General features: G+C 71.8%; 53 protein-coding genes (2 of these 53 cut by a window edge). 34 read left to right on the top strand and 19 right to left on the bottom strand.

The window, feature by feature from the left end; translation table 11 throughout:
- Positions 1-840, bottom strand: the 5' portion of a protein-coding gene (coaA, locus tag DEJ32_RS04345; RefSeq protein ID WP_110824218.1) for a type I pantothenate kinase. 105 nt of this gene lie to the left of the window's left edge; only the first 840 of its 945 coding nucleotides appear in the window; its start codon is at positions 838-840; its stop codon lies off the left edge, out of view.
- Positions 841-926: 86 nt separating this feature from the next.
- On the bottom strand, positions 927-1412 hold the full coding sequence (locus DEJ32_RS04350) for a glutathione peroxidase (protein WP_110889266.1): 486 nt from the start codon (positions 1410-1412) through the stop codon (positions 927-929).
- Between the two features lie 70 nt (positions 1413-1482).
- On the opposite strand from DEJ32_RS04350, the gene glmS reads away from it, so the two are divergent.
- From glmS to tsaE, 5 genes are read left to right on the top strand one after another with little or no spacing between them, the layout of a single operon-like run.
- On the top strand, positions 1483-3330 hold the full coding sequence (gene glmS / locus DEJ32_RS04355) for a glutamine--fructose-6-phosphate transaminase (isomerizing) (protein ID WP_110900420.1): 1848 nt from the start codon (positions 1483-1485) through the stop codon (positions 3328-3330).
- A 6-nt stretch (positions 3331-3336) separates the two neighbouring features.
- Positions 3337-3735, top strand: coding sequence for a holo-ACP synthase (locus tag DEJ32_RS04360; RefSeq protein ID WP_110824215.1), 399 nt, complete (start codon positions 3337-3339; stop codon positions 3733-3735).
- Positions 3732-4835, top strand: coding sequence for an alanine racemase (gene alr, locus DEJ32_RS04365; RefSeq protein WP_110900421.1), 1104 nt, complete (start codon positions 3732-3734; stop codon positions 4833-4835). Before DEJ32_RS04360 ends, alr (DEJ32_RS04365) begins: the two co-directional genes overlap by 4 nt.
- Positions 4832-5995: an alanine racemase gene (alr, locus tag DEJ32_RS04370; RefSeq protein WP_181420575.1), complete on the top strand. Its 1164-nt coding sequence runs from the start codon at positions 4832-4834 to the stop codon at positions 5993-5995. The genes alr (DEJ32_RS04365) and alr (DEJ32_RS04370) overlap by 4 nt, the downstream gene beginning before the upstream one ends.
- A 38-nt stretch (positions 5996-6033) precedes the next feature.
- Positions 6034-6489: a tRNA (adenosine(37)-N6)-threonylcarbamoyltransferase complex ATPase subunit type 1 TsaE gene (gene tsaE, locus DEJ32_RS04375; RefSeq protein ID WP_110889553.1), complete on the top strand. Its 456-nt coding sequence runs from the start codon at positions 6034-6036 to the stop codon at positions 6487-6489.
- Between the two features lie 368 nt (positions 6490-6857).
- Here tsaE and DEJ32_RS16135 read toward each other — a convergent pair whose 3' ends face one another.
- The 5 genes from DEJ32_RS16135 to DEJ32_RS04395 all read right to left on the bottom strand — a co-directional run bounded on the left by DEJ32_RS16135 (position 6858) and on the right by DEJ32_RS04395 (position 10094).
- On the bottom strand, positions 6858-7025 hold the full coding sequence (locus DEJ32_RS16135) for a hypothetical protein (RefSeq protein WP_181420576.1): 168 nt from the start codon (positions 7023-7025) through the stop codon (positions 6858-6860).
- Entirely contained in the window at positions 7022-7621 is a 600-nt protein-coding gene (locus tag DEJ32_RS04380; RefSeq protein WP_110900423.1) for a dihydrofolate reductase family protein, read from the bottom strand. Before DEJ32_RS04380 ends, DEJ32_RS16135 begins: the two co-directional genes overlap by 4 nt.
- Positions 7622-7686: 65 nt before the next feature.
- The gene (locus DEJ32_RS04385) at positions 7687-8295 is read right to left on the bottom strand and encodes a hypothetical protein (protein ID WP_110900424.1); all 609 of its coding nucleotides are present in this window, start codon (positions 8293-8295) and stop codon (positions 7687-7689) included.
- A 190-nt stretch (positions 8296-8485) separates the two neighbouring features.
- Positions 8486-9556, bottom strand: a complete 1071-nt coding sequence (locus tag DEJ32_RS04390) for a CU044_5270 family protein (protein ID WP_110900425.1) — start codon at positions 9554-9556, stop codon at positions 8486-8488.
- Positions 9549-10094 (bottom strand): RNA polymerase sigma factor, encoded by a 546-nt coding sequence (locus DEJ32_RS04395; protein WP_181420577.1) that lies wholly within the window; start codon positions 10092-10094, stop codon positions 9549-9551. The genes DEJ32_RS04390 and DEJ32_RS04395 overlap by 8 nt, the downstream gene beginning before the upstream one ends.
- A gap of 152 nt (positions 10095-10246) precedes the next feature.
- Between DEJ32_RS04395 and tsaB the strand changes: the two genes are divergently transcribed.
- The 4 genes from tsaB to DEJ32_RS04415 all read left to right on the top strand — a co-directional run bounded on the left by tsaB (position 10247) and on the right by DEJ32_RS04415 (position 13503).
- The gene (tsaB, locus tag DEJ32_RS04400; protein WP_110900427.1) at positions 10247-10867 is read left to right on the top strand and encodes a tRNA (adenosine(37)-N6)-threonylcarbamoyltransferase complex dimerization subunit type 1 TsaB; all 621 of its coding nucleotides are present in this window, start codon (positions 10247-10249) and stop codon (positions 10865-10867) included.
- Complete coding sequence (gene rimI / locus DEJ32_RS04405) at positions 10864-11403, top strand: ribosomal protein S18-alanine N-acetyltransferase (protein ID WP_258368132.1); 540 nt, start codon at positions 10864-10866, stop codon at positions 11401-11403. Before tsaB ends, rimI begins: the two co-directional genes overlap by 4 nt.
- Positions 11390-12445 carry a tRNA (adenosine(37)-N6)-threonylcarbamoyltransferase complex transferase subunit TsaD gene (gene tsaD / locus DEJ32_RS04410; RefSeq protein ID WP_110900428.1) on the top strand — a complete coding sequence of 352 codons (1056 nt, stop codon included), beginning with the start codon at positions 11390-11392 and terminating at the stop codon, positions 12443-12445. Before rimI ends, tsaD begins: the two co-directional genes overlap by 14 nt.
- A 98-nt stretch (positions 12446-12543) precedes the next feature.
- Positions 12544-13503, top strand: a complete 960-nt coding sequence (locus tag DEJ32_RS04415) for a DUF4190 domain-containing protein (protein WP_110900429.1) — start codon at positions 12544-12546, stop codon at positions 13501-13503.
- 114 nt (positions 13504-13617) lie between these two features.
- Here DEJ32_RS04415 and DEJ32_RS04420 read toward each other — a convergent pair whose 3' ends face one another.
- Positions 13618-14820 (bottom strand): class I SAM-dependent methyltransferase, encoded by a 1203-nt coding sequence (locus DEJ32_RS04420; protein WP_110900430.1) that lies wholly within the window; start codon positions 14818-14820, stop codon positions 13618-13620.
- A 158-nt stretch (positions 14821-14978) separates the two neighbouring features.
- Between DEJ32_RS04420 and groES the strand changes: the two genes are divergently transcribed.
- Together groES and rarD are read left to right on the top strand one after the other, a co-directional pair.
- Complete coding sequence (gene groES / locus DEJ32_RS04425; RefSeq protein WP_110824204.1) at positions 14979-15275, top strand: co-chaperone GroES; 297 nt, start codon at positions 14979-14981, stop codon at positions 15273-15275.
- A gap of 122 nt (positions 15276-15397) precedes the next feature.
- The gene (gene rarD / locus DEJ32_RS04430) at positions 15398-16351 is read left to right on the top strand and encodes an EamA family transporter RarD (RefSeq protein WP_110900431.1); all 954 of its coding nucleotides are present in this window, start codon (positions 15398-15400) and stop codon (positions 16349-16351) included.
- Between the two features lie 249 nt (positions 16352-16600).
- Here the strand turns inward: rarD and DEJ32_RS04435 are convergent, their stop codons facing one another.
- Positions 16601-17938, bottom strand: a complete 1338-nt coding sequence (locus DEJ32_RS04435) for an ABC transporter substrate-binding protein (RefSeq protein WP_110824202.1) — start codon at positions 17936-17938, stop codon at positions 16601-16603.
- A gap of 249 nt (positions 17939-18187) precedes the next feature.
- Between DEJ32_RS04435 and DEJ32_RS04440 the strand changes: the two genes are divergently transcribed.
- Positions 18188-19006: an SDR family oxidoreductase gene (locus DEJ32_RS04440; protein ID WP_110900432.1), complete on the top strand. Its 819-nt coding sequence runs from the start codon at positions 18188-18190 to the stop codon at positions 19004-19006.
- 85 nt (positions 19007-19091) lie between these two features.
- Here DEJ32_RS04440 and guaB read toward each other — a convergent pair whose 3' ends face one another.
- Positions 19092-20594: an IMP dehydrogenase gene (gene guaB / locus DEJ32_RS04445; RefSeq protein WP_110824200.1), complete on the bottom strand. Its 1503-nt coding sequence runs from the start codon at positions 20592-20594 to the stop codon at positions 19092-19094.
- A gap of 363 nt (positions 20595-20957) precedes the next feature.
- On the opposite strand from guaB, the gene DEJ32_RS04450 reads away from it, so the two are divergent.
- The 7 genes from DEJ32_RS04450 to DEJ32_RS04475 all read left to right on the top strand — a co-directional run bounded on the left by DEJ32_RS04450 (position 20958) and on the right by DEJ32_RS04475 (position 28727).
- Positions 20958-22286 carry a branched-chain amino acid ABC transporter permease gene (locus tag DEJ32_RS04450; RefSeq protein WP_110900433.1) on the top strand — a complete coding sequence of 443 codons (1329 nt, stop codon included), beginning with the start codon at positions 20958-20960 and terminating at the stop codon, positions 22284-22286.
- Positions 22287-22298: 12 nt separating this feature from the next.
- A complete protein-coding gene (locus DEJ32_RS04455; protein ID WP_110824198.1) occupies positions 22299-23285 on the top strand; it encodes a branched-chain amino acid ABC transporter permease in 987 nt (328 codons plus the stop codon).
- Positions 23278-24240, top strand: a complete 963-nt coding sequence (locus DEJ32_RS04460) for an ABC transporter ATP-binding protein (RefSeq protein ID WP_110824197.1) — start codon at positions 23278-23280, stop codon at positions 24238-24240. The genes DEJ32_RS04455 and DEJ32_RS04460 overlap by 8 nt, the downstream gene beginning before the upstream one ends.
- On the top strand, positions 24237-25100 hold the full coding sequence (locus tag DEJ32_RS04465) for an ABC transporter ATP-binding protein (RefSeq protein ID WP_110824196.1): 864 nt from the start codon (positions 24237-24239) through the stop codon (positions 25098-25100). The genes DEJ32_RS04460 and DEJ32_RS04465 overlap by 4 nt, the downstream gene beginning before the upstream one ends.
- A 357-nt stretch (positions 25101-25457) precedes the next feature.
- Positions 25458-25634, top strand: a complete 177-nt coding sequence (locus tag DEJ32_RS16140) for a hypothetical protein (RefSeq protein ID WP_181419459.1) — start codon at positions 25458-25460, stop codon at positions 25632-25634.
- A gap of 54 nt (positions 25635-25688) precedes the next feature.
- Positions 25689-26807, top strand: coding sequence for a GuaB3 family IMP dehydrogenase-related protein (locus DEJ32_RS04470; RefSeq protein WP_110889250.1), 1119 nt, complete (start codon positions 25689-25691; stop codon positions 26805-26807).
- Between the two features lie 63 nt (positions 26808-26870).
- A complete protein-coding gene (locus DEJ32_RS04475; RefSeq protein ID WP_110900474.1) occupies positions 26871-28727 on the top strand; it encodes a glycerol-3-phosphate dehydrogenase/oxidase in 1857 nt (618 codons plus the stop codon).
- A gap of 196 nt (positions 28728-28923) precedes the next feature.
- On the opposite strand, the gene DEJ32_RS04480 is transcribed toward DEJ32_RS04475, so the two are convergent.
- The gene (locus DEJ32_RS04480; RefSeq protein ID WP_110900434.1) at positions 28924-29415 is read right to left on the bottom strand and encodes a hypothetical protein; all 492 of its coding nucleotides are present in this window, start codon (positions 29413-29415) and stop codon (positions 28924-28926) included.
- A gap of 119 nt (positions 29416-29534) precedes the next feature.
- On the opposite strand from DEJ32_RS04480, the gene DEJ32_RS04485 reads away from it, so the two are divergent.
- The 5 genes from DEJ32_RS04485 to guaA are packed head-to-tail and all read left to right on the top strand — an operon-like array spanning position 29535 to position 34369.
- Positions 29535-30065: a cation:proton antiporter regulatory subunit gene (locus tag DEJ32_RS04485; protein ID WP_110824193.1), complete on the top strand. Its 531-nt coding sequence runs from the start codon at positions 29535-29537 to the stop codon at positions 30063-30065.
- 3 nt (positions 30066-30068) lie between these two features.
- Entirely contained in the window at positions 30069-31496 is a 1428-nt protein-coding gene (locus tag DEJ32_RS04490; RefSeq protein ID WP_110824192.1) for a cation:proton antiporter, read from the top strand.
- Positions 31497-31543: 47 nt separating this feature from the next.
- The gene (locus DEJ32_RS04495; protein ID WP_181420578.1) at positions 31544-32335 is read left to right on the top strand and encodes an SURF1 family cytochrome oxidase biogenesis protein; all 792 of its coding nucleotides are present in this window, start codon (positions 31544-31546) and stop codon (positions 32333-32335) included.
- Positions 32336-32345: 10 nt separating this feature from the next.
- The gene (locus DEJ32_RS04500; RefSeq protein ID WP_110900436.1) at positions 32346-32792 is read left to right on the top strand and encodes a DUF3817 domain-containing protein; all 447 of its coding nucleotides are present in this window, start codon (positions 32346-32348) and stop codon (positions 32790-32792) included.
- Positions 32789-34369 (top strand): glutamine-hydrolyzing GMP synthase, encoded by a 1581-nt coding sequence (gene guaA, locus DEJ32_RS04505; RefSeq protein WP_110900437.1) that lies wholly within the window; start codon positions 32789-32791, stop codon positions 34367-34369. Before DEJ32_RS04500 ends, guaA begins: the two co-directional genes overlap by 4 nt.
- A 421-nt stretch (positions 34370-34790) precedes the next feature.
- Here the strand turns inward: guaA and DEJ32_RS04510 are convergent, their stop codons facing one another.
- The gene (locus tag DEJ32_RS04510) at positions 34791-35705 is read right to left on the bottom strand and encodes a Bax inhibitor-1/YccA family protein (RefSeq protein WP_110900438.1); all 915 of its coding nucleotides are present in this window, start codon (positions 35703-35705) and stop codon (positions 34791-34793) included.
- A gap of 275 nt (positions 35706-35980) precedes the next feature.
- Between DEJ32_RS04510 and DEJ32_RS04515 the strand changes: the two genes are divergently transcribed.
- Both DEJ32_RS04515 and DEJ32_RS04520 read left to right on the top strand, forming a co-directional pair.
- The gene (locus tag DEJ32_RS04515; protein WP_110900439.1) at positions 35981-37102 is read left to right on the top strand and encodes a glycerophosphodiester phosphodiesterase family protein; all 1122 of its coding nucleotides are present in this window, start codon (positions 35981-35983) and stop codon (positions 37100-37102) included.
- Positions 37038-39497 (top strand): ATP-dependent helicase, encoded by a 2460-nt coding sequence (locus tag DEJ32_RS04520; RefSeq protein ID WP_110824186.1) that lies wholly within the window; start codon positions 37038-37040, stop codon positions 39495-39497. The genes DEJ32_RS04515 and DEJ32_RS04520 overlap by 65 nt, the downstream gene beginning before the upstream one ends.
- Positions 39498-39505: 8 nt before the next feature.
- On the opposite strand, the gene DEJ32_RS04525 is transcribed toward DEJ32_RS04520, so the two are convergent.
- The gene (locus tag DEJ32_RS04525) at positions 39506-40009 is read right to left on the bottom strand and encodes a GNAT family N-acetyltransferase (RefSeq protein ID WP_110900440.1); all 504 of its coding nucleotides are present in this window, start codon (positions 40007-40009) and stop codon (positions 39506-39508) included.
- Between the two features lie 115 nt (positions 40010-40124).
- Here DEJ32_RS04525 and DEJ32_RS04530 point away from each other — a divergent pair, with 115 nt between their 5' ends.
- The 3 genes from DEJ32_RS04530 to DEJ32_RS04540 are packed head-to-tail and all read left to right on the top strand — an operon-like array spanning position 40125 to position 45390.
- The gene (locus DEJ32_RS04530; RefSeq protein ID WP_110900441.1) at positions 40125-41669 is read left to right on the top strand and encodes a pyridoxal-dependent decarboxylase; all 1545 of its coding nucleotides are present in this window, start codon (positions 40125-40127) and stop codon (positions 41667-41669) included.
- A complete protein-coding gene (locus DEJ32_RS04535) occupies positions 41666-43039 on the top strand; it encodes a lysine N(6)-hydroxylase/L-ornithine N(5)-oxygenase family protein (protein ID WP_110900442.1) in 1374 nt (457 codons plus the stop codon). Before DEJ32_RS04530 ends, DEJ32_RS04535 begins: the two co-directional genes overlap by 4 nt.
- Positions 43036-45390, top strand: coding sequence for a GNAT family N-acetyltransferase (locus tag DEJ32_RS04540; RefSeq protein ID WP_110900443.1), 2355 nt, complete (start codon positions 43036-43038; stop codon positions 45388-45390). The genes DEJ32_RS04535 and DEJ32_RS04540 overlap by 4 nt, the downstream gene beginning before the upstream one ends.
- Positions 45391-45459: 69 nt before the next feature.
- On the opposite strand, the gene DEJ32_RS04545 is transcribed toward DEJ32_RS04540, so the two are convergent.
- The 4 genes from DEJ32_RS04545 to DEJ32_RS04560 form a co-directional block, all read right to left on the bottom strand.
- The gene (locus tag DEJ32_RS04545) at positions 45460-46095 is read right to left on the bottom strand and encodes a pyridoxal 5'-phosphate synthase (protein ID WP_110889239.1); all 636 of its coding nucleotides are present in this window, start codon (positions 46093-46095) and stop codon (positions 45460-45462) included.
- A gap of 64 nt (positions 46096-46159) precedes the next feature.
- On the bottom strand, positions 46160-46990 hold the full coding sequence (locus tag DEJ32_RS04550; protein WP_181420579.1) for an oxygenase MpaB family protein: 831 nt from the start codon (positions 46988-46990) through the stop codon (positions 46160-46162).
- Between the two features lie 37 nt (positions 46991-47027).
- The gene (locus DEJ32_RS16145) at positions 47028-47333 is read right to left on the bottom strand and encodes a hypothetical protein (protein WP_181420288.1); all 306 of its coding nucleotides are present in this window, start codon (positions 47331-47333) and stop codon (positions 47028-47030) included.
- A 298-nt stretch (positions 47334-47631) separates the two neighbouring features.
- Complete coding sequence (locus DEJ32_RS04560) at positions 47632-49263, bottom strand: RecQ family ATP-dependent DNA helicase (protein WP_110889237.1); 1632 nt, start codon at positions 49261-49263, stop codon at positions 47632-47634.
- Positions 49264-49494: 231 nt separating this feature from the next.
- Here DEJ32_RS04560 and sucC point away from each other — a divergent pair, with 231 nt between their 5' ends.
- From sucC to DEJ32_RS04575, 3 genes are all read left to right on the top strand, one after another.
- Positions 49495-50664 (top strand): ADP-forming succinate--CoA ligase subunit beta, encoded by a 1170-nt coding sequence (gene sucC / locus DEJ32_RS04565; protein WP_110900445.1) that lies wholly within the window; start codon positions 49495-49497, stop codon positions 50662-50664.
- Between the two features lie 14 nt (positions 50665-50678).
- On the top strand, positions 50679-51566 hold the full coding sequence (gene sucD, locus DEJ32_RS04570) for a succinate--CoA ligase subunit alpha (protein ID WP_110824176.1): 888 nt from the start codon (positions 50679-50681) through the stop codon (positions 51564-51566).
- 88 nt (positions 51567-51654) lie between these two features.
- On the top strand, positions 51655-53748 hold the full coding sequence (locus DEJ32_RS04575; protein ID WP_110900446.1) for a DUF6350 family protein: 2094 nt from the start codon (positions 51655-51657) through the stop codon (positions 53746-53748).
- A gap of 1 nt (position 53749) precedes the next feature.
- Here DEJ32_RS04575 and DEJ32_RS04580 read toward each other — a convergent pair whose 3' ends face one another.
- Positions 53750-54289, bottom strand: a complete 540-nt coding sequence (locus DEJ32_RS04580; protein ID WP_146234073.1) for a hypothetical protein — start codon at positions 54287-54289, stop codon at positions 53750-53752.
- A gap of 139 nt (positions 54290-54428) precedes the next feature.
- Here DEJ32_RS04580 and purN point away from each other — a divergent pair, with 139 nt between their 5' ends.
- Both purN and purH read left to right on the top strand, forming a co-directional pair.
- Complete coding sequence (gene purN / locus DEJ32_RS04585; RefSeq protein WP_110889233.1) at positions 54429-55022, top strand: phosphoribosylglycinamide formyltransferase; 594 nt, start codon at positions 54429-54431, stop codon at positions 55020-55022.
- Positions 55019-56650 carry a bifunctional phosphoribosylaminoimidazolecarboxamide formyltransferase/IMP cyclohydrolase gene (gene purH / locus DEJ32_RS04590; RefSeq protein ID WP_110900448.1) on the top strand — a complete coding sequence of 544 codons (1632 nt, stop codon included), beginning with the start codon at positions 55019-55021 and terminating at the stop codon, positions 56648-56650. The genes purN and purH overlap by 4 nt, the downstream gene beginning before the upstream one ends.
- Before the next feature lie 98 nt (positions 56651-56748).
- On the opposite strand, the gene DEJ32_RS16450 is transcribed toward purH, so the two are convergent.
- Positions 56749-56789 carry the 3' portion of a hypothetical protein gene (locus DEJ32_RS16450; RefSeq protein ID WP_258365820.1) on the bottom strand. The gene runs 88 nt beyond the window's last position, so the window shows 41 of its 129 coding nt (coding positions 89-129); the start codon falls outside the window, past its right edge; it ends in the stop codon at positions 56749-56751.

A 56789-nucleotide genomic window follows, 5' to 3' on the forward strand; every position in this document is an offset into this window, starting at 1 on the left:
CTCGTTGATCGCCCGCCACACCTCGGTCGCGGTGCGGACGGCGTCCTCGCGGGACAGCTCGGCGAAGCGGTGGAAGAACGAGTCCGGGCTCGAGAACGCCTGCTCCTGCAACGCCAGGAACCGGTCGACGTACCAGGACTCGATGTCCTTCGTCTTCGCGTCGACGTAGATCGTGAAGTCGAACAGGTCGGACAGGGCCAGGCGTCCGTGCACCGGTGGCGCGAGCACGTTCAGCCCCTCGACGATGAGGATGTCCGGCTGCCGCACGACGATCTCCGCGTCGGGCACGATGTCGTAGACCAGGTGCGAGTAGTACGGCGCCCGGACCTCGGCGGCACCGCTCTTCACGTTGCTGACGAACCGGAGGAGCGAACGACGGTCGTACGACTCCGGGAAGCCCTTGCGGTCCATGATCCCGCGGCGCTCGAGTTCCGCGTTCGGGTACAGGAAGCCGTCGGTCGTCACGAGCTCGACGCGGGGGGTGTCCGGCCACCGCTTCGTCAGCTCGCGGAGGAGGCGCGCGACGGTGCTCTTGCCGACCGCGACCGACCCGGCGACGCCGATCACGAACGGGGTCCGGCTCGCACGCTCGCCGAGGAACCGGCTCGTCTCGGCGTGCAGGTCGCGTGCGCCGGCGGCGTACAGCGTCAGGAGCCGGGAGAGCGGCAGGTAGACGTCCTGCACCTCGGTGATGTCGAGGCGATCGCCCAGGCCGCGCAGCTGCACGATCTCGGTCTCGGTGAGGGAGAGGTGCTCCTTCGGCGCGAGCTGCGACCACTCGTCCCGGGGGATCTCCACGAAGGGAGTGGGGTGCGCGACGGTCGTCTCCGGGATCGGCATGGGGTCGAGCGTACCCAGCCGGGAGGCCCGACAACCGCCCGCGACGACGGTCCGGTGGAGCGCGCCTCCCGTCCGGCACCCGCCCGTCAGGCGGGGAGTGCCGCTTCGATGGCGGCGACGACCTCGGGAGCGTCCGGCTTGGTCGTCGGCCGGAAGCGCGTGACCGTGCCGTCCGGCGCCACGAGGAACTTCTCGAAGTTCCAGGCGACGCGACCGGCCTTGCCCGCAGCGTCCGGCGTCTGCTTCAGCTCCTTGTAGAGCGGGTGCGCGCCGCCGCCGTTCACCTTGACCTTCTCGGACATCGGGAAGGTCACGCCCCAGGTGGCGGAGCAGTACTCCTCGATGGCTTCCGACGAACCGAGTTCCTGGAGGAACTGGTTGCTCGGGAAGCCGAGGACGGTGAAGCCCCGCGGCCCGTAGGTCCGCTGGAGTTCCTCGAGCTGTTCGTACTGCGGGGCGAGGCCGCAGCGTGACGCGACGTTCACCACGAGCACGGCTTTGTCGGCGTACGAGCCGAAGGTGGTCTGCTCGCCCTGCAGGGTGGTGATGGCGATGTCGTCGAAGCGTCCCATGGTCGGAAGCTACCCCCGCCTCCGGGGCGGCTCGCAGGGTGCTCCCGGCACTGCCCGTAGGATCGGTCCCATGTGTGGAATCGTCGGCTACGTCGGCAGCAACAGCAGCACGGACGTCCTCCTCGGGGGCCTCCGCCGTCTCGAGTACCGCGGCTACGACTCGGCGGGCATCGCCGTGATCGACCCCGCCGGTGACATGACCTCGGCGAAGAAGGCCGGCAAGCTCCAGATGCTCGTCGACGAGCTCGAGGCGAACCCCGTCCCCGACGGCGGCACCGGCATCGGCCACACCCGCTGGGCGACCCACGGCGGCCCGACCGACGGCAACGCGCACCCGCACCTGGCCGACGGCGGCAAGCTCGCCCTCATCCACAACGGCATCATCGAGAACTTCGCCCCGCTCAAGGACGAGCTGCTGACCGAGGGCGTCACCTTCGAGAGCGAGACCGACTCCGAGGTCGCCGCGCACCTCGTCGCGCGCGAGTTCCGCGAGACGCACGACCTGACCGAGGCGATGCGACGCACGGTGGCCCGCCTCGAGGGCGCGTTCACCCTGCTCGTCGTGCACGCCGACCAGCCGGGCGTCGTCGTCGGCGCCCGTCGCAACTCGCCCCTCGTGGTGGGCCTCGGCGACGGCGAGAACTTCATGGGTTCGGACGTCGCCGCGTTCGTCGCGTACACGCAGCGGGCACTGTCGATCGGTCAGGACGAGATCGCCACGATCCGTCCGGACGGCGTCGACGTCATCCACTTCGACGGCACCCCTGCCGAGCCGAGCGAGTTCGAGGTGAACTGGGACGCCTCCGCCGCCGACAAGGGCGGATGGTCCTCGTTCATGGCGAAGGAGATCAGCGAGGAGCCCGAGGCCGTGCGCAACACGATCCTCGGCCGCGTGCACGAGGGCGCGATCACGCTGACCGACCTCGACCCGATCGCCGAGCGGCTGCAGCAGGTGGACCGCGTCATCGTCATCGCCTGCGGGACCGCGGCCTACGCCGGCATGCTCGGCAAGTACGCGATCGAGCAGTGGGCACGCGTCCCCGTCGAGGTCGAGCTCGCGCACGAGTTCCGCTACCGCGACCCGGTGCTCGACGACCGCACCCTGGTCGTCTCCATCAGCCAGTCCGGCGAGACGATGGACACGCTCATGGCCGTCAAGTACGCCCGCGAACAGGGCGCGCAGGTCCTCTCGATCTGCAACACCCAGGGCGCCACGATCCCGCGCGAGTCCGACGCGGTGATCTACACGCACGCCGGACCGGAGGTCGCGGTCGCGTCGACGAAGGCGTTCCTGGCGCAGGGCGTCGCGCTGTACCTGCTCGGCCTGCACCTCGCCACGCTCCGCGGCACGCTGACCGCCGAGCAGATCGCCACCCAGGTCGCCGAACTGGAGGGACTGCCGGAGAAGCTCCAGCAGACCATCGAGGACGCCTCCGGGGTCGCCGAGCTGGCCAAGTGGATGGCGGACACCCGGAGCGTGCTGTTCCTCGGCCGCCACGTCGGGTACCCGATCGCCCTCGAGGGCGCCCTCAAGCTCAAGGAGCTCGCGTACATCCACGCCGAGGGCTTCGCCGCCGGTGAGCTCAAGCACGGTCCGATCGCGCTCATCGAGCCCGGCCAGATCGTCTTCGTCATCGTGCCGTCCCCGCGCGACGCCCGCTCGCTGCACCCGAAGGTCGTGTCGAACATCCAGGAGATCCGCGCGCGCGGTGCCCGGGTGATCGCCATCGCCGAGGAGGGCGACGCCGCCGTGCTGCCCTTCGCCGACGAGGTCCTCCGGATCCCGCTCGCGACGCCCCTGTTCGAGCCGCTGCTCGCCGTGGCACCGCTGCACATGTTCGGCATGGAGCTCGCCGCGGCCAAGGGCCTGGACGTCGACCAGCCGCGCAACCTCGCGAAGTCGGTCACCGTCGAGTAGTCGGACGTGATCATCGGCATCGGGGTCGACGTGGTCGACCTGGAACGGTTCGAGCGGGTGCTCGCACGGACGCCCGCGATGCGGACGCGGCTGTTCACCGACGCCGAGCAGCTGCGCGACGGCGAACCGCGTCCGATCGCGTCGCTCGCCGCCCGGTTCGCCGCGAAGGAGGCGCTCGTGAAGGCCTTCGGGTCGAGCGCCGGGCTGAGCTGGCGTGAGCTCGAGGTCGTCGCGGACGACCAGCGCAACCCGTCGCTCACGCTGCACGCCGGCGCCCAGCGGGTCGCGGACGACCGGGGCGTCTCGCACGTGCACCTCTCGCTGTCCCACGACGGCGGGATCGCGACGGCGTTCGTCGTCATCGAGGGCCGGGACCGGCCCGCAACGGAAGGAGCGGCCGCGTGAGCGCGTTCACGGGGGTGACCGTCGACCGGGAGGCTGTCATCGCCAACTACGCGACGGTCGCGGAACAGGTCGCTCCGGCGGGCGTCATCGGCGTGGTGAAGGCGGACGGGTACGGCCACGGTGCCGTCGAGGTCGCCCGGGCACTGGTCGACGCCGGCGCGGACTGGCTCGGCGTCGCCGACCTCGACGAGGCGGTGGCGCTCCGGCAGGCCGGGATCGACGAGGGCGTCCGCATCCTCGCGTGGCTGCACGCCCCCGACGAGGACTTCCGCCGCGCGGCCCGGTACGGGATCACCCCGGCGGTGTCGAGCGTCGAGCAGCTCTCGACCGCGGCCGACGCCGACGTCCCGGCCGTGCACCTCGTCCTGGACACCGGCCTGAGCCGCAACGGCGCGGTCGAGTCGGAGTGGCCCGAGCTCTTCGCGACCGCGGCGGCACTGGCCCGCGGTGGGGACCGCACCCGGATCGAGGGCGTCATGTCCCACCTGTCGAACGCGTCGCGCGTGGACGACCTCGACCAGGACGCCGCTCTGCAGCGGGCACTGGACGGTCTGGCGGCGGTCGGGATCCGGCCGGAGGTCGTGCACCTCGCCGCGAGCGCCGGCAGCCTGGCGCTCCCGGAGACCCGGCGCGACCTGGTCCGGGTCGGACTCGCGCTGTACGGGCTCAGCCCGTTCCCGGACCGCACCTCGGCCGACCTCGGACTCCGTCCCGCCATGCGGGTGACCGCCGCGGTCCTCCGGATCGTCCCCGTGCCCGCGGGTGACGGTGTCTCGTACGGGTACACGTGGCGTGCCGAGCACGACACCCGGCTCGCCGTGATCGGTCTCGGGTACGCGGACGGGTTCGACCGCGGTGCCGGGGGCGCCGTGTCCGTCCGCATCGGTGACCGTCGGTTCCCGGTCGTGGGCCGGATCGCGATGAACGCGATGCACATCGACATCGGGGACGCCGACGTCTCCGTCGGGGACGAGGCCGTGGTCTGGGGCGACCCCGCGAACGGCGAACCGGCGGTGGAGGAGTGGGCCGACGCGATCGGCACGATCAACTACGAGGTGGTCGCCAGGGTCGGCCGCAGCGTGGAACGGAGGACGACGTGAGCGCACCACTCCGCCGCGCGGTCATCGACCTGGACGCGTACCGTGCCAACCTCGACCTCGTCCGCTCGTGGATGGACCCCGTCGAGCTGATGGCGGTCATGAAGGCCGACGCGTACGGCCACGGGCTCGAGGCCATCGCCCTGACCGCGGTCGACGCCGGCATCCGGTGGATCGGGGTCCTGACGGTCCCGGCTGCCCTGCGCCTCCGGTCGATCGGCGTCGGCGAGGACGTCCGGCTGTTCACGTGGCAGCACGACCCCGGCCTGGACTTCCGGGACGCGGTCGACTCCGGTGTCGACCTCGGCGTCTCGGACGTCGCCGAGTTGCAGCGCATCGTGGCCGCGGTCGACCACCGACCGGCCCGGGTGCACCTCGGCGTCGACAGCGGCCTGCACCGGGACGGCGCGTCCTCCGACGCCTGGCCGGCGCTGGTGGAGGCCGCCCGGGACGCGCAGCGCGACGGGCGCATCGAGGTCGTCGCGGCGTACACGCACCTGGCCGAGTCGTCCGACGAGGACGACGCAGCGGCCGTGGCGCACTTCGACGCGATGGTGGAGCAGGCCGAGGACCTCGGGCTCGACATCCGCTGGGAGCACGTCGCCGCCTCGCTCGCCGGGCTCGAGCGCAAGGAGTTCCGGAAGGACATGGTCCGGATGGGGGCGAACCTGTTCGGCATCCCGGGCGCCGACGGGGTCACCGCCGCCGACCTCGGTCTGACACCGGTCATGACGGTCACGAGCTCCGTCGCGAAGACGAAGCGCGTCCCCGCCGGCACGGGCGTCTCCTACGACTACACGTACCGCACCGACGCCGAGACCACGCTGGCGCTCGTCCCGGTCGGCTACGCGGACGGCGTGGCGCGGGCGGCGCAGGGGCACGTCGAGGTGGCGGTCAACGGCACGCGGTACCCGATCGCCGGCCGGGTCGCCATGGACCAGTTCCTGGTCGACGTCGGTGACGACGACGTCCGCGTCGGCGACCCGGTGACCCTGTTCGGCACCGGCGAGGACGGCGAGATGACCGTCCTGGAGTGGGCGAGCGCGATCGACACGATCGGCGAGGAGGTCGTCTGCCGGATCGGGAGCCGGGTCCAGCGTGTCCACGAGGGACACTCGGCCGAGGGCCGTGTCGGCGCCTACCTGCGCGGGGAGCGGGCGTGACCGTCCTGCTCGACACCACGGTGGACACGACGGAGCAGATGGGCGCGCTCGGCGCACGGCTCGCGGCGGTCCTGCGCGCCGGTGACCTCGTCGTGCTGACCGGGCCGCTCGGCGCCGGCAAGACCACGATGACCCGCGGCCTCGGCGCAGCACTCGGGGCGCGGGGGCAGGTGTCGAGTCCGACGTTCGTGCTCGCGCGCACCCACCCGACGACGGCCGGACCGGACCTGGTGCACGTCGACGCGTACCGGCTGTCCGACCCGGTGGAACTCGACGACCTGGACCTCGACTGGGACGGCTCGATCGTCGTCGTCGAGTGGGGCCGTGGCATGGTCGACGGGGTCAGCGACAGCGTCCTCGACGTCGAGATCGTCCGCGCGACCGGCGGTGCCGTCGGGGCCGGGGACGACGTCGACCCCGACGACGTCCCGGATGAGCCGCGCCGCGTCGTCGTCACCGGCAGCGGCCCGCGTTGGCAGGGCATCACCCTCTGACCCGTGTCCCGTCCCCGGGACGGGCGTCCGCGGCGGGTCTCCGGCGTCCGCCGGACGGGAGGCCCGTGAACCGCACCGACGTCCGTGACGCCGGGCCGGCCTCCCGTCCGGGGCACGCGGAGATCGGCCAACTCGCTCGAAACGCTTGGGTATCGAGCGCAGACGGCGTAGCGTCGCCCGCGCTACACCGCGGACCCTGGCCGCGGATGCCCGATCCCTGTTCCCGGGCTGACCTCGTCGTGACCACGCGTCGTACCCGACGGCGTCGTAGCGCGAGGGCGCTCGTCGCGGAGACCCGAACCTGCCGCGAGCGCCCTCGACCCTCGTCCGACGGGTCCGACGTCCGGGTCGTGGGGGCGCAGGGCGCGTCAGCGGCGCTGGCGGCCGAGCAGCACGACGCCGAGCAGCACCAGGGCCGACACGACGAGGACCACGGTGACGAACAGCCCGGTCACGTCGGTCGCGCCACCGTCGTCGCACGGCAGGGCATCGGACACACAGGACGCCGTGGCGTGCAGCACGGCCGTCGTCGTCACGCCGTCGCTCCCCGGACCGCGTACCGGTGCAGGGTGACGCCGTTGTGGAACGCCTGCTGTTCGAGGAGGTCGAGCAGCAGGGGCTCCGGGACCGGCTCGTCGAAGAGCGGTCGACCGCTGCCGAGGACCGCGGGGTGCGTGTACAGCAGGAGCTCGTCGACGAGCCCCGCGGCGAGCAGCTGCGTGGCGAGGGTCGCGCCGCCGACCGCGATGTCCCCCTCGGACTCCTGCCGCAGGGCCGCGAGCTGTGCGATCGCGTCGTCACCGCCGATGACCCGGGTGTGGTGCTCGGCCGTCGTCCTGGTCCGCGACACCAGGACCTTCGGGATGTCCGTCCAGATGTGCCCGAACTCGCGGAACCACTCCGGCAGCGAGTCGTCGTCGCGGGCGTCCGGCCAGAACGGGTCCATCATGTCGCGGACGACGCGGCCCTCGACGAACATCGTCATCGCGTGGGCACGGTCGTTGAACTCGCGGTGCAGGGCGCCGTCGATGTGGAGCCAGTCGGGCCCCTCGAGGCCGCTGTGGTCGCCGCGGTCCCGTTCGATGAGCAGGTCGAGCGAGACGTTCATCCAGTACACGAAGCGCGCGGACATCGGGACTCCTCCGTCGATGCCGGAACGGTACCGCCGAGCACTGCGCTCGGCAAGAGACCGATCGGTCAGGGCCGACCGGGTCGGCTCCGCAGCCCGCAGCTGCGCCGCTCGAGGTCGGCGAGGGCCGCGATCGTCGCCGGGTCCCGCCCCCGCCACCGGTCGACGACACCGGGGCCGAGCGCGGTCACGGCATCGCGCCCGACGAGTGCCCGGAGTGCCAGGACCTCAGCACCGTCGGGTCCCTGGTCCACTCGGCGCGCGGCCGTCGCGGTACGGACGAACCGCCCACGGGTGCGCGTCCAGACGAGGAGCAGGACCACGACGAACACGACGGTGAGGCCGCCGCCGACGAGGTGTGCCAGGTGGACGGCGGTGTCGTGCTGCTGCGCTCCCGCGGCCGCCACGGCGCCGGCGTGCTCGCTCGCCCTCCGCAGGGGCGCACTCACGGCGTCACCGGCGAGGGGGATGTCCGCGAGGGCCCGTGCGGTCGCCGACAGCTGCCGCTGGAACGCCGAGCCCTCGTCCTGCACCCGGGTGCCGATGGACGCGAGCCGTTCGATCGAGCCGGCGACCTCCCTGCCGACCACCACGGCGAGGACCAGACCGACGAGGACGAGGAGGTCGGCGACGACCTGGCGGACACGTCGGAGCGGTCGGCTGTCGTACACGACCATCACGGGCCTCCTGTCCGGGTCGACCGGTGCCGGACGTGGCTGGTCGGTCGACGTCCCAGTCTGCTGGTGCCGCCTGTGCTCCCGGTCCGCCGGCCCGGTCCGGGCACCGTTCGCACCCAGCGACAGTCCGTGGGTCTGGAGCTCCGTGGTCTGTCGCCGACCGCGAACCGGGCCTCCGGCACCGCGCCGCTCAGGGCACGACGTCCACCGGTGCGGTCCGCACGGCGACCGAGTCGATCACCGCCCCGGCCGGGATGCTGCCCGTGCGCTGTGTCTGTACGGTCCGCTCGCCGAGGTAGGTGCCGGACGCCCGGTCGATGATCACGTCCTGGCGTTCCTTCCCCGTCCGCGCCGGCAGTCCGATCGCGGTTCCGACCCGTCCGTCGAGGGACGCCTGCTCCTCGGTCACGACGATGCCCGGCAGGGTCGCCAGGGCCTCGTACATGGCGGCACGGAGGTCGGCGGGCACCAGCCCGGTGCGGAGGAGCCAACGGACGGTGTCGAAGGCGTGCTCCGAGTCGGTCGTGTCCACCGGGCGAGGTGCGGCGTCGATCCGCCGCAGGAGCGCGGCAGGGTCCCGGGGCAGGCCCTCGATGTCCGTCACGGCGATGGTCCCCGGACGCACACCGCCGAGTTCCCCGACCGTGAAGTCGCCGCCGGCAGCGCGCTCCCACTGCGGGTCGTCGCGGTGGGCCTCGGTCGCGTAGTCGTCCGCCGCGGCCTCCCGAGCGGCCGCTCCGCCGTAGAAGGTCGTCGCCGGCTCGGACCAGCTCTCGCGGACCCAGGTGTCGGTCACGTCGGCGGGCACCCACGTCGTGCTCGTCCGCCGTGCCACGTAGCCCTCGTCGTAGTGCTCGCCGTCCGACGACGCGTACCCCAGTGCCCGCTCGGTCTCCACGACCCGCGTGTACGAGCCGACCGGTGCCCGGTCCGCCGCGGCCGCACGGGCCGCCTCGTGCAGGGTGGCCGCGGCGGCGCGGTCCGGTGACGACCAGTGCGTGGTCCCGATGCCGGTGGCGACCAGCACGCCGGCAGCGACGACCGCGGCACCGGCGACCAGGACGGGGCGGAGCCGATGACGCCGACGGACGGGAGGATCGGTGCTGGCCGCCGCAGCACCTTCCGTCGACGGGGCGGTCGCCGCCGCCTGCGCTGCTGCGTCGAACCGGTGGCGCGCACGGTCGAGGGCAGCTTCGAGGACCTCGGGCGGTACGTCCTCCCGACGCAGCAGACGGAGGGCGGCGAAGTCGTCGTCAGACATGGAGGGGTCCGTTCAGGGGGTCGGTGGCACCCGGGACGGCGCGGAGGGCCGTGCGGGCGCGGTTCAGTCGGGAGCGGACGGTACCGACGGGGACGCCCGTCGCCTCCGCGATCTGCTCGTAGGTGAGCTCGGCCCAGGCGTGCAGCAGCACGGTGTCCCGGACGGCGGGGCGCATCCGGTCGAGTTCCCGGACCACCGCCTGCACGGCACGCTGTACGTCAACGCGGTCACCGGTCTCGTCTTCGAAGTGCTCCGGGGCGGCGGAACGGGACATGGCGCGCTGTGTCCGGCGTTGCGATCGCCAGTGTCGGCTGAGCAGGTTCGTCGCGATGCCGAACAGCCACGGCAACGGCTCCTGCCGCTCAGGGTCGAACGAGCTCCACCGCACCAGGGCCGTCACGAACGTCTCGCTGAGGATGTCCTCCGCGGTCTGCAGGTCGGTCCGGCGGGCGAGGTAGCGCAGGATGCGGCGTCCGTGCAGGTCGAACTGGCGACCGAGCTCGTCGGCGGCGTCTGGCGGGGGATGGTTGCTGGGCACGGTAGGTGTTGCCCGATCCTGGTCGGGGAGTTCCATCTTCGTCCTTGCCGGCGGGCACGGTCCTCGCTGAGCGACAGTGTTCGCGGCCGCTGCCCCGCGGACCGTCGCTCAGCACGAACGGCCCGTCACGGCACCGCGCCTACGATGGACGGGTGCTGCTCGCGATCGACACCTCCGCCGGGACCTCCGTCGCCGTCGTCGACCCGACGACCGGGCAGGTCCTCGCCGAGCGCGCGACCGACGACACCCGCCGGCACGCCGAGGTGATCGGCCCGTTCCTCGACGAGGTCCTGCGTGCCGCCGGGGTCACCCCGTCGGCCGTCACGGGCGTCGTCGCCGGCATGGGTCCCGGCCCCTTCACCGGCCTCCGCGTCGGCATCGCCGCCGCCCGCACCTTCGCCGCCGCACGCGCCGTCCCGTTCCTCCCGCTCGTCAGCCACGACGCGGTCGCGACGGGGGAGCCCGGGCCGCTCGTCGTCCTCACCGACGCCCGCCGCCGCGAGGTCGCCTGGAGCGCCTACGACACCGACGGCACGCGCGTCGCAGGTCCGGGACTCGCGAAGCCGGCGGACCTGGACGACGTGCTGCGGGCCTCCCGTCCGGAGGCCGTCGACTGGCGGCGCGTGACGGCCGCGACCATCCCGGCCGGGAGGCTCGGGGTGCTGGCCGCGGACCGGCTCGCCTCCGGCGCACCCCTGGCCGCCGACACCCCGGTCTACCTGCGCGAACCCGACGTGACGATGCCGGGAGCGCCGAAGCGGGTGGCCCGGTGACCGCCGTGCTGCCCGACGGACTGCGGCTCCGTCGCGCGCACCCGCAGGACCTCGACGACGTCATGTGGCTCGAGCAGGTCTCGTTCCCGACGGATGCCTGGTCGGCTTCGCAGATGTCCGGTGAGCTGCACTCCCCGCACGGGTACTACGTCGTCATCGAGACCACCGACGAGGGCACGGCACCGACGGTCGTCGGGTACGCCGGGCTGTCCTCGCTGCCGGGCAACCCGGTCGCGGACGTGCAGACCATCGCGGTCGCGGCCGAGCACCGCGGCAAGGGCCTCGGCCGGGTGCTGTTCACGGAACTCCTCGACGAGGCACGTCGCCGCGGGGTGCACGAGGTGTTCCTCGAGGTCCGCGCGGACAACCCCGTGGCGCAGGCGATGTACACGGCGGCCGGGTTCGAGCAGATCGCCGTCCGGCCGCGGTACTACCAGCCCGACGGCGTCGACGCGTGGGTGATGCGGGCCGAACTCGTGCCGGACGCCACTCGACCCGGACCGATCGGACAGGAGGCGCTCGATGACCGCGGCTGAACCACTGGTGCTCGGCATCGAGACCTCGTGCGACGAGACCGGCGTCGGCATCGTGCGCGGGACCACCCTGCTCGCGAACGTCATCGCGTCGAGCATGGACGAGCACGCCCGCTACGGCGGCGTCGTGCCCGAGGTCGCCGCACGGGCGCACCTCGAGGCGATGACGCCGACCCTGCACCAGGCGCTCGAGCAGGCCGGGGTCACCCTCGACGAGCTCGACGCCGTCGCGGTCACCGCCGGGCCGGGGCTCGCGGGCGCGCTCATGGTCGGTGTCGGCGCGGCGAAGGCGCTCGCCGTGGCGACCGGCAAGCCGCTGTACGGCGTGAACCACCTCGTCGGGCACGTCGGCGCGGACGTCCTGCGCACGGACGGCTCCGAGATCGAACTCCCGACCGTGGCGTTGCTCGTCTCGGGCGGCCACACCTCGCTCCTGCTCGTCCGGGACCTGGTCGGCGACGTGGAACTGCTCGGCGAGACGATCGACGACGCCGCGGGTGAGGCGTTCGACAAGGTCGCCCGGCTCCTCGGCCTGCCGTACCCCGGCGGACCCCAGATCGACCGCGCGGCAGCCGAGGGCGACCCGACGGCCATCCGGTTCCCCCGGGGTCTGACGCTGCCGAAGGACATGGCGGCACACCGCTACGACTTCTCGTTCTCCGGCCTGAAGACCGCCGTCGCCCGGTGGGTCGAGCGCTGCCGAGACGAGGGTCGCGAGGTCCCCATCGCCGACGTCGCCGCGAGCTTCCGCGAGGCCGTCGTCGACGTCCTGCTGACCAAGGCGCTCGCCGCCTGCCGGGACACCGGTGTCGAGCGGCTGCTGCTCGGCGGCGGGGTCGTCGCGAACGCGCGGCTGCGGCAGGTGGCGGAGGAACGCTGCGCTGCAGCCGGGGTCGCACTGCGGATCCCGCCGTTCGACCTCTGCACCGACAACGGCGCGATGATCGCCGCTGTCGGTGCGCGGCTCGTCGCCGAGGGGCACGCCCCGAGCGACCTCGGCATCGCGGCGGACTCGACCCTGCCGGTCACCACGGTCCAGGTCTGACGGGCGCCGGCCCGGGCCGCTCCCGCTCCTGAACGACGCAGGGAGCCGTGTGGGAGGATCGGTGCCGGTGGTCGACCGGCCACCGGGAGGGGTGACACGTGTCCGATCAGAACGACCGATCGAAGCCGGACGAGACGCCGGACCAGGCGTCGGGTCAGGAGTCGAGCCAGCCTGCGGCGTCCGCGTCGACCGATCCGGAGCGCGGGCACGACCCGGCGGCGCGGGACCCGTTCGCGTCCTCCGGCCAGGGGTCGGCAGCGCAGGGTGTCACGGATCCGGCGGGCGACCCGAGCGGACGTGCGGCCTCCTCCGGGCAGTCGACCAGCGCGCAGCAGAGCCCGTACGCGACGCCCGGCCAGTCCGGGTCGCACGCGGCGTACGGCTCGCAGGCGGGCCAGTACGGCTCGCAGAACCAGTACGGCTCGCAGAACCAGTACGGCTCGCAGAACCAGTACGGCTCGCAGCAGGCAGGCTCGAACCAGTACGGCTCGCAGCAGGCCGGGCAGGGCCAGTACGGCTCGCAGAACCCGTACGGCGCGTCGAACCCCTACGGCGGGCAGAACCCCTCGGGGTCCCAGAGCCAGTACGGCGGACAGAAGGCCTCGAGCCAGTCGCCCTACGGCCAGCAGCCCCACGGCCAGCAGCAGTACGGCCAGCAGTCGTACGGCGCCCAGCAAGGAACCGCGGCCGGCTACAACCCGTACGCGGCCTCGAGCCCGTACGCCTACGGGCAGCAGCAGAAGACGAGCGTGCTCGCGATCCTGTCGATCGTCTTCGCCTTCGGCGGACTCCTGTTCGGGCCGCTCACCATCCTGACCAGCCCCGCCGGCGCGATCATGGGGCACGTCGCCCTCGGACGCATCAAGCAGACCGGTGAGCAGGGGCGCGGCCTCGCCCTCGCCGGCATCATCGGCGGCTGGATCATCACCGCGCTGGCCGTGATCGGAGTCGTGGGGTTCATCCTGTTCGCGGTCTTCGCCGCCCAGAACCCGAACTACGGGGGCTACGACGACTACAACGGCTACGACACCAGCAGCACGGCTGCCGTCATCGCCTGACCTGCTCGACGTGCGGCTCCGCAGGACGACCGCACCGGACGACGACGGGGCACCGCCACCACGGCGGTGCCCCGTCGTCGTGTGTCGCGCAGCGCAGCGCAGCACCCGGACTGGTCAGCCGGCCCCGTCGGTGAGGCGCTCACACAGGACTGCGGTGTGGCGGCCCTCCAGTCTGGTGAGCACGAGCGTGACGCGACCCCGCCCGCGCAGTCGCAGGCGCTTGCGGAACTCGGCCGGGTCCACGTCCACTCCGCGCTTCTTGATCTCGACGGTCCCGATGTCGTCCGCCGCCAGTCGTGCCGCCAGCCGCTTGACGTCGAGTGGCATCGTGTCGAGCACGCGGAACCCCTGCGCGAACGGTGTCCCGACCGCCCGGTCGCTCGTCACGTAGGCGATGCCCTCGGAGAGCATCCGGCCGTCGATCGACCGCGCCAGGTCCCCGATGAGCCGGGCACGGATGACGGCGCCGTCGGGTTCGTAGAGGTACGCACCGAGGGGCCCGACCTCGACGTCCTCGGCGTCGGCGGCTCCCGTGAGTTCGGCGATGCCGTGCGGACCGATGACGGTCGCTGCACGTCGGACTCCGGGACGGGCGAGCGGACCGAACCACAGGGCGAGCTCGACGACCTCGCGGTCGACGGACGTCCACTGCGCCTCGGCGGTGTCGGGGATCAGGTCGCGGTCGACGCCCGGGCCGAGCTTCACGCCGGTCGGGGTCGTCGTCGCGGCGGCGAAGACGGTGTCGAGCGAGGGCGACCAGTCGTCCGGGTCGGCGAGTCGTCGGGTGTCCGAGTGCCCGCTCGTCCGCCGGGCCGGGTCCATCCAGACCCCGTCCACGGAGCTGACGTCGAACGTGGCGGCGTCCCCGAGCTCGACGCGGGCGTTCGGCCACGGTGCGAGGTTGTGCGTCGCGACCGCCGCGGTCACCTCGTCCCGGTCGACGGCGGTGACGTCGAGGTCGAGCGCCGCCATCGCGAGCGCGTCCCCGCCGATCCCGCAGCCGAGGTCCGCGACCCGCTGCAGGCCGGCGGCGGCGAAGCGTCCGGCGTGCTGCGCGGCCACCTGCAGCCGCGTGGCCTGTTCGAGCCCGGCCTCGGTGAAGAGCATGCGCGCCGCGAAGTCACCGAACTTGCCGCGGGCCTTCTGCCGGAGCTTCGCCTGGGTGAGGACCGCCGCGACGAGTGCGGGGTCGTGCCCCTCGGCCCGGAGGCGGGACACCACCCGGACGATCTCGCCGCCGTCCGAGACCGAGGGCGTACGGTCGAGCAGGTCCATCCCCGCCGGGGTCAGCAGCTGGGTCAGTTCGGCGGCGTCCATGCCCCGATCCTCCCAGGTGCGGGCAGAGCGGGGCACGCTGGCACTCGGATTGACCGAGTGCCAGTGACGTCCTACAGTTGGGGTTGGCACTCTCCCCAGGGAAGTGCCAACCCGGTTTTCGTCAGTACCGAACACGTACCGAGAAAGAAGAGGTCACCGTGGCCGTCAGCATCAAGCCGCTCGAAGATCGCATCGTCATCCGCCAGGTGGAGGCGGAGCAGACCACCGCTTCCGGTCTGGTCATCCCGGACACCGCGAAGGAGAAGCCCCAGGAGGGCGAGGTCGTCGCCGTGGGTCCGGGTCGCATCGACGACAACGGCAACCGCGTGCCGCTCGACGTCGCCGTCGGCGACAAGGTCATCTACTCGAAGTACGGCGGCACCGAGGTCAAGTACTCGGGTGAGGACCTCCTCGTCCTCTCCGCCCGCGACGTCCTCGCGGTCATCGAGAACTGACATCTGCTCCACGAACGCCCCGTCGGCCTGGCCGGCGGGGCGTTCGTCGTCCCGGGGACGCGGTGACCGCCGGGAGGCCCGGTGCGCCCGCGTCCGTCGGTCCGCCTTCCTAGGATGGTTCCGTGAGTGAACCGAGTCCCACGCGTCCGGCGCGCAGCGAGGCATCCGTCGGCGTGGTGCAGGCCCTCGTCGCGTACGGGCTCTGGGGACTCATGCCCCTGCTCTTCGCGGCCATGGCCCCGGCGGGCGCGTTCGAGATCGTGTCGTGGCGGATCGTCTTCGGCCTGGTGTTCTGCGCCGTGGCCATCCTCGCGACCCGCTCGTGGCTGCGCATCCGGTCCCTGCTCGTGCAGCCGCGGGTGATGGGCATCATGGGCATCGCCGCCGGGCTCATCCTGGTGAACTGGACCGTGTACGTGCTCGCGACCACCACGGGGCACACCGTCGAGGCGGCGCTCGGCTACTTCATCAACCCGCTCGTCACGATCGCGCTCGGCGTGGTGGTCCTCCGCGAACGCCTCCGACCCCTGCAGTGGACCGCCGTCGGCGTCAGCGTCCTGGCCGTCGTCGTCATCGCGGTCGGGTACGGACGGATGCCGTGGATCGCACTGGCGCTGGCGTTCTCGTTCGGGACGTACGGTCTCGTGAAGAAGCGCGTGGGCGGCACGGTCGACGCACTCAGCGGGCTGACGATCGAGACCGTGTGGTTGCTCCCGCTTGCGGTGGGGGCGCTCGTCGTGCTCGGCGTCACCGGGCTCGGCGGCGGGGTCACGTTCACGAGCGAGGGCTGGGTGCACACCCTCGTCACGGTGCTCACCGGGCCGGCGACCGCGGTGCCGCTCCTGCTCTTCGCGTCCTCGGCCCGTCGGGTGAGCCTGTCGACCCTCGGGCTGACGCAGTACCTCGCACCCGTGATGCAGCTGCTCGTGGGGGTGCTCGTGCAGCACGAGCCGATGTCGGTCTCGCGGTGGATCGGCTTCGGGATCGTCTGGTCGGCGCTCGTGCTGCTCACCGTCGACTCGTTCACCGCTGCGCGGCGGGGTGCGCGACCCGACGCCGTACCCGAGCCGGCCTGAACTGACGGGGGCGGTGCGGGCCTCCCGGCCGGCGAGCGAGTCGCGCCTGCGGGACGCGCCTGTCTGTCCCTGACGCCGCTTCGATGTCGAGACGCCGCGTTGTTCCGCGTCGTCTCGACCGTTCGGCGGCGTGACGTGCTGACGCCGGTGTCTCCGCGCTCCCGCCCGCAGCCGAGCCGCCCGCATGCCCCGCCCACGCGAACGGCCCCCGGGAGCAGCTGCTCCCGGGGGCCGTCGGTCGTGCGGGTGTTACTTCGAGACCGAGCCCTGGATGGCGCTCTGGTACACGGGCTTGTTGTCGCCGTCGAACTTGTAGATGCCGATGTAGGCGCTCGACGGGTCGTTCTTGGAGTCGAACGGACCGATGCCGGACGGACCGGTGTAGTGGATGTCCTCACCGTCGTCGAGGAGGTCCTTGCAGTCCTTGAACGTCGAGCACTCGGTGCCGCCGTCGGCCCCGGAGACCGCAGCCATGTTGGCCTGGATCGTGCCGGAGTCGGTGCCCTTGCCCTTCACCGCGGCGAGGGCGGCGAGGGTGGTGGCGTCGTAGGACTCGGCCGCGTACGAGAAGTCGGCGAGGTCCTTGTTCGAGGACTTCTTGTAGAAGTCGACGAGGCGCTTCTTCAGGTCGTCCTTCGGGCTGGCACCGGGGATGGTGCCCTGCGCGCCCTCGAGGGTGCCCTTGTCGAAGTCCTTCGAGTAGTCCGCCGTGTTGCCGTCGGACATGTAGATCTTCGCCTTGTTCCCCTGCGAGACGAGCTCGGGAATGATCGACTTCGTCTCGTCGAAGGCCAGCACGACGATCGCGTCGGGCTCGGTCGCGAGTGCTGCGGTCACCTCGGACGAGAACGTGGTCTGTCCGGGCGGGAACTCCTGCCCCTTGCCCTTGGCGCCGTAGACGACCTGGCCACCGGCGGACTCGACGGCCTCCTGGACGGAGTTGCGGAGGCCGGTGCCGTACGTGTCGTTGAAGACGAGGAACGCGACCTTGGCGTTGCCGTCACCCGTGACGAGCTGGCCCAGCGCGGAACCCTGGACGGAGTCCGGCGGAGCGGTGCGGTAGTAGTGCGACGAGTAGCCGGACAGGTCGGTCGCCGTGTTCGCCGGCGAGATCTGCACCATGCAGTTGCTCGTGAGCTGGTCGATCACGTTGAGCGTGACGGAGGACGACTCGGCACCGATGACGACCGGGACCTTCGCGTCCACGAGCTTCGTCGCGGCGGAGCTCGACACGGTCATGTCGTTGCTGTCGCCGGAGTCGGTGGCGGGGTCGATGGTGACGTCCTCGTCGAGCACACCACCCGCGGCGTTGATGTCCTCGACGGCGAGGCCGACGCCGGACTCGGCCGGCGGGTTGAGGTAGGCCAGCGACCCGGTCAGCGGCAGGATCGTACCGATCTTCAGCGGGTCGGTGCTGGGCGACGAGGGGGCCTCGCAGCTCGCGGCCGGGTCCTTCTTCGCGCCGCCGGCCTTGGCCGACTCGGACGCGCCGTCACCGGCGTTGCTCGAGGTGGAGCAGCCGACGAGGAGCACCGCTGCCGCTCCCGCCAGTGCCAGCGCCGTGGTGGCGCGGGTGGTTCTGATCATCCGTGGAACCCTTTCTCTGCGCGGAGGCCCTACCGCATCGGGTCGAGCGCGGCGTCTCCGCGTGGGATTGAGGAGAAAACTAGGGTCGATGTGTTTCGCCCGTGTGACGGAAGTACACACCTGGGTGTTTCGTTACATACCCGTGACACTTCTGAGCGGCCTCACCGGAACCCCTGATCAGGAGTCCGTCTGGACGGTCTCCGTGGTCCCGGACGGTCGTCCTGGAGGCCCGGCGTACGTTCCGCAGACATGAACGACACATCTTCCACCACCGTCTTCCGGCCCACGCGGGCCATCGTCACCGGCTCGGAGTCGGGCATCGGCAAGGCCACCGCGGTCGCGCTGGCGGCCGCCGGCATGGACGTCGGGATCACCTACCTGTCCGAGCCCGACCGGGCCGAGGAGACCGCGGCCGAGGTCCGCGCCGCCGGGCGACAGGCGTACGTGGCGCAGCTCGACGTGACCGACCTCGAGCGGGCGGGCGCGGTCATCGACGGCCTCGTGTCCCAACTCGGCGGGGTCGACGTCATCGTCGCCGACGCGGGCACGGGCGACAACGCTCCGTTCCTCGACCTGACGCTCGACCAGTGGCGGCACACCGTCGCGACCGACCTCGACGGGGCCTTCGTCACGATCCAGGCAGCCGCTCGTCGCATGGTCGCGCAGGGCACCGGCGGCCGGATCATCGGCATCACGAGCGTGCACGAGCACCAGCCGCGGTACGGCTCCAGCGCGTACGACGCCGCGAAGCACGGGCTCGGCGGTCTGCTCAAGACGATCGCGATCGAGCTGGCGTCGCACGGCATCACCGCGAACGCAGTCGCACCGGGGGAGATCGCGACCCGGATGACCGGCGCCGAGGACGAGGACCCGCACACGATCTCCCGTCCCGGGGTGCCGCTCGGCCGTCCGGGCAACGCGTGGGAGATCGCGGCCGCCGTGGCGTTCCTGGCCTCGCCCGCGTCGTCGTACATCACCGGCGTGTCGCTGCCCGTCGACGGCGGCATGCTCCAGATGGGCCCGCACGGCGGCAGCCACATCACGTCGGACGACTGGCGGAGCGCGTAGTCCCGGACGAAGCGACGAGGGCGGCCCCGCACAACGGTGTCTCGTTGCGCGGGGCCGCCCTCGTCGTGTTCTGTCGAACCGGGGGTCAGCCGCGGTAGTTCGGCGCCTCGACCACCATCTGGACGTCGTGCGGGTGCGACTCCTTCAGCCCGGCCGCGGTGATGCGGACGAACTTGCCGCGGGCCTTCAGCTCCGGGATCGTCCGGCCGCCGACGTAGAACATCGACTGCCGCAGCCCGCCGACGAGCTGGTAGACGACGTTGCCGACCGAACCGCGGTAGGGCACCTGGCCCTCGATGCCCTCGGGGATGAGCTTCTCGTCCGAGGGGACGTCCGCCTGGAAGTAGCGGTCCTTCGAGTACGACGTCTTCTTGCCGCGGGTCTGCAGCGCCCCGAGGGAGCCCATCCCGCGGTACGCCTTGAACTGCTTGCCGCCGACGAACACCAGGTCGCCCGGGGACTCGTCGGTGCCGGCGAGGAGCGAGCCGAGCATGACGGTGTCCGCGCCCGCGACGAGGGCCTTCGCGATGTCGCCCGAGTACTGCAGGCCGCCGTCGGCGATGATCGGGACGCCGGCCTCGCGTGCGGCGAGGGAGGCCTCGTACACGGCGGTCACCTGCGGCACGCCGACACCGGCGACCACGCGGGTGGTGCAGATCGAGCCCGGGCCGACGCCGACCTTGACGGCGTCGACACCGGCGTCGATGAGCGCCTGCGCACCGGCACGGGTCGCGACGTTGCCGCCGATGACGTCGATGCCGTCGAACGACGAGTCGGCCTTGATGCGGCGGACCATGTCGAGCACGCCTTCGCTCTCGCCGTTCGCGGTGTCGACGACGAGCACGTCGACCCCGGCGTCGCGGAGGGCCTCGGCGCGCTGCCAGGCATCGCCGAAGAAGCCGATGGCGGCACCGACGCGCAGTCGGCCTTCCTCGTCCTTCGTGGCGTCCGGGTACTTCTCGCTCTTGTCGAAGTCCTTGACGGTGATGAGCCCGCGGAGCTTGCCGTCGGCGTCCACCAGCGGCAGCTTCTCGATCTTGTGCTGCGCGAAGATGGCGATCGCCTCTTCGGGGTCGATGCCCTCGAGCGCCGTGATGAGCGGGGCCTTCGTCATGACGTCACGCACGAGCGTGCTCGACATCTCGAACGGTGCGACGAAGCGCATGTCACGGTTCGTGATGATGCCCACGAGCGTGCCGTCGGCCTCGACGACCGGCAGGCCGGAGACGCGGAACTGCCCGCAGAGCGCGTCCACGTCGGCGACGGTGGCGTCCGGGCTGGTGGTCACCGGGTTGGTGATCATGCCCGACTCGGAGCGCTTCACCTTGTCCACGTAGGCGGCCTGGTCCTCGATGGACATGTTGCGGTGCAGGATCCCGATGCCGCCCTGGCGTGCCATGGCGATGGCCATGCGCGACTCGGTGACGGTGTCCATGGCCGCGGAGAGCAGCGGCACGTTGACCGAGATCCGCTTGGTGAGCCGGGACGTCGTGGACGCCTCGCTCGGGATGACGTCGGTGTGCCCCGGCAGGAGCATGACGTCGTCGTACGTGAGTCCGATGAATCCGAACGGATCCGGCTGGTCCATGGGTCCCCTTCGTGGGCGAGGTGAACGGGTGTCAGTACCGGGAACGCACCGGTGGGCTCTCGATGGGACATGGTAACGCGCGCGACGCAGGCGCCATTCCTGGCGGCGGGATCGGTCGCTGTACCGGCCGGACGGGAGGCTTCTCCGCGCGAACGCAAATCGACTCGCCTGTGCAAGGTCACGGTTGCGGCACGATTTGTGCAGGGAACGTGCCGGAAACACGGGGGACACAAAAAATCCCTAGGGTCCTCGACTATCCGAACGAGAGGCTCATCCGTGGGTTCCATCACTCCGCCGGGGTCAGCGCTGGCGCGCCGACTCCGCCGCGGGGCACCAGGCCGTCGTCGCCTGGTCCTCGCCGCCGTGCTCTTCCTCGCCTTCCTGGCCACCTTCGCCGTCGACGTGGTGCTCTCGCCCGTCGCCGGCGCAGCGACCAGCAGCCCCTCCGCCAGCAGCGCACCGGCGAGCACCGGGCCCTGCGTGGTCAGCACGACGAACGGCTGCATCCAGGGCACGATCCTCGACTCGGAGCGGGAGCCCGCCTCGGGAGTCGACGTCGACGTCACCGGCCCCGGCTCGTTCACGGGGTCCTCGACGACGAACGCCGACGGCCGCTGGTCGGTCAGCATCTCGGAGGCCGGGTCCTACACGGTCAAGGTCGACCAGGACTCGCTGCCGAAGGGGCAGTACCTCACCGACGCGAAGGACGCCGAGCGCACCGTGCAGGGCAACCTGAACGCCAACGCCGGCACGATCTTCCAGCTCTCCGACCAGGAGGGCGCGATCACCGACACCGGCGCCACGAGCGTCACCGCGGCACGGTTCTGGCAGCAGTTCGCCTCCGGCATCCGCCTCGGACTCCTCATCGCCCTCGCCTCGATCGGCCTGTCGCTCATCTACGGGACGACCGGCCTGTCCAGCTTCTCCCACGGTGAGCAGGTGACCCTCGGTGGCCTCCTCGCCTACGTCTTCGCGAACCAGCTCGGATGGAACATCTGGCTCGCCGGGCTGGTGACCGTGCTGCTCTGTGCCGCGACCGGGTACCTGCAGGACGCGGGCATCTGGAAGCCCCTGCGGAAGCGCCGGATCAGCCTCACGCAGCTCATGATCGTGACGATCGGTCTCTCGATCGCCGCCCAGTACGCCTTCCAGTACTTCTTCGGGGCATCGACCGTCCGCATCCAGCAGGGCAACCCGGAGACGGTGACGTTCGCCGGCATCACGCTGACGGTGCAGTCGTACGTCGCGATGGGGATCGCGCTCGTCGTGCTCGTCGGCACGGGGCTGTTCCTCGGGAAGACGCGCTTCGGACGTGCCACCCGCGCGGTGTCCGACAACCCGGCGCTCGCCGCGGCCTCGGGCATCGACGTCGACCGCGTGATCCGCTTCGTGTGGACGCTCGCCGCCGGTCTCGCCGGTCTGTCCGGTGTGATGCTCGGCCTCGTGCTGAACGGCGTGAACTGGCAGACCGGTCTCCAGCTGCTGCTGCTCATGTTCGCCTCGGTGACCCTCGGCGGTCTCGGGACGGCCTACGGCGCGCTCGTCGGCTCGATGATCATCGGCATCGTCGTGGAGCTCACGAACCTGGTGCTGCCCGGTGACTTCAAGTACGCCACCGCCCTCGTCATCCTCATCCTCATCCTGCTGTTCCGGCCGCAGGGCATCTTCGGCCGTGCCGAGCGGATCGGCTAAGGGAGCACCCGCATGGACTACATCCTCACCCTGCTCACCTCGCTGACGCAGGAGGCCCTCGCGCCGACGACCGCGGCGTTCGCGCTCGCGGCGATCGGCCTCAACGTGCACTTCGGGCTCACCGGCCTGGTCAACATGGGCCAGGCGGCGTTCCTGCTGCTCGGCGCCTACGGGTTCGCGATCTCGATCTCGAACGGCCTGCCCGTCGGGCTCGCGGTGCTCATCGCCCTGGCCATCGCGATCGTCTTCGCGGTCATCCTCGGCATCCCGACCCTGCGGTTGCGCGGGGACTACCTGGCGATCGTGACGATCTCCGGTGCCGAGATCATCCGCATGGTCGGCCGATCGAGTCTGCTCACCGACACCACCGGTGGCTCGAACGGCATCACCGGCTCGAGCTACCGCGAGCCGTTCAACGCGCTGAGCTTCCTGCCCGACGGCACCACGACCATCCTGTGGTTCACGTACTCGAACAACGGCGTCAACGGCTGGTGGATCCGCATCGTCGGCTGGGGCCTGGTCGCCCTGTTCACCCTCGTGCTGTTCCTGCTCATGCGCAGCCCGTGGGGCCGTGTCGTGAAGGCCATCCGCGAGGACGAGGACGCGGTCCGCTCCCTCGGCAAGAACGTCTACTCGTACAAGATGCAGGCGCTCGTCTTCGGTGGCGCGCTCGGTGCCCTGGCCGGGGTCATCTACGTCCTGCCGAGTTCGGTGCAGCCGGACGCCATGGGCCGCTCGATGACCTTCTTCATCTGGACAGCGCTCATCCTCGGAGGCGCGGCGACGGTGTTCGGACCGGTGCTCGGCGCGATCCTGTTCTTCGTCGTCCGTCTCTTCATCCGCACGCTCGCGGGTGACTTCATCCCGAACTCGATCATGAGCGCCCAGCAGGCCGAGCAGTTCTCCTACGTGCTGGTCGGTGTCGCGCTCATGCTCCTCATCGTCTTCCGCCCACAGGGACTCCTGGGGAACAAGAAGGAGCTGACGTTCAGTGTCTGAACCCACCGGAACCACGCCCGGCGTCCCCACCGCCCTCACCGCGGTGCAGCACGCCCCCGGTTCGCCGAAGCCGGACGCCATCCTCACGGTCGACAACATCAGCCGCCGCTTCGGTGGCATGACCGCGGTCGACGTGGACCACCTCGAGGTGCAGCGCGGTGCCATCACGGCCCTCATCGGGCCGAACGGCGCCGGCAAGACCACCTTCTTCAACCTGCTCACCGGCTTCGACAAGCCGACGAGCGGCAAGGAGGCCCGCTGGCAGTTCAACGGGAAGACGCTCGGCAACACCGGGGCCGCGAAGGTCGCCCGCGCCGGCATGGTCCGCACGTTCCAGCTGACGAAGGCGCTGTCGCGCCTCACCGTGATGCAGAACATGCTGCTCGGCGCCAAGGACCAGCCGGGCGAGAACTTCTTCGCCGCGCTGGTCAGCCCGCTGTGGCGGAAGCGTGAGCAGGAGATCACGGCGAAGGCCGAGGACCTCCTCGCCCGCTTCAAGCTCCTCGAGAAGAAGGACGACTACGCCGGATCGCTCTCGGGCGGCCAGCGGAAGCTCCTCGAGATGGCCCGCGCGCTCATGTCCGACCCGACGATGATCATGCTCGACGAGCCGATGGCCGGCGTGAACCCGGCGCTGACGCAGTCGCTGCTCGGGCACATCCAGTCCCTCCGCGACGACGGCATGACGGTGCTCTTCGTCGAGCACGACATGCACATGGTCCGGCACATCTCGGACTGGGTCGTCGTGATGGCCGAGGGCAAGGTCGTCGCCGAGGGCCCGGCCGCCACCGTCATGGACGACCAGGCCGTGATCGACGCCTACCTCGGCGCCCACCACGACACCGACCTCGGTGACGACTCGCTCCTCACCGAGGAGACCTACGAGGAACTCGCCGACGAGGTCGCAGAAGAGGACGCGGCGGACGCCGCCGACGAAGGGAAGGCGACCCGATGACGGACGCGACGAACGGCACCGGCGCGGACCGGGCCTCCAGTGCGGAGCCGGCAGCGGTGGCCGTCACCCCGGGCAGCACGACCCCGCGTGCCGCGACCGGCGGCGCCACCGCGGTGCAGGACCGCGAGCCGGTCATGCGTGCCGACAACCTCGTCGCCGGCTACCTGCCGGGTGTCAACATCCTCAACGGGTGCGACCTGGTCTGCTACCCGGGCGAGCTCATCGGCATCATCGGCCCGAACGGCGCCGGCAAGTCGACGCTCCTCAAGGCGCTCTTCGGCCTCGTGAACATCCGCGAGGGCTCGGTCACGCTGCAGGGCGAGGACATCACGAACCTCAAGGCGAACAAGCTCGTGCAGGCCGGGGTCGGCTTCGTCCCGCAGACGAACAACGTCTTCCCCTCGCTCTCCATCGAGGAGAACCTGCAGATGGGGCTGTACCTGCGCCCGAAGAAGTTCGCCGAGCGGCTCGAGGTCATCTACGACCTGTTCCCCGTGCTCGGACAGCGCAAGGGCCAGCGCGCCGGGTCGCTCTCCGGTGGTGAGCGGCAGTCGGTCGCGATGGCACGGGCGCTCATGATGGACCCGAAGGTGCTGCTGCTCGACGAGCCCTCCGCCGGCCTGTCGCCGGTGCGGCAGGACGAGACCTTCATCCGCACCCGCCGCATCAACAAGGCCGGCGTGTCCGTGATCATGGTCGAGCAGAACGCCCGCCGGTGCCTGCAGATCTGCGACCGCGGCTACGTCCTCGACCAGGGGCGGAACGCGTACTCGGGCACCGGGAAGGAGCTCGCCGACGACCCGAAGGTCATCGAGCTCTACCTCGGGACGCTCGCCAAGGACGTCGACGCCACGAAGTAGGGTCGTCGACACCGCGGGTGCCGCTGTGGGGGCAGCATCCGCGACGGACGGGGCCGTGCTGGCTGCGCTTGCGCGCCGCACGGCCCCGCTCTCGTGCCGCGGGCGGACGCCGGTGTCGGAACGGGACACCCGGTGTCTCCCGGAGACGCCGGTGTCGCATCGAGACGCCGGTGTCGCATCGAGACGCCGGTGTCTCACCCGAGACACCGCCGGAGCGGTGAGACGCCACCGGTTCCGGCGGCGTCTCGCGCACTCGGCGGCGTCTCGCGCAGACGCGCGTGTCTGCGGGAGCGCCCCGTGCCTCCCGTCCGGCCGGGAGGCCCGTCCCGCCTCCGGCGCGTCGGGTACCGTTCCAGCGTGGAACGCTTCTCGGCCCGGGCGATGGACGCCCTCGTGTGGGTGGTGTTCGTCGTGCTCTTCGTCGGCGCGGCCCTGCTCGTGAAGGTCGCCGCCGCACTCCTCGTCGTGCTCATCGTGCTGGCACTGCTGCTCGGGCTCACGCTCCGGGTGCTCCGCCGACGTCGCACGCGCTGACCCGCCGACCGTCCGGCCGTGCCACCCGCACACCCCGCCCGGTAGGGTTGCCGGGTGAGCGAAGTCGAGATCGGTGCAGGCAAGCGCGGACGTCGGGCGTACGCGTTCGACGACATCGCGGTGGTCCCCTCGCGGCGGACGCGTGACCCGCGGGACGTCAACGTCCAGTGGTCGATCGACGCGTTCACCTTCGAGTCGCCGATCCTGTCCGCGCCGATGGACTCCGTCGCCTCGCCCGCGACCGTCATCGAGATGGGGCGTCTCGGCGTCCTCGGGGTCCTCGACCTCGAGGGCCTGTGGACCCGCTACGAGGACCCGGAGCCGTACCTCGCCGAGATCCGCACGCTGACCGACGGCAACGTCACGAAGCGCATGCAGGAGATCTACGCCGAGCCGGTCAAGGCCGAGCTGATCACCCGCCGTCTGGCCGAGATCCGTGCCGCCGGCGTCCCGGTCGCCGGCTCGCTCAGCCCGCAGCGCACGCAGGAGTTCTCGCAGACGGTCGTGGACGCCGGTGTCGACCTGTTCGTCATCCGCGGCACGACGGTCAGCGCCGAGCACGTGTCGCAGAACACCGAGCCGCTCAACCTCAAGAAGTTCATCTACGAGCTCGACGTCCCGGTGATCGTCGGCGGTGCCTCCACCTACACGGCGGCCCTGCACCTCATGCGCACCGGTGCCGCGGGCGTGCTCGTCGGCTTCGGCGGGGGCGCGGCGTCGACCACGCGTGCCGCGCTCGGCATCCACGCACCCATGGCCACCGCGGTCGCCGACGTCGCCGGCGCTCGCCGCGACTACATGGACGAGTCCGGCGGACGGTACGTGCACGTCATCGCGGACGGCGGTCTCGACACCGCCGGGGACGTCGTCAAGGCGATCGCGATGGGGGCCGACGCCGTCATGCTCGGCACCGCACTGGCCCGCGCGTCAGAGGCCCCGGGCGGTGGCTTCCACTGGGGTGCCGAAGCGCATCACCCCGAGCTGCCCCGCGGCCGTCGCGTCGAGGTCGGCACCATCGGCTCGCTCGAGAGCATCCTGAACGGCCCGACCCCGTCGTGGGACGGCCGCGCCAACCTGGTCGGCGCCCTGCGTCGGTCGATGGCGACGACCGGGTACTCCGACGTCAAGGAGTTCCAGCGAGTAGAAGTGGTCGTGGCGCCCTACCACCGCTGACGCGGTGCGCCCGTGGACGATCCGCGGGCGCTGCTCCGGCGCCGGACGGCGATGGAGGCGATCATGACAACGACGGTCACGAACGGTGCGTCGAGCACCGCGGGGTTCGACCCCGCGACGAAGCTCGGCCCGGACGAGCGCGAGGCCGCGATCGAGACCCTGAAGACCCGGGAGCTCGACGTCCTGGTCGTCGGCGGCGGCATCGTCGGCGGTGGTGCCGCACTCGACGCCGTCACCCGGGGCCTGTCGGTCGGGATCGTGGAGGCCCGCGACTGGGGCTCGGGCACGTCCAGCCGGTCGTCGAAGCTCGTGCACGGTGGCATCCGGTACCTCGAGCAGCTCAACTTCACGCTCGTCCGCGAGGCCCTCATCGAACGCGGCCTGCTGCTCCAGCGCATCGCCCCGCACCTGGTCAAGCCGGTCCGCTTCCTGTACCCGCTCAACCACCGGGTCTGGGAGCGCTTCTACATCGGCATCGGCATGGCGATGTACGACGTCTTCAGCTGGTCCGGCGGACGTCCGCCCGGCGTGCCGCACCACCGCCACCTCACCCGCACGCAGGTGCTCCGCTCGATGCCGTCCCTGAAGAAGGACGCGTTCGTCGGCGGCATGACCTACTACGACGCCCAGGTCGACGACGCCCGCTACGTGGCCGCACTCGTCCGCACGGCGGCCTCGTACGGCGCACACGCTGCCTCGCGGGTCCGGATCGAGGGCTTCATCAAGGTCGGGGAGCGGGTCGTCGGGGCGCACGCGCACGACATCCAGACCGGTGAGCACTTCGACATCCGGGCGAAGCAGGTCGTCAACGCGACGGGTGTCTGGACCGACGACACCCAGGCGATGGTCGGCACCCGCGGGCAGTTCAAGGTGCGTGCGTCGAAGGGCGTGCACCTCGTCGTCCCGCGCGACCGGTTCCAGTCGAACTCGGGCATGATCCTCCGCACCGAGAAGAGCGTCCTGTTCGTCATCCCGTGGGGCCGCCACTGGCTGATCGGCACGACCGACACCGACTGGTACCTCGACAAGGCGCACCCGGCGGCGACCGCGGCGGACATCGACTACATCCTCGAACACGTCAACAAGGTGCTCGCCGTGCCGCTCACCCGCGAGGACGTCGAGGGCGTCTACGCCGGTCTCCGACCGCTCCTGGCGGGGGAGTCCGAGGCCACGTCGAAGCTCAGCCGCGAGCACGTCGTCGCACACACGGCCCCGGGCCTCGTGGTCGTCGCCGGTGGCAAGTGGACGACCTACCGCGTGATGGGCAAGGACGCCATCGACGAGGCCGCCGCAGCGATGGACGGCAGGATCCCGGAGTCGACGACGCAGGACATCCCGCTGCTCGGCGCCGAGGGCTACCCGGCCGCGGGGAACAAGCGGGCCCGCACCGCGAAGACGTTCGGCGTGCACAAGGTCCGGATCGAGCACCTGCTCAACCGGTACGGCACCCTGGCGACCGAGGTGCTGCAGCTCGTGCGGGAGGACCCCTCGCTCGCCGAGCCGTTGCCCGGTGCCGACGACTACATCGGGGCCGAGGTCGTGTACGCGGCCTCGCACGAGGGTGCCCTGCACCTGGAGGACGTCCTCGCCCGCCGCACCCGCATCTCCATCGAGGCCTGGGACCGCGGCGAATCCGCGGCGCCGGTGGCCGCGCGGCTCATGGCGGACGTGCTCGGCTGGGACCAGGAGACCACCGAGAACGAGGTGTCGAACTACCTCAAGCGGGTGGCCGCGGAGCGGGAGTCGCAGCTGCAGCCCGACGACGAGTCCGCTGACCGCGTGCGGCTCGAGGCGCCGGACATCGCGTTCGGGTTCGAGGAGGACGACGTCGTCGTCGGCGGCGGCCGGAGCGACGGCGCCGAGGGGGCGACGGCGTCCGACGAGCAGGTCGTGGGCGAGAAGACGACCGAGCCCAGCTGACGCGGGCCGGACGGGAGGCTCCCCACCCTGGGCCGAGGACGTGCCGCTGGTGCGTCGGTCCGGGACCGGCCGGCGCGGGTCCGGGGACCAGCTGGGGGCGGGCCTCCCGTTCGCCCCCACGCACGGTCGGCGGCCGCGTTCTGCGCCGACGGGCTGCGGCTGCGCGTCGACGCCGTCGTCGCGCCGCCGCGGGTGGCTACGCGGCGGCGCGGGCGCGGCGGAGGGTCTGCACCATCGTCAGGAACAGGACCGCCGGGATCGCGACGAGGGCCGCGAGGCTCGTGCCGTAGAGCACAGCGGCGCCCATGCCGTGCGCGCCGCCGGACACCCCGAAGGAGTCCGCGACGTCCATGCCGAGGAAGAAGCCCGACTGGAAGACGGGGCCGGCGCCGCACGCGACCAAGGCGAGGTGGCAGACGAGGGCCACCGGTACGGGGATCTCCTTCCAGATCGCCGCGATCGCGAAGCCGACGGCGAGGACCACGCCGATGCCGGCCGTCACCAGCACACCGACGACGTCCTGCCGGGAGTTCATGCCCATCGCGTCGACGGTGGCGTAGATCTCCGACAGCGACTTCCCCGGCACCGCGGCGAGCGGGTCGAGGACGAGGGCGTTCACCGCCAGCAGAGCGGCGTAGGCGGTGACGACGAGCGCGCCGGACACGGCGACGACGGTCTTGGAGGTCATCCAGCCATCCTCGCCAGGCGGGGTGGACCGCCGCGTCCACCGCCGGGATGACCTGTGGAGAACGGAATGGCCGAGCCCTCCCGGTGGTTAGCATGGGTGTCCTGGGAAAGGGAGCCATCATGGTCGACGTCCATCGCGTCAAACTCCCCGGCGTCGGCGTGCTGCACAGCTTCTACACCGACGACGGTGGCAAGTGCGGTGTCATCACGCACCGGTCGGGTCACTCCGACCTCATCTCGTTCGCGGACGTCGCCGACGGCGCGGACAAGTCCGAGAAGGTCTCGCTCCGCCTGAGCGAGGACGAGGCGCACACCCTCGCCGAGCTGCTCGGCGGCACCCGGATCACGGAGGGCCTCGACAAGCTCGACGAGATCCCCGGCCTGTCGATCGACTGGTTCAGCGTCGACTACGACGACGCCATCGCGGGCAAGCCCCTCGGCGACCTGCACGACTCCGGGTTCATCGGCCTGACGGTCGTCGCGGTGGTCCGCGGCGACAGCGCCAACCCGGCGCCCTCGTCCGACTTCGTCGTGTTCCCCGGGGACACGATCGTGGTCGCCGGCGCGCCCGAGAAGGTCGCGAAGGCGTTCTCCTTCTACCGCAGCGGTCAGTTGGCAGCAGCCGCTGCCGAGGCGCCGCCCGGGAGTTAGTCGATGCACCTGGGTGGTGAGCTGCTGACCATCGGCGGCCTGTTCCTCATCGCCTACGTCCTCGGACGTCTCGGCAAGACCATCGGCCTGCCGGCGATCCCGGTCTACATGGTGGTCGGACTCATCGCGAGCCCGCACACCCCGTGGATCGGACTGAGCGTCGAGTCCCACACGATCGAGCTCATCGCCACGTTCGGGCTCATCCTGCTGCTGTTCAACCTGGGGTTGGAGTTCGACCAGGAGGAGTTCTACGGCAACGCCGGCAAGCTCCTCGTGTCGGGCGGCACCTACGTCGCGATCAACATGGGCGTCGGGTTCGCGTTCGGGTTCTCACTCGGATGGGGCACGCGCGAAGCCCTGATCATCGCGGGGATGACGGCGACGTCGTCGAGCGCCATCGTGACGAAGCTCCTCATCGAGCTCCGGCGCCTGGCGAACGACGAGACACCGATGATCCTCGGCGTCACCGTCATCGAGGACGTCTTCATCGCCGTCTACCTGGCGATCGTGTCCGTGGTGCTCTCCGGCGACACGAACGTCTGGGCGGTGATCGGGAAGCTCGCGCTCGCGTTCGGGTTCCTCATCGTCATGTTCAGCCTGGCGCGCTGGGGCGGCAAGCAGGTCTCGCGGATCTTCGCGACCCGCGACGACGAGCTGTTCACCGTGCTGTTCTTCGGCCTCGCGGTGATGTTCGGTGGCATCGGGGACCTGCTCGGCGTGACCGACGCCATCGGTGCGTTCGTCATCGGGCTGCTCTGTGGTGCCACGCGCTACCGGGACCGCATCGAACAGCTGGCGCTCCCGATGCGTGACGTCTTCGCGGCGTTCTTCTTCGTGAACTTCGGTCTCGGCCTGGACGTCTCGACCTTCGGCGAGGTGCTCTGGCCGGTCGTCGCCGCCATCGGCATGACCGTCGTGCTCAACGCCGTCGCGGGGCAGCTCGTCGCCCGGATGAACGGCTTCAGCGTCCAGCAGGGCATCAACACGGCGGTCATCCTCGTCAACCGCGGCGAGTTCGCGCTCATCCTCGCGACGCTGTCCGCGGCGGCCGGACTCGAGGAGCGCATCACCGCGTTCGCCGGGCTCTACGTCCTCATCATGGCGGTGCTCGGTCCGCTGCTCGCGGTGAACTCCGACCGCATCGGTCGGCTCGTGCTCCGGCCGGGTCGGGTGCGGAAGCTCCGCGGGCGCGAGCTGGCGGCAGCGCAGGCCGCCGCCGAGCGCAAGGCCGAGCGCGACCGTCGGTTCGCCGAGGAGATCGCCCTCGTGGAGGCCGCGGGCAGGGAAGAGCGCGAGAATGGGGAACCGGAGACGACGCCGTCGCGCGCACAGCCGGTCACACCGGAACCCGTGCGCGTGAGCACGTCGTCGATCGAGATCCCAGCCGAGCGTCCCGAACGCCCGGTCCGACCACGCGATCCGGAGTACTGACACGCATGTGGGCCGTTGCACGACGTCCGAGGTGGATCGCACTGCTCGTGTTGGCCATCGTGCTGGCGGGCGTGTTCGCCGCGCTCGGCAAGTGGCAGCTCGAGCGCAGCATCGAGAACGGCAAGCCGCTGCCCGCCGGGACGGAGACGCGGCGCGCTCTCGATGACGTCACGACCCCCGAGAAGCCCGTCGGTTCGACGCTCGCGGGGCAGAAGATCACCGTCTCCGGGCGCTTCGTCGCCGGGGACACCACCGTCCTCACCGGCCGCAGCGGGGGTGGGACGTACCAGGCCGTCGGACACCTGGTCGACGACGCGACGGGGGCGAGCCTCCCGGTCGTGATCGGGTGGTCCGACCAGCGGGCGGCCGCCGTCGCCGGGGGTGACCGTCTGACCGACGGCGCGACCATGACGGTCGAGGGCCGGTACTACCCGGCCGAGTCGCCCGACCAGGACGCCTTCGAGCAGGGCGAGTACTCCGCCGTCGCCCCGGCCCGGTTCGTCAACACCTGGAAGGCGTTCGACGACCGGATGTACGGCGGCTACGTCGTCGCCGGAGCCGCTGTCGCGGACGCCGCGGACCTCGGCACCATCGCCGACCGGGCACCCACGCGCGAGGTCCAGTTCGACTGGCTCAACCTGTTCTACGCGGTCGAGTGGGTCGTCTTCGCCGGGTTCGCCGTCTTCCTCTGGTACCGCTTCGTGAAGGACGCCTGGGAGCGCGAGCAGGACGAGGAGCGCGAGGCCGCCGAAGCAGCCGCCGGTGGCGCCGCTGATGACGAGGCGCCCGCCGACGAGGCCGCTGTGGACGACGCCCGGGCCGAGCCGGGTCGCCGGTAGGATCGACGGCATGGCTCTGACCGTCCGGACCCGCGACATCCCGAAGATCCCGAGGGCCGTGCGGTTCTACCGCATCTCCGCGTACATCACCGGTGTGCTGCTGCTGGCCCTGATCGTCGAGGTCGTCATCAAGTACACGCCGATCCAGCGCGAGATGCAGCTCGGCGGGGGAGCGTTCTTCGTCCCGAACGGCACCGCCGGCGAGGCGCCCGGCACGTTCAACCTGTCCGTCGCGATCCTCATCGCCCACGGCTGGCTGTACGTCGTCTACCTCTTCGCGGACTTCCGCCTCTGGAGCATCATGCGCTGGCGGCCGTCGCGCTTCCTGCTCATCGCCCTCGGCGGGATCATCCCGTTCATGTCCTTCGTGGTCGAGCACCGCATGCAGAAGGCCGCCATGACCACCCACCACGAGCTGACCGCGCAGCAGTCGCGGGAGAAGGAGAGCGCACGGTGAGCGAGACCGAACAGCGTCCCGTCCTCGTCGTCGACTTCGGCGCGCAGTACGCGCAGCTGATCGCACGGCGCGTCCGCGAGGCCAACGTCTACAGCGAGATCGTCCCGCACTCCGTCACGGCGGACGAGATCCGCGCGAAGGACCCCGCCGCGATCGTCCTGTCGGGAGGCCCGTCCTCCGTCTACGAGGACGGCGCTCCGGCCCTGGACAGCGAGATCCTCGACCTCGGCGTCCCGGTGCTCGGCATCTGCTACGGCTTCCAGGCCATGGCGAAGTCGCTCGGCGGCGAGGTCGCACACACCGGCCTGCGCGAGTACGGCGCGACCGACGTCACCGTCAGCGGCACCGACAGCGTCCTGCTCGGCGGGCAGCCGGCGTCACAGACCACCTGGATGTCGCACGGTGACTCGGTCGCGAAGGCCCCGGAGGGCTTCGCGGTCCTCGCCTCCAGCGACTCGACGCCCGTGGCCGCCTTCGCCTCCGACGAGCGCAAGCTCTACGGCGTGCAGTGGCACCCGGAGGTCAAGCACTCGGCGTTCGGCCAGGCCGTGCTCGAGAACTTCCTGCACCGGGCTGCCGGGCTGCCGGGCGACTGGAACTCCGCGAACGTGATCGAGGAGCAGGTCGAGCGAATCCGCGCGCAGGTCGGCTCGTCCCGCGTGATCGCCGGGCTGTCCGGTGGCGTCGACTCCGCCGTCGCCGCGGCGCTCGTGCACAAGGCCGTCGGTGACCAGCTGACGTGCGTGTTCGTCGACCACGGGCTCCTCCGCGCCGACGAGCGCAAGCAGGTGGAGGAGGACTACGTCGCCTCCACCGGTGTCCGACTCGTCACGGTCGACGCCCGCGAGCAGTTCCTCGACGCGCTCGCCGGCGTCAGCGACCCGGAGCAGAAGCGCAAGATCATCGGGCGCGAGTTCATCCGCACGTTCGAGGCCGCGGCCGAGGCACTCGTGCTCGAAGCACGCGCGTCCGACGGTGACGCCGAGGTCAAGTTCCTCGTGCAGGGCACGCTGTACCCGGACGTCGTCGAGTCCGGTGGCGGTTCGGGCACCGCGAACATCAAGTCGCACCACAACGTGGGCGGGCTCCCCGACGACATGACGTTCCAGCTCGTCGAACCCCTCCGAACCCTGTTCAAGGACGAGGTCCGTGCGGTCGGCCGCGAGCTCGGCCTCCCCGAGGTCATCGTCGGGCGTCAGCCGTTCCCCGGCCCGGGTCTCGGCATCCGCATCGTCGGCGAGGTCACCGCCGAGCGCCTCGAGATCCTGCGGGCTGCGGACGCGATCGCCCGCGCGGAGCTCACTGCAGCGGGCCTGGACGACGAGATCTGGCAGTGCCCGGTCGTGCTCCTCGCCGACGTCCGTTCGGTCGGTGTCCAGGGCGACGGCCGTACCTACGGGCACCCGATCGTGCTCCGTCCGGTCTCGTCCGAGGACGCCATGACGGCCGACTGGACGCGCCTGCCGTACGACGTGCTCGCGAAGATCTCGAACCGCATCACCAACGAGGTGCGCGACGTCAACCGAGTCGTGCTCGACGTCACGTCGAAGCCGCCGGGGACGATCGAGTGGGAGTGAGGCTCCCCTGACGCCCGAGGGCCCGGTACGCAGTGCGCACCGGGCCCTCGCTCGTCCTGCCGGGCGCGCCCCGCGCCTCCTTGCCGTGCGCCTCCCGTCGCGGTTCCACGATGTGCCGCCTGCGATCGCGGCGGTTCCGAAAGTGCGCCATGTCGGAGCGCGAGGTTCCGGAACCGCGGAACCGGTGCCTCCCGACTAGTGGCCCGCCCACGTGCTTGCTGCTGCACGCCGTGGTTCCACGACGTGCCGCATGCGGTCGCCGTGGTTCCGGAAGTGCGGCATCTCGGGACGCGAGGTTCCGGAATCGCGGAACCTCGGCGGGCGCGAGCGGCGGGTCCCGGGACCGCGTCGCGCCGGCGGCGCAGCGCGCGGGAACGACGGAGGGCCCCGGCGACTGCCGGGGCCCTCCGTGTGCTGCGAGCTAGTTGCGCGAGCTGCTGGCGATGATCGCCAGGATGCGCAGGATCTCGAGGTACAGCCAGACGAGCGTGACGATGAGGCCGAACGCCGCCGTCCAGGCGTAGATGCGGGGAGCGCCGCGCTCGACACCGGTCTTGATCTGGTCGAAGTCGAGGACGAGCGAGTACGCCGCCATGAGCACCACGAGGATGCCGATCACGACACCGAGCGGGATGCCGAACACCGTGACGCCGAGGAGCCCGAACGCCGACTGCGTCACGCCCAGGAGCATCAGCACGATGTTGACGAGCGAGAACGCCATGTAGCCGACCATCGCGACGAGGAAGAACCGCGTGGCCTTCGGGGTCGCGCGGACCTTGCCGGACGTGAAGAGCAGGAGCGTGACCGCGAAGACACCGAGCGTGCCGAACACCGCCTGCGTGACGATGCCGTCCCACATGGTGTTGTACATGCCCGAGATGCCACCGACGAAGAGGCCCTCGAAGAAGGAGTACGCCAGCACCAGGGCGGGCGACGGCTTCTTCTTGTAGGTGTTCACCAGCGCGAGGACGAACCCGACGAGCGCGCCGACGATCCAGACCACCGGCGGGAGGTTCCAGCCGGCGACGGCACCGACGATGAGCACGCCGAACGCCAGGAGCGTCTTGACGATGGTGTCCTCGTACGACATCCGGTCCGTGTCGACCTTGTTCGCCGACGGGCGGTCGTACATGTCACGCAGCTGGTCGGGCGAGAACCCGGGCTGCTGCGGCGCCTGTCCCCAGCCGGTCTGGCCGTACGGCGCCTGCGGGTAGCCGCCCTGCTGCGGGTAGCCCTGCTGGGGGTACCCCTGCTGCGTGTTCGAGCCGGCGCCCCATGCGTTCCGGCCCGCGTCGTTGAAGGCGGGGGACTGGTCGAAACCGGGCTTGAAGGCCATGGTGTCCTCTGATTTCCTCTGGTGTGGAGTCGTGGAGCCGGTACCCGGATGGCATCGGCTCGTGGGCTCGGGAAGGAGTGCGGCGGAGCCGTTCCTTCGTGTCCTCACAGCCTACGGGCCAGGTGTGCTCGATGGCTGTGGATTCGCGGGAAGCGGAACGTCCCCGGGCCCTCCTGATGACGAGCCTATGGACCGCTGCTGTCGGTCCACCGAACGGTGTCCCCACGCTGGCTGAACGTCGGCGACGTCCTCGCGCAGTCCGTATCGTCGCGTGCATGCAGCCGCTCGTCATCGCCCACCGCGGTGCCTCCGGGTACCGGCCCGAGCACTCCCGCAGCGCCTACGAGCTCGCGATCGAGCTCGGTGCGGACGCGATCGAGCCGGACCTCGTGCCGACGAAGGACGGCGTCCTGGTGCTCCGGCACGAGAACGAGGTGTCCGGCACGACCGACGTCGCCGACCGCCCGGAGTTCCGGGACCGGCGGACGACGAAGACGATCGACGGGCACCGGGTCACGGGCTGGTTCACCGAGGACTTCACGTGGGAGGAACTGCGCACCCTGCGGACCCGTGAGCGCCTGCCGGAGCTGCGCCGGGCCTCCCGGCAGCACGACGGCGAGGACACGGTCCTGCGCCTGGAGGACCTGCTCGCGATCCTGGACGCCGCCCCGCGGCGGGTCGGGCTCGTCGCCGAGGTGAAGCACGCCAGCGCGTTCGCCGCCGCGGGGTTCCCGATGGCCTCGTTGCTGGACGGCGTCCTCGGCTCGGCCGGCTGGCGTGACGACGACCGGCTGACGGTCGAGTCCTTCGAGAAGCGCGTGCTGCGCGAGGTGGCCGCGCTCGGCACCGGTGCGCGCCTGGTGTACCTCCAGGAGGCCCGGGGCGCGGCCGCGGACGAGGTCGCCACAGCCGGCGCCGCGGCCCCCACGTACGCCACCGAGCGGACGGACGCGGCACTGGCCCGGCTCGCGACGGAGTTCGACGGGATCAGCGTGGACCTGCCGACCCTGATGGCGGGAGTGGACACCCGCGCCGTCGACGACCCGGGACCGGTGCGGAGCGACGTCGTCGAGCGGGCGCACGCCGTCGGGCTCGCGGTGTACACGTGGACGCTCCGACCGGAGAACCGGTTCCTGCCCGCGGCGCTCCGGCGCGGGGGCGACCTGGCGGCGCACGGCGACTGGGAGCGGTGGTTCACCTCGGTCGTCCGGACGGGCGTGGACGGGGTGTTCGCGGACCACGCGGACCTCGCCGTCCGTGCCCGATCGCTCGTCGCGGACGGCGCTGCGCGGGCTGATGGGTGTCGCAGGTCGCGCCTAGACTGTCCCGGACATGACGATCGTGCTCGACCCCTCCGACTCGACGCCCGGCCGTACGCACGGTCCCGGCGCGGGTGACCGTGCGTACGAGGACCCGTTCACCGCGGGCCTGAACCCCCAGCAGAAGGAAGCCGTCGAGTACCGCGGCGAGTCCCTGCTCATCGTGGCCGGTGCCGGTTCGGGCAAGACGAGCGTGCTCACCCGACGCATCGCGCTCCTGCTGGCCAACCGCGAGGCCTGGCCGTCCCAGATCCTCGCGATCACGTTCACGAACAAGGCCGCGGCCGAGATGCGCGAGCGGGTGCAGGCCCTGGTCGGGCAGGCCGCCGAGGGCATGTGGATCTCGACCTTCCACTCGGCGTGCGTGCGGATCCTCCGGCGTGAGGCCGAGCGGTTCGGGTTCCCGCAGTCGTTCACGATCTACGACTCGGCCGACTCCCGGGCCCTGCTCAAGCGGATCATCAAGGACCTCGAAGCGGACACGCTCGGGCTGACCGTCGGGGCGGCGGCGTCGAAGATCTCGAAGCTCAAGAACGAGCTGCAGGACATCGACACCTACGCGCGCAACATCAACACGGACGACCCGCAAGAGGTCATGTTCACCGAGGTGTTCCGGCGGTACACGAGCGAGCTCCGCCGGGCGAACGCGTTCGACTTCGACGACCTCATCGGGCAGACCGTGTTCCTGTTCCGCGCGTTCCCCGAGATCGCCGCGCTCTACCAGCGCCGCTTCCGGTACGTCCTGGTCGACGAGTACCAGGACACGAACCACGCGCAGTACGCGCTCATCCGCGAACTCACCCGTCCCGTGCCCGTGGAGCAGGTCGACAAGCTCGAGGACGCCGGGCAGCACGTCGAGCGGATGCGGGAGACCGACGGGTCGATCGCGCCGGCGTCGCTCACGGTCGTGGGTGACTCCGACCAGTCGATCTACGCCTTCCGCGGCGCGGACATCCGCAACATCGTCGAGTTCGAGCGGGACTTCCCGAACTCGAAGGTGATCCTGCTCGAGCAGAACTACCGATCGACGCAGAACATCCTCGACGCCGCGAACGCGGTCATCGCGAACAACTTCGACCGGCAGGCGAAGAACCTGTTCACGGACGTGGGTGCCGGCGAGAAGATCGTCGGCTTCACCGGGTACACCGGGCACGACGAGGCGCAGTTCGTCGCGGACGAGATCCAGCGTCTGCACGAGGACGGCATGGACTACCGCGACATGGCGGTGTTCTACCGGACGAACTCGCAGACGCGTGCGCTCGAGGAGATCTTCATCCGCGCCGCGATCCCGTACCGGGTGCTCGGCGGGACGAAGTTCTACGAGCGCGCCGAGATCAAGGACGCGATGGCGTACCTGATCACGGTCGCCAACCCGGCAGACCCGCTGTCGCTCCGACGCATCCTCAACGTGCCGAAGCGCGGCATCGGCGCCGTCACCGAGACCGCCCTGCAGCGGTACGCCGACGAGCACGAGGTCTCGATGCGCGAGGCCCTGCGGCACGCGGACGAACTCGGGTTCGGGCCGAAGGTGCGCACCGCGATCACCTCGTTCGCCGGGCTCCTCGACGAGGTCGCCGCCAAGGCCGCGGACCAGCCGGTGGTCGACACCCTCACCCAGCTGCTCGACGGCTCGGGGCTGCTCGAACAGCTCCGGAAGTCGCCGGACGCGCAGGACGCCGCCCGTGCCGACAACATCGACGAACTCGTCGCCGTGACCCGGGAGTTCCAGAAGAACAACCCCGAGGGCACGCTCGCCGACTTCCTCACCGAGGTCTCCCTGGTGGCCGCGGCCGACGAACTCGACGACTCCTCCGGCACGGTGTCGCTCATGACGCTGCACACCGCGAAGGGCCTGGAGTACGACGCCGTGTTCTTGACCGGTGTCGAGGAAGACCTGCTCCCGCACCGGATGTCGGCGAACGAGCCCGGTGGTCCGTCCGAGGAGCGACGCCTGTTCTACGTGGGCATCACCCGGGCGAAGAAGGTCCTGTTCCTGTCGCTCGCGATGACCCGGGCGCAGTTCGGCGACGTCAACGTGGCGATGCCCTCACGCTTCCTGCAGGAGATCCCCGAGGGGCTCGTCGAGTGGAAGCAGTCACCGGGCATGGCGAACAGTCGCGGCGGCACACAGCCCCGCGCGCTCAACGCCAAGCGCGACGGTGGCTTCGGCGGCGGCACCGGTGGCGGTGGCTACCGCGGCGGTGGCGGCTGGAGCGGTGGGTCCTACGACCGTGCGGCCGCCGCGGCGAAGACGAAGCCGAAGACGGAGTGGGCGAACCGGGTGTCCGGGCAGGTCCGGGACAACGGCGACATGGAGCTGGCTCCGGGCGACCGGATCTCGCACGTCGACTTCGGGCAGGGGACCGTCTCGGCGGTGACCGGTCAGGGCGCCAAGCGGATCGCGGAGATCGCGTTCGACAGCGCGGGGCGGAAGAAGCTGCTCATCAAGATCGCGCCGATCGAGAAGCTCTAGCCGACGGCTCAGCGGACCATCCGGGCGGCGAGGAGCGCGTTGTCGCCGAGCCGTTCGGTCTTCGTCGTGCCGTCGCGTCGGAACCCGTTCCGCCGGTAGAAGGCCTGTGCCCGGGGGTTGTCGTCGGCGACCCACAGGAATGCCGGTGCGTTGCCGAGGACGGCGTCGAGGAGCAGCTGACCGGCGCCCGACCCGTGCGCCGATGCCAGGACGTAGATGCCGGTGAGCTCGACGTCCCGGATGGCGGGGTCGTCACGAGCCGGACCCGCGGTGGCCCACCCGACGACGGCGCCGCCGTGCTCGGCGACCGCCACGCTCGTGCCGGCTGCGCTCGCGCCCGCGATCGTCCGCCGCCACCGTGTGGTGCGCGCGACGGGGTCGAGTGACGCGAGGAACGCCGCCGGCAGCAGGTGGGCGTACGCCTCGCGCCATGCCTGCACGTGCACGTCGGCGATGCCTGGCGCATCCGTGTCGACGGCTGGTCGGACGGTGAGCTGCTGGGCGTGCCCCATGCCCCGACCGTACCGGGAGCCCCGGCCCGGACGCACTCGAGGGTCACTCGCGTCCGCCACGCCCGGTGCCCTGGACGGGTGACAGGGGGAGTAGGTGAGGTTAGCCTCACCTAACATGACTCCGCTCGACACGACTCCGCTCGACACGACCCCGCTCGACCTGATCAGTCCCGAGACGGCGCAGCGCTACCGGCAGGCCGTGGGCGCGACCATCGACCGACTCGCCGACCGCATCGCCGTCGCCGAGGTCCCGACGACCGACACCCCCGCGGTGGACCTCCACCAGCGCGTCGCCACGGTCGACCTCGACGGACCGGCACTCGGCACGGAGCGTGCGCTCGCCGAACTCGACGACCTGTTCGTCCGCGAGGCCGTCTGGTTCCACACGCCCGGGTACCTCGCGCACCTCAACTGCCCGGTCGCCCTGCCCGCGGTCGCCGCGGAGGCCGTGCTCGCCGCCGTCAACCCCTCGGTCGACACGTGGGACCAGTCGCGCATCGGGACCGACATCGAGCGGCACGTGGTGGACTGGCTGGCCCGGCGGATCGGCTTCCCGGCGGGTGACGGGATCTTCACGTCGGGCGGGTCGCAGTCCAACCTGCAGGCCCTCCTCCTGGCGCGGGAGGCCGCGACGGCCGCCCCCGCGACGGTCGCCGCCCCCGCCGCGTCCGCGACGGCTGCCTCCGTGATGGCCGCCCCCGCCCCCGCGCTCGCCGACCTCGCCGTGTTCGCCACCGCGGAGACGCACTTCAGCGTGCGCAAGTCCGCCCGCCTGCTCGGCCTGCCCGACGCCGCGGTCGTCGACGTCGAGACCGACACGTCCGGCCGGATGCTCCCGTCCGCATTGGCCCTCGCGATCGCCGACGCCCGCGCCGACGGTCGCACCCCGATGGCCGTCGTCGCCACGGCCGGCACCACCGACCGCGGGGTCATCGACCCGCTCGCGCCGATCGCGGACGTGTGCGACCTCGAGGGCGTGTGGCTGCACGTCGACGCCGCCTACGGGTGCGGCCTGCTCGTGTCCCCGACGCGACGGCACCTGCTCGACGGCATCGAGCGTGCCCGCAGCGTCACGACCGACCTGCACAAGTCCTTCTTCCAGCCGGTGTCGTCGAGCGTGCTCGTGGTGCGCGACCCGGCGGACCTACGCCGGGCCTCCTGGCACGCGGACTACCTCAACCCGGAGGGCGCGACGGAACCGAACCAGGTCGACAAGTCCCTGCAGACCACCCGCCGGTTCGACGCGCTGAAGCTCTGGGCGACGCTCCGCGCCTCCGGAGCGGAGGCGATCGGACGGGCCTTCGACGCCGTCGTCGACCTGGCCGCCGACACGCACGCGCTCGTGCAGGCCGACCCGGACCTCGTCCTCGTGGCACCGACGCAGCTGAGCACGGTCCTGTTCCGCTGGCAGCCGGCGGGGGTCACCGACGAGGAGTCGGACGCGATGGTGGCACCGCTCCGCGCGGCGCTCCTGGCCGAGGGACGGGTGCTCATCGCGAAGACCGTGGTCGACGGGCGGCCGTGCAACAAGCTGACCCTGCTCAACCCGGCGACGACGACGGAGCAGATGCGGGCCTCCCTCGTCCACGTGGTGGCCACGGCGGAGCGTCTGCGCGCGGCGTCGACCCGGCCGACCGTGACCGGCGGAGCCGCACGATGACCGCCGTCGACGCGACCGCGACCGCCACGACCCGGGTGCACGACGTCGTCGGCATCGGCATCGGCCCGTTCAACCTCGGGCTCGCCTGCCTGACCGACCCGGTCGACGACCTCGACGCCGTGTTCCTCGACGCGCGTGACGGCTTCGCCTGGCACCACGGCATGATGCTCGACGACGCGACGATCCAGGTGCCGTTCCTCGCCGACCTCGTCACGATGGCGGACCCGACCTCGTCGTTCTCGTTCCTGGCCTGGCTCAAGGAGACCGGTCGGCTCTACCCCTTCTTCATCCGCGAGGACTTCCACCCCCTCCGCAGCGAGTACGACGCCTACTGCCGCTGGGCCGCCGACCGGCTCGACACCCTCCGCTGGGGACGCCGGGTGGTCGCGGTCGAGCACGACGCCGAGCAAGACCTGTTCACCGTGCACGCCGAGACGGCGGACGGCGCGGAGACGTACCGGGCCCGGCACGTCGTGGTCGGCGTCGGGAGCGAGCCGTCGGTGCCCGCCGCGCTCCGCGACCTGGACGGCCCGGTGCTGCACTCCGCCGACTACCTGCCGAACCGGGACGCCCTCCGTGGCGCCGGGTCCGTCGCGGTGATCGGCAGCGGCCAGTCCGCCGCCGAGGTCTACCGCGACCTCCTCGAGGGCATCCGCGACGGCGGGTACCGCCTGGACTGGATCACCCGGTCGCCGCGGTTCTTCCCGATGGAGGACACGAAGCTCACCCTCGAGATGACGAGTCCGGAGTACACCGACCACTTCCACGCGCTGCCCGAGCACGTCCGGGACCGCCTCGGCCGCGAGCAACGCGGGCTGTACAAGGGCATCAGCGCGGACCTGGTCGGCGAGGTCTACGACGCGCTGTACCGGATCAGCGCCAGGGGTCCCGTCCCGACGACGCTGCGCACCGAGACGAGCGTCACCGCCGCCGACTGGGACGCCGACCGGGGCGTGTACCGGCTGACGCTCCGGCACGAGCAGCTCGGCGAGACGTACGAGCACGAGGTCGAGCGCCTGGTCCTCGCCACCGGGTACGCGCCGCGGCCGCCGCGGTTCCTCGACCCGGTCGCGCACCTCGTGGCGCGTGACGCCGGCGGCCGACCCGCCGTCGCCCGCGACCACCACGTCGACACCCTCGGCGGTCGGATCTGGGTGCAGAACGCCGAGGAGCACACGCACGGCCTGACCGCACCGGACCTCGGCATGGGGGCGTGGCGGAACGCGTCGATCATCCGGTCCGTCACGGGGCGCGAGGTCTACGGCCTGGAGGCCCGGATCGCCTTCCAGGAGTTCGGTCTGCCCGCCTCGGTCCGCGCCGAGCGCGCCGAGCGCGGCGAGCGCGCCGAGCACGCGGAGGTGCGCGCATGAGCGCGGTCCAGCACGACCGGACCGGTCTGGCGGACGTGCTGCCGGGCCTCCTGTCCGTGGTGCCGGTGGACCCGGAGCGGGACGCGACCCGCGTGCAGTCGTGGCTCGCGGCTCCGCCGTCGTCGTGGTGGGGCATGCAGCACGCCGACGTCGACGGCGTGCGGACGTACCTGACCGCGGTGCAGGCCGACCCGGCGCAGGACGGCTGGCTCGTGCTGCGCGACGGGGTGCCGTGCGCGTACGCCGAGACCTACGACCCGGCGACGGTCCTGCTCGTCGACGTCTGGGACGCACGTCCCGGTGACGTCGGCATGCACCTGCTCGTCGCCCCGCCTCCCGTGGCAGGGCGGGTGCACGGACTCACCAGCGCCGTGATGCGCGCCGTGGTCGAGCACTGCCGTGATGCCCTCGGTGCCCGACGCGTGGTCGTCGAGCCGGACGTGCGGAACACCGCGGTGCAGGCGAAGAACGCCGAGGTCGGGTTCCGGGCGCTCCGCGAGGTCGACCTGGACGGCAAGCGCGCGCTGCTCTCGGTGCTCGACACCGCATCGATCGGCGTGCCCGACGACGACGGCCCGGCCGCGCACCTCCGGCCCGAGCACCTGGCGGTCGCGCAACGACACCTGGTGGCGAAGGCCGTGGCGGAGTTCACGCACGAGCGACTCGTCACACCGCGACCGGACGGCGACGGGTGGCTGCTCGACACCGGCGGCTCGCGCTACCGCTTCCGGGCACGGCAGCACCAGCTCGAGCACTGGTCCGTCGACGAGCGCACCCTGACGCGGGAGTCCGCCTCGGCCGACCCCGTGCCGCTGCCGCTCGACGCGCAGGACCTCGTGCTGGAACTGCGCGACGTGCTCGGGATCCCGGACGCCCTGCTCGGCACGTACCTGGAGGAGGTGGCCTCGACGCTCGCGAGCGCGGCCGCCAAGCACCGCCGCGGCGGACCGTCGGCCCGACAGCTCGCCCGCGGCCGACGGGACGGGGACGTCGTCGCCGGGTTCCAGGACGTCGAGGCGGCGATGACCGAGGGGCACCCGGCGTTCGTCGCCGCGAACGGGCGGATCGGGTTCGGCCTGGACGAGTACCGGGCGTACGCACCGGAGTCCGGCGGCCGCTTCCGCATCCGGTGGCTCGCCGCCCGTCGGGCGCACACCTCCCTGGCGCTCGCCGCGGACCGGACCGAGGCGGAGCACTGGGCCGCGGAACTCGGGGCCGACACGGTCGCCGAGCACCGCCGGACGCTCACCCGCCGCGGCCTGGACCCCGACGACTACGTCTGGCTGCCGGTGCACCCCTGGCAGTGGCAGCACCGCATCGCCGTGACGTTCGCGCCCGACCTCGGCCGGCAGGACCTCGTCGACCTCGGGGAGGGTCCGGACCTGTTCCAGCCGCAGCAGTCCATCCGCACCGCCTTCGACCGCAGCCACCCCGAGCGCTCGTACGTGAAGACGGCGCTCGCGGTGCAGAACATGGGGTTCCTGCGGGGCATGTCCCCGGCGTACATGCGCTCGACCCCAGCGGTGAACGACTGGGTCGCGTCGCTCGTGGCGGCCGACACCACCCTGCGGGACGCCGGGTTCCGGGTGCTGCGCGAACACGCGGCGATCGGGTACACCGGCGACGCGTACCACCGGGTGGACGTCGCCTCGCCGCAGCGGAAGATGCTCGCGGCGCTGTGGCGGGAGAGCCCGGTGCCCAGGACGGCTCCCGGGGAGCAGCTCATGACGATGGCGGCACTGCTGCACCGGGACGCCGACGGGCGTGCGGTCGCCGCCGAGCTCGTGCGTACCTCGGGGCTGGACGCGGCGACGTGGGTGCGGCGCTTCCTCGACGCGTACCTGCGGCCGGTCGTGCACTGCCTGACCGTGCACGACCTGGCGTTCATGCCGCACGGCGAGAACCTGGTGCTCGTCCTGCGCGACGGGGCCGTGACCGGCGCGTTCATGAAGGACATCGGCGAGGAGGTCGTGGTCCTCGGGGAGCACGACGACCGTCCGGTGCCCGAGGACATCCGCCGCATCGTGCACCCGGTCGACGACGACGAGGCGGCGCTCGCCGTGTTCACCGACGTGTTCGACGGGGTGCTGCGCTTCCTGGCAGCGGTCCTCGACGACGACGGGGTCCTGCCCGGGGACGTCTTCTGGCGGCTCGTCGGCGGGTGCGTTGACCGGCACGCGGCGGAGCACCCGGACCGTCGGCGTCCGCTCGACCTGCGGGTGCCGACGTTCGAGCACTCCTGCCTGAACCGGCTGCAGCTGCGCAACACGCTCGCGATGGTCGACCTGGCGGACCAGTCGTCCTCGCTCATCCGGGCGGGGGCGATGTCGAACCCCATCGGGCGGGGCTGACCCGCCCCGTCGCCGCACGCTCGCGACCCATCGGCGGTTGCCGGGGCGGGGCGCCTCTGGCGCGCGGCGCTACGGCTGGAGGCGGGTCGCCGACCAGGCGCCGTGGGCGTGCGCGTACTGCAGGCGGCGGTGCATCCGGTCGCGGCTGCCGTGCCAGAACTCGACGAGGTCCGGCTCGAGCCGCCACGCGACCCACCCCGCCGGGCGCGGCACGTCGTCGTCGGACTCGTCGAGGAGCACGTTCGCGTCGTCGATCAGGTCCTGCAGGGTCCGGGGCTCGAGCACCGCGGACTGGTCGGCGACGGCCGTGGCGGCGCGCGACTTCGGCGACCGGTCGGCGAAGAGCGCGTCGGACTCCGCGTCGGAGAGTTGCACGGCGCGGCCCTCGAAGCGGAGCTGCTGCATCGTCTCGCGCCAGTACACCTGCAGGGCGGCGTGCGGGTTCTCCGCGAGTTGCCGTCCCTTCGGGCTGAGCGTCGAGGTGCCGAACACCAGGCCGCGGTCGTCGATCCGCTTGACGTCGACCGTCCGGGCACCGACGCGGCCGTCCGCACCGGCGGTGGCCAGCGTCATCGAGAGCGGCTCGGACACCTCGTGCTCGCCGGCCTGGTCGAGCCAGGTGCGGGCGAGGTCGAGCGGGTCCGCGGGCGGCGCGTCGAACTCGGGCAGGAGCAGGGAGTCGTCACCGGACAGGGAGGAGGACATGGCCCCACTCAACCGTGGTCGGCGCGGGGACGTCCAGGCTCGCGGGGGACGGACACCCGATCGCTCAGTGGTGCGCGTGCCGGGCCGCGGTGCGGTGCATCCCGCGCAGCAGGAGGACCCGCGGCAGGCGCAGCAGGGGTCCGGGCACGACGGCGCGGACCGCCCGGATGCCGGCGAGGGTGCGTCGCCAGCGTCGTTCCTCGCGGGGTCCCCACGCGAAGCCGTAGTCGTCGCGCACGGCGTCCGGCAGCATACCGACGGTGACGATCCGCACGAGGGGCATCGCGGAACGGACCCAGAGCGGTGCTGCCCGAGGGTGCAGGAGGTCCCGGACGACACTGCGGGCGTCGTCCGTCACCCGGAGGGTCCCGAGCGTGTCGGCCCAGTACGCCTCGAACGCGGCGACCGACGTCGGCCAGCGGTCCGCTGGCACCCGGAGCGCGGTGGCGATCGGCGCGTAGGCCTGGAGGACCGCCTCCGCCCGCTCGGCGTCGACCGGGGTGCCGAGCAACCGGTGGGTCCGGATCGCGGAGTCGTACAGCGTCGCGGCCACCCACAGCTGTCGGTCGACCTCGTTCGCTCCCGCGACCGGCCGGTGCGCGTGCTCGACGAACGACCGCGCCACGGCGGCGTCCCGCGCGGTGCCGGTCACCACCGCGTACACGTACATGAGGGTGTGGGCCAGCCGCTGCTGCGGTCGCTCCGCGAAGTCGGAGTGCCGACGGACGCCCGCGGCGACGACCGGGTCGGCGATCTGCAGCAGGATCGCGCGGCCGCCCGCGATGACCGGCGTGCTGTCGGCGATGAAGCGGCGGAGCGCGCGGTCCCGGTGGCCGGGCCGGTCGCGGTCGCGGTGGCGGTCGTGGCCAGGGGACGGACGGGAGCGGCCGCGCACGTCGTGCTCCGGGCCTCCCGTCCGTCGACCGGTCACGTCAGAGGGGCTTCGTGCCCAGGTCGCCGCCGAGGTCAGGACGGTCGTCGCCGTGCTCCCAGAGGTCCGGCGAGCCCTCGCGCGGCGCCCCGCCGGTCGGGCCGTCGTCGGTGCCGTCGCCGAGCTGCGGCTCGACGGTCTCGCCGGCGACCGCGTCGTTCGTCACGGTCTCGAGCGCCTCCTCGGCGTCGTCGGTCTCGTACGCGCCGACGTACTCGCGGTCCACGTCGTCGGCGCGGCCCTCGTCGGCGGAGTCGCTGACGCCGTCGCTGAACTCGTCGCCTGGGGTGATGCCGGGGTCGGACATGTGTCGCTCCTGTCGATCGTGTTGCGTGCTCGTGCGGTGGCCGTCGTGCGCCGACGCGGCCCCACCGGTCCTTGCTACCCGGGTGCCGGTGGGAACGTCCGTGGTGCCCGGGGGACGGCCGGTCGTGCCGATGCGGACAGTGGCCGCCCGGGCCGGGTTCGCCTGCCGTTCACCTGCGGGCCACCACGAGGTCATCCCCGCGGTGTCTACTGCGTGTGCTCGGGGGAGTGGAGCGCGGTCGCCGACGGGTGGTCGAGCGACCGCGCCTTCCCCCGCCGCACCGTCCGCCGCACGTGCCTCAGACGCGCTCGAGCAGGTGCCGCTCGGTCACGTCGGCGAGGGCCAGCGTCCGGTACCCGGCGGACTCGAAGAACACCGTCAACCGGTCGTCCTCGGTGCTCATGACCGTGCCCCGCCCCCACTCGGCGTGCTCGACCGGTGCGTCCGGCGGCCACTCGGCGTCGTGCGAACCGTCCGCCCCGTGCGCGTCGGTGTCGGTCGCGGTGCCCGCCGAGCACGTGTCGCAGTTGCCGCACGGCTCGGGGAGTTCGTCGCCGAAGTACCCGAGCAGGAACTGCCGACGGCAGCCGGTGGTCTCGGCGAAGCGGCGCATCATCTCGATGCGCGACTCCTCCACCCGCTCCCGCTCCTTCGCGTGCGCCTTGGCGAGCTCGACCGCGGCGTCCGCGTCGGCGGGGCCGTCCGGGACACGGCGGAGTCCGTCGGCGGCGTCGGACAGCGCGCCGGCGTCCACCAGGGCGTTGGCGACGCGGGAGGCGGTGCGGGCGGCGAGTCCGGAACGCTCGGCGACCTCCGACCGGGGCAGGACCCCGTCCTCGGGAACCGCGTCGAAGACCGCCCGGAGCGACGCGGGCCGGGGCGATCCGGAGGCGAAGAACCGGCGGAGCCCGAGGTCCTCGGAGCGGTAGTGCAGTGTCGTGAGGCCGACGTCGCCGTCCCGTCCGGCCCGGCCGACCTCCTGGTAGTAGGCGTCGACGGACTCGGGGACGTCGGCGTGCACGACGAAGCGCACGTCCGGCTTGTCGATGCCCATGCCGAAGGCGCTGGTCGCGACGACGACGTCGAGGGCGCCCTCGAGGAACTCGTGGTGCACGTGTTCACGGTCCCGCACGCGCAGGCCCGCGTGGTACGCCTTGGCGCGGCGACCGCTCTCGACGAGTTCGTCCGCGTAGAGCATGGTCTCGGCACGGGTGGCGACGTACACGATCCCCGCGCCCTCGAGCCCGACCACCTGGGCGACGACCGCGTCACGCTTCTCGTCGGCGTCACTGTGCCGCTGGACCTCGAAGCGCAGGTTCGGGCGGTCGAAGCCCGTCGCGACGACGAGCGGGTCGCGCATCCCGAGCCGCTCGACGATCTCGTTGCGCACGGGAGTCGAACCGGTCGCCGTCATCGCGAGCACCGGAGGACGTCCGAGCCGCTCGATGACCTCGCCGAGCACCAGGTAGTCCGGGCGGAAGTCATGGCCCCAGCTCGAGACGCAGTGCGCCTCGTCGACCGTGACCAGCGCGACCCCGGCCTCCCGCAGCCGGTCGACGACCTCGTCCTTGGCGAGCTGCTCCGGGGCGAGGAAGACGTAGCGGGCCGCCCCGGACGCGACGGCGTCCCACGCGTCCTCGAGCTCGCGGTGCGCCCGGGTCGCGTTGATCGTCACCGCGCGGGGTGCGTCCGGGTGGTCCTCGATCCCCACGACCTGGTCCTCCTGCAGGGCCACGAGGGGCGAGACCACGACGACGGGGCCGTCCAGTGCGAGGGCGGCGACCTGGTAGATCGCGGACTTGCCGGAACCGGTCGGCATGAGGGCGAGGGCGTCACGGCCCTCGAGGACGGCGTCGACCACGGTCTCCTGCGCGTCGCGGAGTTCCCAACCGAAGACCTCGGCGGTACGGGTACGGAGTTCGTTCTGCACCCGATCGACGGTGCACGATCCGGCCTGGTCGGTCGCCCGGAGACGGCGTACCCCGGACGACAGGGGTCGGCGGCGGCGCGGGGCAGCGCGTTCTCCACCGGGGCACCGCGCGTCCACCTGCCAGCGCTAGGCTCGGTCGCGGCCGTTGTCTCGACATCGAGCGACCCTCGATGTGGAGGCGCGACCGGACACCGATGCCGATCGCACGAACCGTGCGGGAAGAAGAACAGCGTGGATCTTTTCGAGTACCAGGCCAGGGACCTCTTCGAGTCCTACGGCGTCCCCGTCCTCCAGGGGATCATCGCCGACACCCCCGAGCAGGCGAAGGCGGCTGCCGAGCAGATCGGCGGCGTCGTGGTCGTCAAGGCGCAGGTGAAGGTCGGTGGCCGTGGCAAGGCCGGCGGCGTCAAGGTCGCGAAGACCCCGGACGAGGCGTTCGAGCACGCGCAGGCGATCCTCGGCCTCGACATCAAGGGCCACACCGTGCAGCGCGTCATGGTCGCGCAGGGTGCCGACATCGCCGAGGAGTTCTACTTCTCGGTGCTGCTCGACCGGGCGAACCGCTCCTACCTGTCGCTCACCAGCGTCGAGGGCGGCATGGAGATCGAGCAGCTCGCGGTGGAGAAGCCCGAGGCGCTCGCCCGGGTCGAGGTGAACCCGCTCACGGGCATCAACAAGGAGGCCGCGCTCGACATCGCGCGTCAGGCGAACTTCCCATCCGAGCTCCAGGACCAGGTCGCGGACGTCTTCGTGAACCTCTACGACGTGTTCGCGGGCGAGGACGCCACCCTCGTCGAGGTGAACCCGCTGGTCCGCACCGGCGACGGGCAGATCCTGGCCCTCGACGGCAAGGTCTCCCTCGACGAGAACGCCGACTTCCGCCACGAGGGGCACGCGCAGCTCGAGGACACCGCGAGCGAGGACCCGCTCGAGGCCAAGGCGAAGCAGCACGGCCTCAACTACGTGAAGCTCGACGGCCAGGTCGGCGTCATCGGCAACGGCGCCGGGCTCGTCATGTCGACGCTCGACGTCGTCGCCTACGCCGGTGAGCGCCACGGTGGTGTGAAGCCCGCCAACTTCCTCGACATCGGCGGCGGCGCCTCGGCCGAGGTGATGGCCAACGGCCTCGACGTCATCCTCGGCGACCCGCAGGTGAAGAGCGTCTTCGTGAACGTCTTCGGCGGCATCACCGCCTGCGACGCCGTCGCGAACGGCATCGTCGCCGCGCTCGGCATCCTCGGCGACGCGGCCACCAAGCCGCTCGTCGTCCGCCTGGACGGCAACAACGTGGACGAGGGCCGACGGATCCTGGCGGAGGCAGCGCACCCGCTCGTCACCGTCGCCGCGACCATGGACGATGCGGCCGAGAAGGCCGCCGAGCTCGCCGCGGCCGCGGCGTAAGGAGCACCAGAGCAATGTCGATCTTCCTCAACAAGGACTCCAAGGTCATCGTCCAGGGCATCACGGGCGGTGAGGGCACGAAGCACACCGCCCTCATGCTCAAGGCCGGCACGCAGGTCGTCGGCGGTGTCAACGCCCGCAAGGCCGGCACCACCGTCACGCACGGCGACGTCGAGCTCCCCGTCTTCGGCTCGGTGCGCGAGGCCATCGACACCACCGGTGCCGACGTCTCGATCGTCTTCGTCCCGCCGGCGTTCGCGAAGGACGCCGTGATGGAGGCCGTCGACGCCGAGATCCCCCTCGTCGTCGTCATCACCGAGGGCATCCCGGTGCAGGACGCCGCGGTGTTCTGGGCGCACGCCAAGGCGCTCGGCGGGAAGACCCGGATCATCGGGCCGAACTGCCCCGGCATCATCACCCCGGGGGAGTCGCTCGTCGGCATCACCCCGGCGACGATCACCGGCAAGGGCCCGATCGGCCTCGTCTCGAAGTCCGGCACCCTGACCTACCAGATGATGTACGAGCTGCGTGACCTGGGCTTCTCGACCGCCATCGGCATCGGCGGCGACCCGGTCATCGGGACGACGCACATCGACGCGCTCGCCGCGTTCGAGGCCGACCCGGAGACCGAGGCCATCGTGATGATCGGTGAGATCGGCGGCGACGCCGAGGAGCGCGCCGCCGACTACATCAAGGCCAACGTCACGAAGCCGGTCGTCGGGTACGTCGCGGGCTTCACGGCGCCGGAGGGCAAGACGATGGGCCACGCCGGCGCGATCGTGTCCGGTTCCGCCGGCACCGCCGAGGCGAAGAAGCAGGCGCTCGAGGCGGCCGGCGTCAAGGTCGGCAAGACGCCGTCCGAGACGGCCGCGCTGCTGCGCGAGGTCATCGCCGCGCGCTGACGCGCGCTCCTGTCGGACGGGAGGCTCGGTGCGGGACCCGCGCCGAGCCTCCCGTCCTGCGCGGGGTCGGGCACGTATCCTCGCTGCGATGAACCGCCTCGGAACCGCCCTCCTCGCCGTGATCGAAGCGATCGTGACGGTCGGCGTCGGCGTGGGCGTCGCCCTCGTGCCGCTCACCCTGCTGTGGGCGTTCGAGTACGGACTCCAGGTCGACTGGAGCGTCTTCTGGACCGCGGCGGGCAACGTCTGGCTCATCGGTCACGGCGTGGACGTCACGTTCACGCTCGGCTCGGCGGCGGCGGAGGCCACCGGGCTCCCCGGGGCGTCCGCACCGATCGTCGTCACCCTCGCAGCCCTCGGGTTCGCCGTCGTCACGGCGTGGCTCGGCGGCCGGGCCGGACGCCGGTTCGCCGAGACGGAGCACCGCGTCACCGGGGTCCTGGTCGGCACCGCGGCGGTCGCCGCCCTCGGCCTGCTGGTCGCCCTCACCGCGACCACGAGTGCCACCCACCCGGTGATCTGGCAGGCCGTCGTGCTGCCCGCGCTCTGGTTCGGCGTCCCGGCCGTCGTCACGGCCGAGGTCTGCCGGCGGCGGCGTGGCCTGGCGGCCGATCCGCTGACCCTCCGGGTGGTGGACCTGGTCGGCCGCATCCCGGCGCTCTGGCGCGGCGTCGTCGGCTTCGGTCTGCGGGCCGGCACCGTCGCGACCGCGTGCGTCGTGGCGGTCGCGGGCGTCCTGGTCGGGTTCGCGCTCCTCGGCTCCTTCGCCGAGGTCATCACGCTCTACGAACGGTCGCACGCCGGTGTCGTCGGCGGCATCGCCATGACGGTCGGCCAGCTCGCGTTCGTCCCGGACCTGGTCGGGTGGGCGACGGCGTGGCTCGTCGGCCCGGGCTTCGCGATCGGCGCCGGGTCGTCCGTGTCGCCCCTCGGGACCGTGCTCGGGCCGCTCCCGGCCGTGCCGTTGCTCGGGGCGCTGCCGACGTCCGGGCACACGTTCGGCCTGGTCTGGATCCTGGTGCCCGTCGTGGCGGGCTTCGTCACCGGTGGACTGCTGCGTCCGCGGCTCGTCCGTGCGCTCGGGTCCGCCGACTCGGCCCTGTACCGGGCGCTCGGCGGGGTCGTGACCGGGCTGGTCGCCGGTGTCCTGACCGGTGTCGTCACCGGGCTCACCGCAGGGTCGGCGGGACCGGGGCGCCTGGCCGTCGTCGGACCGGACGCCCTGGTGGTCGGTGCCGTCGCCGCACTCGAGGTCGGTGTCCCCGCGATCGTCGCGCTCGCGATCGGCAGTGACCTGGTGCGCCTGCCGGAGCGCTCCTGCATCGGTGAGCGCTGGCACGAGGTCGAGGACGACGTCGCCACCGCGGACGCGAGCGCCGACCACGGGTCGCTCATCGCTGCCCTCGACCACGCGGGCGCCGGCCGGACCACCGACGTGCACCGGTTCTCGGTGGACGAGGTGCACGACCCGGTGACGCACGCCAGCACGGACTCCGGTGCGGTTCCCCGAGCGACCGCCGACCTCGACCGTGGCGGCGAGACGCTGACGTCCGACCGTGTGGCGGGCGACGACCAGCCCGGACGCGGCGACGACCGGCCCGGACGCGGTGCGGACGGGGCGGAGCACGGCCGGGATGACACGGGCCTCCCGGCTGCGCCGGACGCGGCGCCGTCCCAGACCGAGGCCGCGCACGCCGAGGCCACCGACGTCGACCTGCCGGACTGGGCGCGGACGGACGCAGTCGCATCCGAGCGTCTGGACGACCACGCGGGCGCTGCCGCCGGGCCGCGCACGCGAGCCGGCGGCGCCGTCGACAGCGTCCGGGCACGTCTCCGTGCCGCTGCCACCGGTGCCCGCGACCGGGCCGGGGACCTGCGGGAGCGGGCCGGCGACCTGCGAGACCGCGCGGACGCCTTGCGGCACCGTTCCGGCGGTGCCGTCCCACCCACGACCGACGCCACACCTGCGCCGCGCGGCTCCGCGGGTCCTGTCCCGCCGCGGACCGACGAGCAGCCGGCCTTCCCGTGGAGCACGGAGGAGTTCGTCGCCGGGCGGGACGACGTGGACCCGGAGCCCCCCGCGCGTCCGGCGCCCCGTGCGGCGACCTGGGACACGACGGACCAGATCCCCGAGGACGAGCTGCCGTGGTGGCGGAGGCCGAAGGGCGACACCGACGCCTGAGCTACCGGCTCACCTTCTTCATCGTCACCGGTGCGCCGAAGTAGTTGACGTGCCCGGCTTCGACGGTCAGCGCTCCACCGCCCCACGTGAAGCGCGCCTTGCGGCCGTAGGCTGCCGCGCTCGTGATGCGCTTCCACGTCCCGCTCAGGCTGCCGGTGCCGGTGTAGGCGCTGGGGGAGTTGCTCGTGTTCGTCATGCACAGGCTGTCCGTACTGCAACCGGGGCCGACGAAGGAGAGGGCACGCTGCGCGGGACCGAGGTCGACCGCCGCGACGATGGTCGACGAGGTACCTGCGGTGTAGGTGGCCACGAGGTGGCCCGAGTCGACGATGTGGTCGATCTCGGCTGTCGACTGCGTCCCCTCGAGTTCCTGCAGCTCCTGGCGCACCGCATCGGTGGCGAACCCGACCCGTGTGGCGACGGAGGTCGTCGGCCGCTCCGGGGCGGCTCCGGCTGGTGCGACCGGCAGGAGCACAGCGGCGACGACGGCGCTCGCCGTCGCGATGCCCACGGTCGTCGAGTGGATGGATGGACGGTTCACGATGACTCCGATCGTCATGGCGGAGGTCGGATCGCCTCCGTCGTCGAACCTACCTACTGGTATTGCACATGTCACGACCGATCGAGGAGTGGACCCCTGACCGCCCGGTCCGGCGCGCAGCCCCGCTAGGGTTGTTCCCGTGCTCGAACTGGTCGTCCTGATCTCCGGTACCGGGTCGAACCTCCGGGCCCTGCTCGAGGCGACCCGCGATGCCGAGTACCCCGCCCGCGTCGTCGCGATCGGGGCAGACCGTGACGCCGAGGGCCTCCAGCTCGGCGAGGAGTACTCGATCCCGACCTTCACGGTGCCGTTCACGCGCTACGCGACCCGCGCCGAGTGGGGCGAGGCGCTCGCCGAGCAGATCCGCCCGTGGACGCCCGACCTGCTGGTGCTGTCTGGGCTCATGCGCCTGCTGCCGCCCGCGGTCGTGGCGGAGTTCGGACCGTCGGTCATCAACACGCACCCGGCGTACCTGCCCGAGTTCCCGGGCGCGCACGGCGTCCGTGACGCCCTGGCCGCCGGCGTGACCGAGACCGGCGCGAGCGTCATCGCCGTGGACGACGGCGTCGACAGCGGACCGATCCTGGCGCAGGAGCGCGTCCCGGTCCTGCCGCACGACACCGAGTCGACCCTGCACGACCGCATCAAGCCCGTCGAACGCCGGCTGCTCATCCAGACCGTCCTCGACATCGCCAACGGACACATCGACCTGAAGGGCACCACCCCCGCATGAGCGTGCACGCCGCCGACCCCAGCCTGTACCGCGACCGGGACGTCGTGCCCGTGCGTCGCGCCCTCATCTCGGTGAGCGACAAGTCTGGGCTGCTCGAGCTCGCCGGCGCCCTCGCCGACGCGGGTGTCGAGCTCGTGTCCACGGGCTCCACCGCGCAGACCATCCGCGACGCCGGGTACGCCGTCACCGACGTCGCGAGCGTCACGGGCTTCCCGGAGTCGCTCGACGGCCGCGTGAAGACCCTGCACCCCGCCGTGCACGCGGGGCTGCTCGCCGACCTCCGCCTCGAGTCGCACGAGCAGCAGCTCACCGACCTCGGGATCGCGCCGTTCGAGCTCGTCGTCGTGAACCTGTACCCGTTCGTCGAGACGGTCGCCTCGGGCGCCGACACCGCGACCGTGGTCGAGAATGTCGACATCGGCGGCCCGGCCATGGTCCGCGCGTCCGCGAAGAACCACCCGAACGTCGCGATCGTCGTCTCGCCCGCCTCCTACGCCGAGGTAGCCGAGGCCGTCCGTGCCGGCGGCACCGACCTCGCCCTCCGCAAGCGCCTCGCCGCGCAGGCCTTCGGCCACACCGCGGCGTACGACACCGCCGTCGCCGCGTACTTCGCGTCCGACGTCGTCGCCGAACCGGTCGCGTCCGGCGCCGACGACCGGGAGGCCCCCAGCGCCTTCCCGGAGCAGCTCACGCTGACCGCGGACCGCACCGCGACGCTCCGCTACGGCGAGAACGCCCACCAGTCCGCGGCGCTGTACACGAGCGCCGACGGCACCGGGATCGCGCAGGCGACCCAGTTGCACGGCAAGGAGATGTCGTACAACAACTACGTCGACGCGGACGCAGCGGTCCGTGCCGCGTACGACTTCGCGGAGCCGGCCGTCGCGATCATCAAGCACGCCAACCCGTGCGGCATCGCGGTCGCCGCTCCCGACGCATCCGACCCGATCGCCTCCGCGCATGCCGCCGCGCATGCCTGCGACCCGCTGTCGGCGTTCGGCGGGGTCATCGCGGCGAACCGTCCGGTCACGCTGGGCATGGCCGAGACGATCGCCGACATCTTCACCGAGGTCGTCGTGGCTCCCGCGTTCGACCCCGAGGCACTCGAGGTCCTGTCCCGCAAGAAGAACATCCGCCTGCTCACGCTGCCGGGGGACTTCGCGCTCGCCGAGCGTGAGGTCAAGCAGATCTCGGGCGGCTTCCTCGTGCAGGACGCCGACCGCTTCACCGGGTTCGACCAGTCCGCGTGGACCCTGGTCTCCGGCGAGCCGGCCGACGAGCAGACCCTCGCCGACCTGGCCTTCGCGTGGAAGGCCAGCCGTGCGGTGAAGTCGAACGCGATCCTGCTCGCGAACCAGGGCGCGAGCGTCGGGGTCGGCATGGGGCAGGTGAACCGCGTCGACTCGTGCCACCTCGCCGTGAACCGCGCCGGGGACCGCGCTGCCCGTTCGGTCGCCGCGTCGGACGCGTTCTTCCCGTTCGCCGACGGCTTGCAGGTCCTGCTCGACGCCGGGGTGCGTGCGGTCGCCCAGCCGGGCGGCAGCGTCCGGGACGACGAGGTCATCGCGGCCGCGACGGCAGCCGGCGTCACGATGTACTTCACGGGCGAGCGACACTTCTTCCACTGAGCGCCGATCCGTCGGGCACGGCGGCGTCGCGCGGACCAGCACGCGTTGCTGGTTGCGCGCTGAGAGTCGCTGCCGATAGTCTGCAGGGCTCTGCGGCCTCAGCCGACGACTGCTCCACGGGTCGGCGGCACCGCGGACA

This window comes from Curtobacterium sp. MCPF17_046, from assembly GCF_003224295.1.
In the GTDB taxonomy this organism is placed as follows: Bacteria; Actinomycetota; Actinomycetes; order Actinomycetales; family Microbacteriaceae; genus Curtobacterium.

What these genes read in the sequence shown, in the direction of transcription:
- DEJ32_RS04540 (WP_110900443.1), top strand. Translation starts at nt 43,036, where the DNA reads ATGAGCGCGGTCCAGCACGACCGGACCGGTCTGGCGGACGTGCTGCCG.
- DEJ32_RS04390 (WP_110900425.1), bottom strand. Translation starts at nt 9,556, where the DNA reads ATGTCTGACGACGACTTCGCCGCCCTCCGTCTGCTGCGTCGGGAGGAC.
- tsaD (WP_110900428.1), top strand. Translation starts at nt 11,390, where the DNA reads ATGACCGCGGCTGAACCACTGGTGCTCGGCATCGAGACCTCGTGCGAC.
- tsaE (WP_110889553.1), top strand. Translation starts at nt 6,034, where the DNA reads ATGGGCGCGCTCGGCGCACGGCTCGCGGCGGTCCTGCGCGCCGGTGAC.
- DEJ32_RS04440 (WP_110900432.1), top strand. Translation starts at nt 18,188, where the DNA reads ATGAACGACACATCTTCCACCACCGTCTTCCGGCCCACGCGGGCCATC.
- DEJ32_RS04545 (WP_110889239.1), bottom strand. Translation starts at nt 46,095, where the DNA reads ATGTCCTCCTCCCTGTCCGGTGACGACTCCCTGCTCCTGCCCGAGTTC.
- DEJ32_RS04480 (WP_110900434.1), bottom strand. Translation starts at nt 29,415, where the DNA reads ATGACCTCCAAGACCGTCGTCGCCGTGTCCGGCGCGCTCGTCGTCACC.
- DEJ32_RS04575 (WP_110900446.1), top strand. Translation starts at nt 51,655, where the DNA reads ATGAACCGCCTCGGAACCGCCCTCCTCGCCGTGATCGAAGCGATCGTG.
- DEJ32_RS04500 (WP_110900436.1), top strand. Translation starts at nt 32,346, where the DNA reads ATGGCTCTGACCGTCCGGACCCGCGACATCCCGAAGATCCCGAGGGCC.
- DEJ32_RS04435 (WP_110824202.1), bottom strand. Translation starts at nt 17,938, where the DNA reads ATGATCAGAACCACCCGCGCCACCACGGCGCTGGCACTGGCGGGAGCG.
- sucD (WP_110824176.1), top strand. Translation starts at nt 50,679, where the DNA reads ATGTCGATCTTCCTCAACAAGGACTCCAAGGTCATCGTCCAGGGCATC.
- DEJ32_RS04510 (WP_110900438.1), bottom strand. Translation starts at nt 35,705, where the DNA reads ATGGCCTTCAAGCCCGGTTTCGACCAGTCCCCCGCCTTCAACGACGCG.
- DEJ32_RS04525 (WP_110900440.1), bottom strand. Translation starts at nt 40,009, where the DNA reads ATGGGGCACGCCCAGCAGCTCACCGTCCGACCAGCCGTCGACACGGAT.
- glmS (WP_110900420.1), top strand. Translation starts at nt 1,483, where the DNA reads ATGTGTGGAATCGTCGGCTACGTCGGCAGCAACAGCAGCACGGACGTC.
- DEJ32_RS04420 (WP_110900430.1), bottom strand. Translation starts at nt 14,820, where the DNA reads ATGGACGCCGCCGAACTGACCCAGCTGCTGACCCCGGCGGGGATGGAC.
- DEJ32_RS16145 (WP_181420288.1), bottom strand. Translation starts at nt 47,333, where the DNA reads ATGTCCGACCCCGGCATCACCCCAGGCGACGAGTTCAGCGACGGCGTC.
- DEJ32_RS04385 (WP_110900424.1), bottom strand. Translation starts at nt 8,295, where the DNA reads ATGGTCGTGTACGACAGCCGACCGCTCCGACGTGTCCGCCAGGTCGTC.
- DEJ32_RS04465 (WP_110824196.1), top strand. Translation starts at nt 24,237, where the DNA reads ATGACGGACGCGACGAACGGCACCGGCGCGGACCGGGCCTCCAGTGCG.
- purH (WP_110900448.1), top strand. Translation starts at nt 55,019, where the DNA reads ATGAGCGTGCACGCCGCCGACCCCAGCCTGTACCGCGACCGGGACGTC.
- DEJ32_RS04490 (WP_110824192.1), top strand. Translation starts at nt 30,069, where the DNA reads ATGCACCTGGGTGGTGAGCTGCTGACCATCGGCGGCCTGTTCCTCATC.
- DEJ32_RS04530 (WP_110900441.1), top strand. Translation starts at nt 40,125, where the DNA reads ATGACTCCGCTCGACACGACTCCGCTCGACACGACCCCGCTCGACCTG.
- DEJ32_RS04535 (WP_110900442.1), top strand. Translation starts at nt 41,666, where the DNA reads ATGACCGCCGTCGACGCGACCGCGACCGCCACGACCCGGGTGCACGAC.
- DEJ32_RS04475 (WP_110900474.1), top strand. Translation starts at nt 26,871, where the DNA reads ATGACAACGACGGTCACGAACGGTGCGTCGAGCACCGCGGGGTTCGAC.
- DEJ32_RS04455 (WP_110824198.1), top strand. Translation starts at nt 22,299, where the DNA reads ATGGACTACATCCTCACCCTGCTCACCTCGCTGACGCAGGAGGCCCTC.
- guaB (WP_110824200.1), bottom strand. Translation starts at nt 20,594, where the DNA reads ATGGACCAGCCGGATCCGTTCGGATTCATCGGACTCACGTACGACGAC.
- DEJ32_RS04350 (WP_110889266.1), bottom strand. Translation starts at nt 1,412, where the DNA reads ATGGGACGCTTCGACGACATCGCCATCACCACCCTGCAGGGCGAGCAG.
- DEJ32_RS04485 (WP_110824193.1), top strand. Translation starts at nt 29,535, where the DNA reads ATGGTCGACGTCCATCGCGTCAAACTCCCCGGCGTCGGCGTGCTGCAC.
- DEJ32_RS04520 (WP_110824186.1), top strand. Translation starts at nt 37,038, where the DNA reads ATGACGATCGTGCTCGACCCCTCCGACTCGACGCCCGGCCGTACGCAC.
- DEJ32_RS04515 (WP_110900439.1), top strand. Translation starts at nt 35,981, where the DNA reads ATGCAGCCGCTCGTCATCGCCCACCGCGGTGCCTCCGGGTACCGGCCC.
- DEJ32_RS04380 (WP_110900423.1), bottom strand. Translation starts at nt 7,621, where the DNA reads ATGTCCGCGCGCTTCGTGTACTGGATGAACGTCTCGCTCGACCTGCTC.